This window comes from Mucilaginibacter yixingensis (genome assembly GCF_041080815.1).
Lineage (GTDB): Bacteria > Bacteroidota > Bacteroidia > Sphingobacteriales > Sphingobacteriaceae > Mucilaginibacter > Mucilaginibacter yixingensis.
In genome coordinates, this window is the sequence record NZ_CP160205.1 from 1903159 (window position 1) to 1960829 (window position 57671).

The window sequence follows — 57671 nt, forward strand, 5'->3', positions numbered from 1 at the left end:
TTTGGTGTAGTTAAGCGGGAGCTGGCCGCTTTGTATTTTAGATACATCCAGCAGTTCGGTAATTAATCCCGAAAGGCGATTGATCTGGTTTCTGGCTTTTTGGGCAAATGAACGCGTAACACTATCAGCTTCCAGTCGCGACTCAATAATCTGCAGATAGCCATTTATACTGGTAACCGGCGTTTTTAACTCGTGACTGGCCAACCCTATAAATTCATCTTTTCTTTCGTTTAGCGTCTGCACCTCGCGGTAAAGCTGGGCATTATCCAGAGCTGTAGCGGCCAGGGATGATAAGGCCGATATCAAGTCCTCATGTTCTTTAGTAAACATGCCCGGTTTAGGGTGTCCGTAAAACAGACCGCCTATTACCTCGCCGGTTTTTGATATAACCGGAATAGCCAGGTAACTCACCACCGGCAAGTGTCCTTTGGGCATGCCGTGGTGTGGTGCATTATGGCCGTAACGAGGGTCTTTAGTAATATCGTCAACACGAATGATGCCCTGTCCGGTAAAAGTAGGGCGGAAGACATCGGTGTTTCTCGGCATTCCAAAATTCTCAAACGCAGATCGGGGGGCGCCGGATAGTGTATAAAGGGTGTATGCTTCGCCGGTTTCATTAACCACATTGTAAAAGAACGCGCCGAAGGCTGCACCGCTTAGCTGCGTGGTGGCATCAGTTACCTTTTGCAATATGGCCTCTACGTCCATATCCTCGGCAATAGATTTACCAATGCTATTGAGGGTTTCCAGGTTTTCGGCATAGCGTTGCAATTGCGCGGCCGATTTAATCTGACGGGTAATATCCCGCGCTATTTTTGACGCGCCGATAATCTCGCCCTGCTCATTTTTTAAGGGTGATATGGTGAGCGATACGTTCAGCTCCTGCCCATCTTTAGTAAGACGTATGGTTTCAAAATGATCTACACGCTCACCTTTTAATATTTTACCAATGATGTGATTCTCTTCATCCAGCCGTTCCTCCGGGATCAGTATGGTGATGGATTTGCCTACAACTTCGTCTTCGGTATAGCCAAAAATCCGGGTAGCACCCTGGTTCCAGCTGGTAATAATACCTTTGGTAGATTTGCTGATAATGGCATCATCGGATGAATCAATAATAGCCGATTGGATCAGTTGCTTGCGCTCTAAATCTTTCTGTAGCGTAATATCGCGGGCAATCATCATTACCGATTTGACCTGGCCGGCATCGTCCGTTATCGGTATCAGCGTGCGCTTCAACGTCACTAAACTGCCGTTTTTATGCCTGCGCACAATCTCGTTACCGGTGATAGTTTCGCCCGCGCCTACACGTTCTATAATCCTGTCTTCTACATCCTGAAATATCTCTGGAATAATAATATTGTCAGACGTGCCAATCATTTCTTCGGCCGTGTACCCCAATATCTTTTCTGCAGCGTTGTTCCAACTTAAAAACGTGCCATCGGGTGCCTTAGTGACAATGGCGTCTTCGCTGGCGTCTATAATAACGCTCAACTGCTGAAGACTGATGGCAGGCTGGTTGAAAGTTGGATTTAACATGGCTAATCCAAATTTAAAGAAAGTAAGATACTAAATAAAGTGTATTGCCGGAATATAATAGTGGTAATACATCTTTTTACTACGAAACAGAGTAATGAGCAGCGTTTATCCATACAAAGCAGCCATTCATCGATACTCGGTTGGCTATTGGTAAGGTGCTCCTTAACTTCATATCAACAATTAATAACGCCTAATAATAACAAAACACATGAAGAAATTAATCACGCACCCCTTTGTGATGATTGCTTTGGTGGCAGCTGGCCTGCTATCAGCCTGTAAGAAAAACAGCTCGGTCAATACTTCGAGCAATAGCGCCGCCAACAGCTCTACAGGTACCGTAGCAACCATAGCAGCCGGAAATATTGCGATAGCACTTTCCAGCTCAGTTAAAGCAGATTCAGTTGTATTAATGCACGCCTGTACGCCGGGTGTTAGGCCAGATACCGTGGCTTTTAGTGCGCTACCTGCATCTGTCGGCACTTATTTAACAGCTAATTACGCTGGTTATACTAAACAAAAAGCATTTAAGGTACTAGATCGTACCGGAGCACTTACAGGCTACGTAGTAGTAATTAACTTCAACGGCAAACCAGTAGGCTTACGCTTTGATACCACTGGTACTTTTGTGAGCGTACTTGAACAGCGCGAGCGTCAGGATGAGGACGATGACAATCCAGGATGGCACAAAGGCGGCCGTTTTGATGACCGCGATGGTATGCATTTAGATACTGTTGCCATTAGCGCACTGCCAACGACTATCAAAACCTACTTTGCTACTAACTACGCTACCGATACACTGGTGCATGCCGTGGTGACTAAAGACACCAGCTATATTGTGTTTAGCGTAAACAAAGGCATGTTTGCAACTGCGTTCTCGTCAAAACTGGCGTTTATTAAACGTGTGCAGTTAAACCCTCGTCCGGTTAAAAAGCATACGGCTATCGCACAATCTGCGCTGCCGGTTGCCATTACCACTTACCTGACCAAAACTTACCCAGGTTATGCGTTTGACAAAGCTTTTGCCGAAACAACCAATGGTGTGGTTGACCGCTACGTGGTACTGATTGACGCCAGCGGAACGCGCTATGGCCTGGTGTTCGATATGTCGGGCACGTTTGTAAAAAGTATTCCCGTGAAATAAGATCTTCACTTTCTATATCAACGTTCCAATGTTAAAGCCGACTCCTATCCCCTGGGAGCGGCTTTTTTGTTGTTATCCTTAGCTAAAAAGGGATGTTGGTGGTAGCTTTTTCTTAGCTTTACCGCTACCATGTTTGAACCTTTACTACAACACATCAATCGTTTTGTGCAGCTGACCGATGCCGATAGGCAATTAATCGCGCAGCATTTTACCTACAAACGTTTAAGCAAAAAGGGTTTTTTATTAAGTGAGGGCGACGTTTGTACCGATAGTTATTTTGTATTGAATGGCCTGCTGCGCATGTATTTTATAAGAGATAAGGGGCAAAACCAATTGATCCAGTTTGCGCTGGAAAACTGGTGGATAACAGATCAGACCAGTCTGGATATGCAAAAGCCTTCCATCTTTTTTATTGATGCGGTAGAAGATACGGAAGTTGCTGTGCTAAGTAAGAAGAGTATGGAAGAACTGCTGGCTGCCATGCCCCAGATGGAAAGATATTTCAGGCTGGTTATGCAGCGACACGTTGCTGCAGTGCAAATGCGTTTAACCTATTTTCTCGACCAATCTGCCGAGGAGCGCTACCGTTTCTTTAGCAAACTTTTCCCCGGCTTTGTGCAGCGGATACCGCAATATATGCTGGCTTCATATCTTAATATAACACCCGAGGTGTTGAGTAAGATCAGGTCGAAGAAGTGAGAGTCCTTTCTCTTTAAGATAGAAATTCGCCAAGGTCGTCTTTCTCTTCGCTGATAATCTCTTTGGATGGAATGGAGAATGTCTTTTGGCGGGCTTGTTCAATATGGTCATCTATCTCTGGTAATTTTGAATCCATAGCGCGGGCCTTTTCCAGAAGTTCTAGTGCCAATTTACTATCGCCATACTTCAGGTGATAAAGACCGAGGTTACCGTGGGTGTAGGCGCTAGTATTATCAAGCTGTAACGATTGATTGATTGCCTTCAGGGCTTCTTCTTGCCTGTTAAGGTAAATTAGGGCGTGCCCTCTATTGTTGTGCGCAACCGCAGAATTTTTATCAAGACATATTACCTGGTCTAAGTCGTCCAAGCCTCTTTGGTAGTCATCTATTAAAAGATAACAGTGCGCCCTGCCAATAAATAGATTGGCATTTTCTTTACATGAAGTAATGCCTTGCGTATAAAGATGTATGGCTTCATTATATTGCTTACATTCTGCGTATATGGAGCCCATCAGTATGTAGTCATTGGCGCATAAAAGCTTTGCAGGAATGTGTACCAGAGTCTTTTTAATGTACTCAATTCCTTTTTGATGCTGTTCTAGAAAGCAATAGCATGATATATTAAAAAGGAATATGAACACATCGCCTTTTGGATGCTCAAATTGCTCAAATATTTCCAGTGCTTTCTCATATTCTTTATCGTTTGCAAGTTTAATAGCACTACTAATTTGATCCCAACTTTTACGACGCTTAATGATTGTCTGTAATTGAAAGCCATCGTTGAAATAACCTTGGCCGCCTGAAATTTCTATTACTTTATTTTTGGGCCATAGATTATTAAAAAGACTTATGAGCGATGATATAAATACGATAGCTATTAATATTTCTATACTTCCATCTAGTTTTACGCAGCTGGCAAATACAACGGTAGCTAAAGCTATTAAAAATGTAAATAGGGGACCTGATATCAAAACGATGAGGTTTTGACAAAAACCATAAACAGATTCATGCCTGCATCCGCCTCCGCCAAAAAAAGATGGTCGCGGATTAATATTGAATGTAATTTTCCCTAACCTAAATCTAATTTGTTTACCGTCTCCGTAGCTTCCTATAAAAATTTCGGCCGGTTGACCTGTAAAAATAATAGCGGGAATGGCATGGCCTAGTTCATGTAGAGTTACATTGATGAACCTTGATATCAAGAAGAAAATATAGCCAATAATTAGGTCGATCATGCGTATCTATTGTGTAAGGATTGACACAATAATAAGCAAATAGCTCCGGCTTTAAGATAGAAACTCATCCAGATCACCCTTACCCTCGCGGATGATCTCAAAATCGCCTTCGGTGCAATCTACTACTGTGGATGCAATGTTGCCGCCATAGCCGCCATCAATTACAATATCTACCAGTCCTTCATATTTCTCGTGGATCAGTTCGGGGTCTGTCGTGTATTCAATGATGTCATCATCATCGCGAATAGAGGTGGATAGAATAGGGTTGCCCAACTCTTTTACAATGCAACGAGCTATGTTATTGTCGGGCACGCGGATGCCCACCGTTTTTTTATTAGAGCTGAGTAGCTTAGGCACCTGGCCGCTGGCATTAAAAATAAAAGTAAAAGGGCCCGGTAATGCTTTCTTGAGCACGCGGTAAGTGGCATTGTCAATCGGCTTAATGTAGTCTGAAATATGGCTCAGGTCATAACAGATAAAAGAGAAGTTGGCCTTCTCTGGTTTAATCCGTCGTAAACGCGCCACGGCTTCAATAGCACGATGATTGGTAATATCGCAACCCAGACCGTAAACGGTATCGGTAGGGTAGATGATGAGTCCACCTTTGCGCAGTACTTCTACCACTTGTTGTATGGCACGTTCGTTTGGGTTTTCCGGATAGATTTTTAGGAGCATCTCTTTTGATTTGGGATTTCGAATTTTCGATTTCGGATTTCGTTTTTGTTGGGGATACCGGATATTCGAATTTATCTAAAACAAAAATTCCGATTTCTGATCCGTCAACCTATATAAAGCTCAAAACCTGAAATAGTTTTAGCTTGATTGATAAATCAAAAATCGGAACTATAGATGCAAATCCGAAATCGAAATTTCGAATTCCTACATCAATTACGCTTCTTTAGCAAACTGAGTATTGATGATCAGTTTAATCTCGTCACCCAGTACAATTGAACCGGCTTCGGTAATGCCGTCCCAGGTCAGGCCGAAATCTTTACGGTTAATTTTACCGGTTACTTCAAAACCTGCTTTGGTGTTGCCATAAAAGTCGGTAGCAATACCACCGTGCTCTACGTTAAGATTTACCGGTTTGGTAACGCCTTTAATGGTCAGGTCGCCGGCTAGTTTATACTCATCATCACCGGTTTTGGTGAAAGAGGTTGATTTGAAAGTAATTTTAGGGTGATTCTCTACGTCGAAGAAATCACCGGCTTTCAGGTGACCGTCGCGCTGTTCCTGGTTGGTGTCGATGCTGTCAACATCCAGCGAGAACTCAATCTGTGCGTCGCTGAAATCTTCTTCGTTAGCTTCAAACGAGCCTTCAAATGATTTAAATGAACCGGTTACAGTAGAAATAACCAGGTGTTTAACTTTAAACTGTACTTCTGAGTGCATTGGGTCTAATACCCATTTGGTTACTGTAGACATAGCTTGATTGTTTTGTTAGATCAAAGGTATATAAATAAATGTTTAAACATCTATTCTGATTTCATTAATTACAATTGGCAGACATTTGGTGTTGTAACAACTAAATAACGCCGTAATTGTGTGTTTAATATTAACTTCTTTTTAAATATTTAAGATTAACAGTTGAGGCAGGAGTGAGAGAGGCACTCAACTGGAGTAGGTAATGATAACGAAAGCAGATGACCTTATCCCTTAAGTCACATAAAGTTATTGTTGCGCCATTGTTGTTAAATTGTTGACTAGCCTGTTATTAGTTAGCGGTAAGTTGAAGTAAACTTAATCTGCCTTTTAATATTTAGATAACGTAACGGGGTACCTTTGTGGCATAAGAATTTTGCCTATGCTACAGCGAACGACAAGGTTCCGAACGGATAGCCCCTCCGGACTAAAACTACTGATCATCACCCTTGCTGCTACCGCGGCACTGATCTCTAGCCCCGCTAAACTTTCCGCCCAAACCATCCCCCTCGCCAACGGCTTTGCCCACAATGATTACTGGCACAAACGCCCTCTGTTTGATGCACTGGAGAATGGTTTTCGCTATATCGAGGCTGATATATTCCTGCTTCACGATCGGTTGATTGTTGCCCATACCTTTCCTTTTTTTAAGACCGACCGCACGCTGGACAGGCTCTACCTGAAACCGCTGGCAAACTATATTAAAAATCACCCTGATGACGGTTATCCTATTACTCTGATGATCGACATTAAAACCAGTGGCAACAACACCTATGATGCCTTGAAGCCAATATTGGATAAATATGCCGATATCATCTCCGGATACGAGGACGGACATTTCATTCAGCGCAGGCTTACCGTTGTGCTATCGGGCCATAAACCATTCAAAATGGTACGGAAGGAGCAGAGCCGCATGGTATTTATTGATGAAGACCTGCGCAAAATGGACCGCGATAACATGGGCAGCGAGATGTACCCCATGGCCAGTTGCCCCTACAAAGCCCTGCTACAATGGGATGGCAATGGTCACATGCCCGACGCTGAACGCAAGCTACTGACATCATACGTTTTAAAAGCTCATAAACTGGGTAAAAAGGTGCGCCTGTGGGCTTCGCCAGAAAATAAGACGGTATGGACGGAGTTGTTGAGCTGCGGTGTAGACCTTATCAATACAGATCAATTGGCCATGTTGCGGGAGTTTTTGAATACTTCTTATGCTGCTGCTAAGTAGGTGGTAGATTTTTATTGTTTTGCATTGACTGTTAGTGCTTTTATCAAAGGTCCGTTCTATAGTTAACGTTTGTCCGCTCATTGCCGCGGAGGCTATTTCTTTTTTTCGTGTATTAATTTGTTTTTTTTAGGTACTCAAGAGGGCTTCGCCGTTTGCTTGATCAAAAAGAAACAAAAACTGAGCGATAGCGAACTCATGAAGGCCTATTAAAAACAAATTAAACTCCTGAATAAATCAAGTCAGAACAATCCTTCCGCCCGCCCTGCGATTTTTTATTCTCGCACAGCTCGATAAAAAATTAGCATTCCCGCCAACGCTGGCCCGGTGTTCTGACTGGCCTGCGCTTTTAGAACCAGGATTTACAAGATTGCAGGATTTTAGGAAATATTTTTCTACTGGAATCCTGTAAATCCTAAAAATTCGTTTAACCCTAGTTCCCCGACAGCGGGCAGCTTCTGGGCGAAATCAGGCAGAATAAGCTGGCTTTGTGCGGTTGCAGAGGGCATTCATCCTCATCGCCTGAAGCGCAGGGTACGTGTGTAGCGCAAGCGGAGGCGTTGAGGTGGCGCCCTGTGGTTCTGACTGATTTGCAGGGCAAAGGCTAGTGTGGCAAAAGAAGCATTTCCGCTGTCTTGATTTTTTGGTTACTTTTTTATCAAGAAAAAAGTAACGAGCCCTCCCGCGGCGATTGAGCGGGATGGAAGAACCTAATGGCACGAACCGAACATCAGAGAAAGAACACGAAGCCCCACCCAACAAAAAAAGCCGCTCCAAAATGGAACGGCTTTTTATATCTAAGGGGTAAGTAAAACTTACGCTAATACTTCTTTCACACGCTCTGCAGCTTCTTTCAGCAGGATAGCTGAGAATACTTTCAGGCCAGAGTTGTCAATCAGTTCTTTAGCTTCAACAGCGTTGGTGCCTTGTAAGCGAACGATGATTGGCACCGGGATGTTACCCATTTCTTTGTAAGCATCAATAACACCTTGAGCAACACGGTCACAACGTACAATACCACCGAAGATGTTTACCAGGATAGCTTTAACGTTAGGATCGCTCAGGATGATGTTGAAACCAGCCTTAACAGTCTGTGCGTTAGCAGTACCACCTACGTCAAGGAAGTTTGCAGGCTCGCCACCAGCTAGTTTGATGATATCCATTGTAGCCATAGCTAAACCGGCACCGTTTACCATACAACCTACGTTACCATCAAGTTTTACGTAGTTCAGGTTGCTTTTGCTAGCTTCAACCTCTGTTGGATCTTCCTCAGCGGTATCGCGCATTGCAGCATAGTCAGCATGACGGTACAGGGCGTTGTCGTCAAGGTTTACTTTGGCGTCAACAGCTAATATTTTATTGTCAGATGTTTTCAGAACAGGGTTGATCTCAAACATTGAAGAGTCTGTAGCTTCATAAGCTTTGTACAGCGCAGCCACAAATTTGGTCATCTCTTTTAAAGCTTCGCCGCTTACGCCCAGGTTAAAGGCAATTTTGCGGGTTTGGAAGCCTTGCAAACCAACTTTAGGATCAACTTCTTCTTTAAAGATCAGGTGCGGAGTGTGCTCAGCAACTTCTTCAATATCCATACCGCCTTCGGTACTGTACATGATGATGTTACGGCCTTTAGCACGATCGAGCAGTACGCTCATGTAAAATTCTTTGGTTTCGCTTTCGCCAGGGTAATAAACATCCTGAGCTACCAGCACTTTGCTTACCAATTTACCTTCCGGACCGGTTTGCGGGGTTACCAGCTGCATGCCCAAAATATTGGTTGCGCGCTCTTTAACCTCGTCTAAGTTTTTGGCCAACTTCACACCGCCGCCTTTACCGCGACCGCCGGCATGAATCTGGGCTTTAATTACTACCCAGTCCGAACCAAAATCTTCTTTCATTTTTTTTGCAGCTTCAACAGCCTGCTCAGGAGTTTCGGCAAGGATGCCTTCCTGAACCCTAACGCCAAAGCTCTTTAAAATCGCTTTGCCCTGGTATTCGTGAATATTCATTGTGCTTAGTAGAATTTCCGGTAAAGCTACACTTTTTCATCAAAGAGCACAGTCCAAATGCTAAAAAAGTTTCAATTTCTATAAAAAACATTACTGCTTTTAGAAAAATAGCAGAATTTGAGAGCTGAAATTGTAAAATATATAATAAATATCAGTTTCAATACCCCCATTATGGCGATATGGTAAATTATTTCGGGCCTACTGCTGTCACGCGGTGTCACGGCTGTCACGCGTGTCACACACCGTGACACTTCAGTATTTAGTAATCGGAGAGAGAGAGTTAAGAATAAAGATGAAGTATATAAATATTACTATATAGATTACATCAATTGGCTGTCACGCCTGTCACGCTTGTCTTACACTATTACACGCGTGACAAGTGTGACAGTTCAGTATTTAGTAATCAGATAGAGAATTAAGAATAAAGATGAAGTATATATAATAGTAAGTCTTAAATCTCCTCAGTCTAAAGTATCACTGTCACGCCTGTCACGCTTGTCTTACACTATTACACGCGTGACAGCCGTGACAGTTCATGATCTATAATTAATGAGATGATATAGAATGATGATAATGTATATAATATATAGTATAAAAAATCAGATGCCGGATAGCTGGGGTTGGTTGTCACGGCTGTCACGCTTATTATAGTGTATGACGAGCGTGACAACCGTGACAGTTCATGATTTATAATTAAAGAGATGATATAGAATGATGATAAAGTATATAATATATAATATAAAAAATCAAATAATAGATAACTTGAGTTGATTGTCACGCTGTCACGGCTGTCACGCTTATTATAGTGTATGGCGAGCGTGACAAGCGTGACAGTTGAATAATGAGTAATAGTAAACAATTGCAAATGGCTGTCACGGCTGTCACGATTGTCACGGTGCGTGACAATCGTGACAGCCGTGACAGTTGGGTATCTGCTGCAACAAACACTCACTATTCACCCCTCACAACTCACTAAAATCCCTACATTTGCAGCATGCTCAGGGCACAGGCAATACATAAATCATACGGCAAACTGCATATCCTGAAAGGGGTAGACCTTCAGGTAGAGAAAGGCGAAATTGTGGCTATTGTAGGCGCTTCGGGTGCCGGCAAAAGTTCGTTGCTTAACATCCTGAGTACGCTGGATAAGCCCGATTCTGGTCAGGTGTTTTTTGATGGATACAACATCAGTAAGCTGAGCCATAGTCATGTAAGCGAGTTCAGGAACCGTAAAATTGGGTTCATCTTTCAGTTTCATCACCTGCTGGCCGAGTTTAACGCACTGGAGAATGTGTGTATCCCCGCCTTTATTGCCGGCACACCAAAGGTTGTGGCCGAAAAACGGGCGACCGAACTACTGGAAAAACTGGGATTGGATGCCCGCAAACATCATAAGCCCAACCAACTGTCGGGTGGCGAGCAGCAGCGTGTGGCGGTGGCCAGGGCGTTGATTAACAATCCGTCGCTTATTTTTGCTGATGAGCCATCGGGTAACCTCGACTCTAATAATGCGCGCGAGCTGCATGAGCTTTTTATCAGGCTGCGGGCAGAGTTTAATCAAACCTTCGTTATTGTAACCCACAACGAAGATCTGGCCGGGCTGGCCGACAGGCAAATCATCATGAAAGACGGCCTGATTACCAACTAAGTTTTAATCATTTTGAAAGTATTAATAACAGGCGCCTCCTCAGCGGCGGCATATCAGCTGAAAAGTAAAATAGGGGCACAACAGGTTATCCTGGGCGATTATACCGATCTGCCCGGCGTAATGCTGCAATCGGGCCAGATGATTAAACTTCCAGAACCTGCAGATCCGGCCTATGTACACAAAATACTCAGTTTGTGCATGGATAGGGGCATCACCCACGTTTATACTACGCAGCAAACAGAGTTTGAATTACTGCATCAAGCCAATCAACTATTTGAAGAATACGGAATAAACATACTAGCTGCTACTGATGAAATACGCTGATATTGACCAACGCAAAAACGCTTTTATATTTGAGCTGGATGATGTGCTTTATCCGGAGAAAGATTACCTGTACCAGATCTACTACCTGTTTGCGTCATTTTTAGAATATACCGAACTGCTGGACGGCAAAGTGCTGACAGACCTGATGGTAAAAACTTATGAAGAGGAGGGGCGCGATATAGTGTTTGACCGTGTGCAGGAGCGTTTTCAGTTTGATAAAAACTATCGTGAAAACTTTGACCGCCTGCACCTTACTGCCCGCTTGCCGCTAAAGCTATTGCTTTACGCAGATATGCTGGAGCTGCTGCAACAAATTGTTGTAGACCGTAAAAAGATCTTCATTGTTACCAACGGTAACCCCGAGCAGCAGCTCAATAAAATAAGGCAGATTGAGTGGAACGGGCTGGAGAAATACCTGGTATGTTATTTTGCCGATGAAATAGCTGCCAAGCCAGAGCCCGATACCATCTACAAACTCATTAATGACCATGGGTTGCAACGCCGCGAAATGGTGATTGCCGGTAATACCGAAGCCGATGTGCTTTGCGCTCAGGCCTGCGGTATAGATTTTATCTACTCAGAGGAGTTTTTGTCTTCACAATAACCTCATCTTCAATATGTACGTTTAAGTAGAATAATTGGTAACTTTAATAAAGCATGCAATATAAACCGTTGGTCGGTTCATATTACCGGCTCATCGACAAATAAAAAGAGCCTGACATACTTTTTTGTAGTTTGCTGCGTATAATATAGCTTATATTGAAGATGAAAAAAGTATTACTGTGTATTTGCATGGGTTTGTTTCTTTTCTCTGCATGCAGTAAAAAGAAGAGCGATCCTACGCCCGATTCGTCTAATACACCACCGGCAGATGGCTCTACTTTAGATAAGATTAGAGACTCTGTATTTCTTTATGCCAAAGAAGATTACTATTGGTATGATGCCTTGCCGAGCTACGTCAACTTTAATCCGCGAGGCTATACCTCAACCACCAGCGATCTGGACGCACTTACCAAAGAGTTGAATGCTATTTCTCAGCTCAAAATCAATCCGGCAACGGGGCAACCGTATGAGTATTACTCACTATCGCCTGGCCAGGCCAAATATTCATTTATAGATGAAGGACAGGCATCAGGCAAATTGAATGCCGTAACAGGCGATTTTGGATTTGCACCGCTGTATGCGTCCACCAATGATCTGCGCATCAAATATGTTTATCCCGGGTCGCCGGCTGGTTTGGCAGGCTTACGTCGTGGCGATCAGATCACCGCAATAAACGGCCGTACCAGCTTGAGTTATGATGGCAACACCACGTCTACCAACGTAAACTTTGTAATTAATGCTTACGCCTACAGCAGCACCATCAGCATGACCCTCCAACGGGTTGACGCCAGTAATAACGTTACCACTTTCAGCGTCAGCCTGAATGCGGCCAGCTATACCATCAACCCAATTTTGGCCACTAAAACCATTACCGTTAATGCCAGTAAAAAGGTTGGCTACATTATGTTTAACAGTTTTGTGAACCTTACCAATGTGCAAACGGCTCTAAGCACCGCCTTTAGCAGCTTTGCAGGCAGCGGTATTACAGACCTGGTGGTGGATTTACGTTATAATGGTGGCGGATATGTAGAAACAGCCATTTATCTGGATAATTTGATTGCGCCATCATCTGCTAACGGGCAGTTAATGTTTAATACTTATTATAATTCTAATCTTACCAGCGGTAATACAGCTATGCTGAAAAACCAGGTGCGCACCAATACGCAAGGCACTTACAATCTTTCGCAGGTTGACTATACTTTGGCGTCACAATATAATAAAGTGACTTTTGGCAAAGTGGGCTCGTTGAACAACCTGCAGCACGTATTCTTTATTGTAACCGGCTCAACAGCTTCGGCTGCCGAGTTGACCATCAACAACCTGCGCCCATACATGAATGTGCAACTGATTGGTAGTACCACTTACGGTAAACCGGTAGGCTTTTTTGAAATTGATATTAATAAGTATCAGATGTATATCCCTGAGTTTGAAACTAAAAACGCTTCAAACCAGGGTGGCTATTTTACAGGAATGGTACCTGGTTCTGCAGATTATCCCGGCAAAGTAGCAACTGACGACCCAACCCACGATTTTGGCGATGTAAACGAGAATTTGTTGAAGCAAGCCATTAACTTTGTAACCAACGGCACGTATGCTACAGATAATTTAGCCATACAAAGTACTGGCGGTGTAACTTTTACGTTAACAGATCAGGATAATTTTGTTAAGAGAGACAATGTCCGTAAATTTAATGGCATGGTTATGCAGAACTTAAAATTGAAACAATAACAATTCAAACAATAAGTTAAGCTTCGTTTGCTTCGGCAGGCGGGGCTTTTTTGTTTGTCTGAACCTGGATTCTAAGGATTTTTGAGATTTATAGGATGCTGGCGTTAGCCATACGTCATGCCGAACTTGTTTCGGCACCCCACGTGCCAAGTAAGCGCAGGCGCGGAAGAGAAACTACTCTCTTGAGCGATAGCGAAAAATCTTAGCCCCCGTGCAAAGGGCCGGTAATGCGTCTAAGATTTCTCCTCACACCGTCACACAGGTCAGCGCTTGTTCGTTCGAAATGACAAAAGCCGACTACGCAAGCAACCCTTAATCTGCCAACTCCCTCAAATCCACAGGTACTACGCGCGATACACCTTGCTCAACCATGGTTACACCGTAAATAATGTCGGTGCTGGCAATGGTGCGCTTGTTGTGCGATACGATGATAAACTGCGAGCTGTCTGAAAACTTGCGGATGATGTTATTGAACTTATCAATATTGGTATCATCCAGCGGGGCATCAACCTCATCAAAAATACAGAACGGGGCCGGTTTCAATAAATAAAGTGAGAAGAGGATAGCTGTAGCCGTCAACGTCTTTTCACCGCCCGAAAGCTGGTTGATAGACAGGGGGCGCTTACCCTTTGGTTTGGCAATAATATCAATATCAGAGTCGAGCGGGTTTTGTGGATCGGTGAGGATCAAATCGCAAGAGTCTTCCTCGTTAAACAGCGAACGGAACACGTGGATAAAGTTTTCGCGCACGTTGATAAAGGCCGTCATGAACTTCTCGCGGGCCGTATCGTCAATCTCCTGAATGGTAGCCAATAGTGATGTTTTGGCTTCAATCAGGTCGCGCTTTTGGTTTTGGATGAAGGTGTAACGCTCGTTCATCTCGTTGTAGGCCTCCACCGCCATCGGGTTAATGGCGCCGAAGTCATCCAACTGGCGTTTCATCTTATCGGTTTTATCGCGCAGCTCATCTTCGTTTTCATTTTCAGGTGGCTCTACGTTCAGCAGTTCCTCAATATCAATGTTAAACTCAACCGATAGGCGTTCCTTCATCGAGTTCAGATCAACACGCAGGTTGGTGCGTTTATCGCGCAGTTCGCTTTCAATCAGCTCCACATTGTCTTTACGTCGGCGCAGTTGCGAGATGTTGTTCTCAGCCTCGGTAATCAGGCCTTTCCAAGAGTAGTATTCCTGTTCTGCCTGGCGGGCGGCTTTTTCCAGCTCTTCTTTCTGGGCATACATTTCCAGCAAATCCTCGTCAGATGTATCTGAGAGTTGCAGTATCTCGTGTATGGCGGCCTTAACCGTAGTCAGCTCGGCACTGTTGGTGGTAATGCGCTTATCCAGACCTTCCTGCTGCGTTTCGCGGTAATCAAGGTCTTTCATTAGCCCCGATACCTTATTCTGCTGCTGATGGAAGCGGATGTTCTCCTGGTTATAACTGTTTGATTGTACAGTAAGCTGCTCGTTCAGTTCGTTAAAGATCTCCTGTTTTTCCAGCAGCAAGCCAGCCTGTTCTTCTTTTTGCGACTTGAAATCAATCACTTGCGGCTGCAGCGTTTGCATTTCGGTTTTAATGCCTTCAATTTTGCGGGCAATATCCTCTTTGCGGTTGCGGCTGTTCTCAATAAAGGCCTGGTATTGTTCCTGCCGGGTTTTAACAGTTACCAGTTCGGTATTTAATTGGTTGAGCGCCTGTTGTTTCTGACGGATTTCTTCGGCCTTGCCTGCGGCACGCAGTTCTACCAGTGTATGCTGCAGTTCTTCAGCGCGGGCTTTTAGTTTTTCAACCTGTATCTCGCTTTGCTTAATCTCTTTAGCAAGGTTTTCCAAATTCTTGGCGCGACCGATACGTTTACCCTCAAATAAGCCTACAGAGCCACCTGCCATGGTCAATTTGGTTTTATTGAACTTGCCGCTCTTGCCCAGTACTATAGAGCCGCTGGGCAGGGTAGCGGTATCTAAGCCGTTATCGGCACCGTCATCAATCAGGTAAACATTTTTGAGCAGGTGATTACACAGCGGGCGGTATTTGGCTTCCACCTCAATCACACTGAGGGCAGGCAGCCAGTCGGCCGGTACATCATCTGTTGGGGGAGTGGTGGCATCAGTATAATTTTCCAGAATGAAAAACTGCGCCCTGCCACGCGATGCATTGCTCAGCAACTGGATGGCGCTGATAGCCTCCTGATAATTGGCCACCACATAGTGGTTCATCATCGGTTCCAGGTAGTTCTCAATGGCCACACGGTATTCTTCACGGCAAAATAGCACGTCGCTAAACAGTGGCGCATTTTTGGCCCATTCCTGGTTCTTTTTCAAAAAGCGGATAGACTCCGGGAAACCTTCCAGGTTATCTACCAAGCTTTTGGTGAGGTTATATTCGTTCTGTTTGGCGTCAAGCTTGCGGCTTTCTACCACGGCAGTATCTTTTACGCGGGTTAGTTCTTCGTCGGCGGTTTTAATCTGTTCCTGCAGCTTTTCTTCGGCCGTCACGGCAACGCTCAGTTCGGTTTGCAGCGCTTCGGTGCGCTGCTGCAAGTCGGCCACTACCTCGTTAAAGTGAGAGAGTTCTACCTCTTTGCCTTCCGCATCTTCCATGTTACGCAGGCTTTCCTGCTCTAGCGCTTGTTCCTGAATACGCAAGATGTCCAGATCTTTCTCGGCCTTGTAGATCTGATTTTGTAAGCGGTTGTTAATGCTTGTTAGCTCATTAAGCTGATTACGCGAGTCGGTTTGTTCGGCACGCAGGTTGTCTACGGCTTCTTTCAGATCGGCTACCCGGGTTTTTACCTGCTCCAGTGTTTCTTCCTCCTGCAGGCGCTCTTCGCTGAGGCGCTTGATGTTGTAGAGCACGTGGTTCAGCTGGTTACGATCCTGCTCCAATTCGCTGCTCAGACGTGTTTCTTTATCCTGCTGAAATTTTAACTGTTCGTTCTTGATCTTCTTCTCACTCTCGTAAGCTCTGATCTTTGATACGTACTCGTTAGTTGCTTTTTGCTGGATAGACAGATTTTTCTCTTTGGTAACGCTGTCCAGCTTTTGTTTTTGCAGCTCGGCTTCGAGCGAGTCAATCTGGGTAAGTACGCCGCTCTTTTCTTCTTTCTGACGTTGTTCCTGCTGCTCAATATCTGCCAGCGATTGGCTGAACATAGCAATTCTGAAAGAGGCCAGCGTAATGCTCAGCGCTTTATATTGTTCTTTAAGGCGATAGTAACGCTCCGTTTTGCGTGCCTGGTTTTCTAAAGTTTTGAGGTTTTTCTCAATCTCGAACAATAGATCTTCCACTCGTTCCAGATCGGCCTCGGTATCCTTTAACTTATTAAATGTCTGTTTTTTGCGGAGTTTATATTTAGAGATGCCCGATGCCTCTTCAAACAGCGATCGGCGCGAGCCTTCTTTATTGGTAATGATCTCGTCAATCATCTTTAACTCGATGATCGAGTAGGAGTCAGCGCCGATACCCGTATCAAGAAATAAATCAGTAATGTCCTTCAATCGGCATTGCACATCGTTCAGGCGGTACTCGCTCTCACCGGTACGGTACAGCTTACGGGTAAGCGTTACCTGCGAGTAATCAGTCGGCAGGATGTTCTTGGTGTTATCAAAAGTAAGCGAAACTTCGGCCAGGTTGGCGGGTTTACGTGTTCTGTTGCCGTTAAAGATGATGTTCTCCATCTTTTCAGACCGCAGCATACGGGTGCTCTGCTCACCCAAAACCCAGCGAATGGAATCCACCACGTTAGACTTTCCGCAACCATTCGGGCCCACAATGGCCGTAACCCCCTCGTCAAAATTAATGACGATTTTATCTCCAAAACTCTTAAAACCCTTGATTTCCAGCCGTGTTAGCTTCATTCTTTCTCCTAATGGTTTATGGTTGATGGTTGGGCACATCCGGGCGCACCTTACCACATAAACGAACGCGAAAGATACGTGTTATCTGCAAATTTTTAGCTATAGAGTTATGACTCAGTTGATAATATGATGTTGTGACGTGAAACGTTTATTGACTACGATAATTAATTGCTACTTAGAGTTGTACTTGTCAATTATTTGCCCAGTTTGTGCATCTACAATTACCGCTGTATCGCACCAGTTAAAAAGCGTAATATGACCATTTTTATGATTGTCTAGCCCAATATAGGGGCAATCATCGCCTTCGTAAAACAATGGTACCCTGGGTATCCGCCATAAAAAATCACCAGAAGTACTGAACGCGAAAACGTTTTGATCATACTTTTCCTTAGGCGGAATTGTTAAGCGGATAATTATAACGTCGTCTACTATTAGGTGTTGGCCAACCGGATGATCAAACGTTAAAGTGTAACCATTGCTAAAAACAAACTGGTTCTCATTCATATAAGCCGCTTAAACATAAATCTCGCCCTTCATATAAGTAACCGCCTTGCCACTCATCAGCACCCGGTCGCCTTTTAACTCGCACCACAACTCGCCTTTACGGGCCGACAGTTGATAGGCGTGCAACTGGTTTTTGCCCAGTTTCTCAGCCCAATAAGGGATGAGATTGCAATGTGCCGAACCAGTTACCGGATCTTCAGGAATACCGGCGGCGGGAGCGAAGAAGCGGGAAACAAAATCAGCTGTTTTGCCGCGGGCGGTTACAATAATACCCACGGCATCCACTTTAGCCAGGAAGCCGAAATCGGGCGTCATAGCGGTGATAATTTCCTCGTTCTCATACACCAGCATGTAATCGCGCGAGCGGAAAACAGCCAGCGGACGGGCGTCACTTAATGCAGGAATCAATCCCTCTGGTGCATCAGCAGCCAAAGCCGGTCGCGATGGAAAGTCAAGCGCGTATTTATCGCCATTGCGGGCTACTTTCAATACCCCGGCTTTTACGGTTTCAAATTGAATCTCGTTGCCGGTGTAAGCTAGCTCGGTATATAAAATATGAGCTGCGGCCAGGGTGGCGTGTCCGCACAGGTCAATTTCAAACTCAGGGGTAAACCAGCGTAGCTTGTAGCCAGCACCGGTCTTTACAAAAAAGGCGGTTTCTGCCAGGTTGTTCTCAATGGCAATTTTCTGCATCACGTCGTCGGGCAGCCATTCCGTTAGCGGGCAAATAGCCGCCGGATTGCCGCCAAACAGGGTATCGGTAAAGGCATCGGCCTGGTATATAGGAAGGTTCATAACATCGTAAGGATTGGTTAATTGCTAAGATAGCAGATATTTTATCAGCTTAAAATCCCATGAAGAAATGGTTTTACTTAAGCCTGAGGCCCAGCATAATATTGAGGATGCCGGTAATCAAAAAGGCCAGCGCCACCCATAGCACAAGCGTCATGGATCCGAATACCGGGTTAAACCAGATCATGCCCACAAACAACAGCGTAATCAAGGCGCCCAATATTACCCACCAGGAGCCTCCGGCAGCTTTGCGGAAGCTAAAGATGATTAAGCCTCTGAAAAGGAAATAAAACCCGATAACGATACGCAAAATGGTTATGCTGGCACCCAGATGCGTCATGAGGATGATGCCCAGTATCAGATCTATAATGCCTGTGAAAAGGTGCCAGCCCCGGTCGCCTTGATCCCGATCCTGGTAGGCCCGCAATAAATCAGCAATACCGGCAAGGAAGATGATCAGACCAAACGTGAAGCCCAGCGCTATTAAGCCGCTAACCGGAGCCGCCAGCAAATAGATACCTAGCAATAAAAATAATATACCGCGCAGCACAAACACCCACCAGAGCCTTATACCGCGACCAACTGTGATTTCCATAGTTAATAGTTTATTATTTGAACCTGATTTTTGGTTAAAAGGTTTTAAAACAAACAGTTAATAATGGCGTCGCCCCAGTCCATCTTAAAAAGGCGAGGGGCTTTGAAAAAGGAAAGGCGATAAACAGATGTTTATCGCCTTTAAGCTTTATTACGATAGTTGGGTAGCAAAACATTCACTACTCACCACTCACCACTCATCATTCACTCATTAGGTGGTATAACCCAGAATCTTCAATACTTGCTTGCTGTTCTGTTCTTCGCCAAATACCTCGAAGTTGAATGTCTCATCGCGGTTACGGCGGATGATTACATGTTTAGGCGATGGCAGCAGACAGTGGTGGATACCGCCGTAGCCGCTCAGTACCTCCTGGTAAGCGCCGGTGTTAAAGAAGCCCAGGTATTGCACTTTACGGGTTTTGGGCATAAACACACTGTTCATGTGTGCCTCCTGGTTGTAATAGTCCTGACCATCGCAGGTGATACCGCCGAGGTTTACACGCTCGTATTCAGAATCCCAGTTGTTGATCGGTAACAATATGTATTTTTGGTTCAAAGCCCAAACATCCGGCAGGTTGGTAATGAAAGATCCATCCAGCATCAGCCAGCGCTCACGATCATTCTGTTGCTTACGGCCCAGTACTTTATAAAGGATGCCTGAAGCTTCGGCCACGGTATATTTACCAAACTCGGTAATAATATCTGGTTCAACCACGTCATGCTCGGCGCAGATTTCTTTGATACGGCTCACAATCTCGTTGATCATGTACTCGTAGTCAAAATCAAACACCAGCGAGTCTTTGAAAGGCATGCCGCCGCCAATATCCAGCGTATCCAGATCAGGGTTAATCTTTTTAAACTTGCAGTATAGCGTTACGTATTTCTCCAACTCGTTCCAGTAGTAAGGGGTATCAGATATACCAGAGTTGATAAAGAAGTGCAGCAGCTTTACCTTAAAGTTAGGATTTTTCTCAATCTTGTTGGTATAGAAATCAATAACGTCCTCCATACGCAAACCCAGGCGTGAGGTATAGAACTGCGAGTTAGGCTGCTCCTCTGCCGCTATACGGATACCAAGGTTGCAAGGCGTGTCCATCTCAATCTCATCATCGTAGATGTTAAACTCCTCTTTGTTATCCAGCACCGGGATGATGTTTTTAAACCCATCATGCAGCATATCAACAATATACTGCTTGTACTGGAAGGTTTTAAAACCATTACAAATCACGGTAATATCCTTGTTCAACACGCCTTTTTTCTCCAACGTGTCAATCATAGGCATATCAAAGGCCGACGATGTTTCCAGGTGTATCTCGTTGCGCAGGGCCTCTTCTACAATGTGCTTAAAGTGCGAGCTTTTGGTACAGTAGCAATATTTATAGCTGCCGCGATAGTTGTTTTTAATAATAGCCTGCTGGAAAAGCAGTTTAGCCTGCTGGATCTTTTTAGAGATCATGGGCAGGTACGTGAAACGCAGGGGGGTACCATACGTTTCAATCATTTCCATCAGGTTAAGATCCTGAAAGTAAAGTTCATCATCAATGATCTCGAAGCCTTCCTGTGGGAAGCCTACGCTGAGGTCAAGAAATTCCTGGTAACTCTGCATTCTATTTTAAAATTTCCGCAAAAATGTAATTTTTTAAATTAATAATGCCCCAAAAAGTAATGTAATTTTTGTAGTGGGAATGTAATTTAGTGAGCGGTGAGTTGTGAGGAGTGAGTGAACGGTAGCTTTGTGTTAAGGAAGTGTTAAGGTTGTATTGTGGGTTAAGTGCTGAAAAGTGTTTTGAAAACGAACGAGTGGTAGTTCTTCGGTGCCGCCAGTCCCGCTTTACGCTGCAATCGGGTTTAGGGTGAAGGTACAATAGTAGCCCCAATCTCCCTTTAGCGGACCAGGGGGCTTAACGCCACTTCTGCCATCATACATCTCACACTACCACCGCCATTACGTTCAATCACCGGAATATCACTGTGGATAATGCGCGAATATTTCTCTAGCGTACTAATCTGCTTTTCATCCAGTGAGGCATGAGCACTGCCAGACATCACCAGCAAACTTTCGCCCTGCGCATTAAATACCTCTAGCATGTTGCCGGCAAAGTGGTTCATCTGATCATAGCTGATGTTTACGATGCTTTTGCCGCTCATCTCCAATGAGCTGATGACCGTCAGTCGCTCCATATTATCGGCAATGCTATCCAGGCAAATCACCGCGTATTTGCTGGCAATGCACATCATTACGTTAGTGTGGTAGATAGCCTGTCCGTTTTGATCTGCCGCGTGGAAGGTAACAGCGGTATAAAATGACTCTTCGCAGAAACGGTCCAGTACATCTTGGTCTGTACGGGGGGAGAGGCAGGCGTAGGCTACTTTGTTTTCCCTGTCAAATACCATGCTGCCGGTGCCCTCCAGGTATTTTCCTTGCTTTTCAAAGCGGCTCAGGTCAATCACGTGGCGCACTTTAAAGGTGTCTTCCAGTGTGCTGATTACATCCTCCCGGCGCTCCAATCGGCGGTTTTCGGCCTGCATCGGGTAAAGGAAGATGTCGCCGGTTTCATGAAATGAGATCCAGTTGTTGGGGAAGATCGAATCAGGCGTGTGTGGCGTCACGGTGTCCTCTATAACCAGTACGTTTATGCCGTTATCGCGCAGTATTTTAACAAAGCGGTCAAACTCCTTTAGCGCCTGCTCTTGCGCGTCCTGTTGTGCTGTATCTTTTATCTGAAAAGCATTGCTTTCGGCCGTTTGTTCATTGTAACCAAAAGCCACCGGACGGATCATCAACAGGGTAGTGGGGTACATAGGTAGTTAGGATTTGTTTACTGCAAAAGTAAGAGGGAAGTGAAAAGTAAAAATTAAAAAATGAAAAAGATGTTAATCCTATAAATCTGTTAAATCCCGGTTCAGATAAAATAAAAAAAGCCCTGCCGAATATCGACAGGACTTTTATATAATTAATCACTTCTAATACTGATTATTCAGCAGCAGCGTCGTCTGCTTTAGCAGCTTTTGCTTTAGGAGCTTTTTTTGCTGGAGCTTCTTCAGCAGCTACTTCTTTTACTTTAGCAGCTTTTGCTTTAGGAGCAGCTACCTCTGCAACTGGTGCAGCTTCAATTGGAAGAACTGAAACGTATGAACGGTTATCAGCTTTCTTTTTGAATACTACATGGCCATCAGCCAATGCAAATAAAGTGTGGTCTTTACCAATACCTACGTTAAGACCTGGGTTGTGCTGGGTACCGCGCTGACGAACGATGATGTTACCAGCAATAGCAGGTTGACCACCGAAGATTTTGATACCTAAGCGTTTGCTGTGCGATTCGCGACCGTTCTTGGAACTACCGGCGCCTTTCTTATGTGCCATCTTTTAATATCTTTTTACTGTGCCTTTGCAGGCGCAATGGTTATTAAACTTGTTAATTAAAGGGTGATGCCAGTGATCTGGATCTTAGTGAACTGCTGACGGTGACCGTTTTTCTTTTTGTAACCTTTACGACGTTTCTTTTTGAAAACCAGTACTTTGTCACCTTTTAAATGAGACAGGATAGTAGCCGATACTTTAGCACCTTTTAGGTCTGCACCTAATTTAAATTTGCCTTCGTTTTCAGCTAATAACACGGTGTCAAATTCAATACTAGCGCCTTCATCTCCTTGTAAGCGGTGTACAAACAGATGCTGGTCTTTAGCAACTTTAAATTGCTGTCCTGCTATACTTACTATTGCGTACATTGTTAATTAGTTGTTTTTTTTAAAAATTTCGAGGTGCAAATATAGAGCTTTGCTTTTTGTTATGCAAGTGTTTTTTGGTCCGAAAGTTAGAAAAGTCCGGAAGCATGAAAGATACCCTGATATTTAACTTCTATCTTCCGGTCTTTTCCGACTTCCCGACTATTTACTGCTTAAAATCATTCTCCGCATCATCCAGCACTTTCTGGATGGTTTGGATCAACTGCTCGTTAGCGTCTTTCAGTTTCGGATCGCCTTCAAAGTTTTTATCGTATACCACACGTTTGGTTTTGCGTTTGTAGCTAAACTCAATCACGTATCGAAGGCCGTGGTGGCCCTGTGTAGTCTGGGTAGTATCGCCACGCTCGTTAGTCGGGAAATCCCAGAAACCAAGTTCAGATGCTTTGCGGTGCAGGTACAGCAAATCTTTGCTGGCAAGTTTCATGTGGATTTTTACCAGCGAGTCGCGGTTATCCACATACTGGTATTGCCCGGTTTTAGTGCTGTATTTGTTGACCAGGCTGTCAGGTCCCGGGCCGTATTCAAACGTTATATGGTCAAACTCGGCAAAACGATAAGGGGCATTTTTAATAATGCCGGCATAATAGTAAGCAGAGTAGCCAATAAACGGAACAACGATACAGACAATCAGAAAGATCTTTCTTTTGAGGGATAACTTACGCATGGGTGTTTTATTAAAAAGTCCATAGTCGATCAGACTATGGACCATAGTTTTTTCAGTCGGCAAAGATAGTAAAAAGTCCATAGTCCATAGTCGATGGACCGTAGTAACTTCTTGCAGCTAATCGATTAAAATCCTGTTAATCTCCTAAATCCTCAGAATCCTGGTTCAGACTTAGTTCGCCTTCCCACTTGCTCACCACAGCCGTAGCCATGGCGTTACCCAGCACGTTGGTAGCCGATCGGCCCATATCCAACAACGGATCTATGCCCAATATCAAACCTAAACTGGCCTCGGGGATGCCAAACATGGCAATGGTACCTGCAATTACTACCAGCGATGCACGCGGCACACCGGCTACGCCTTTACTGGTGAGCATCAGTACCAAGAGCATTGTGATCTCATGTCCCAGCGAAAGATGAATATTATAAGATTGCGCCAGGAAGACCGAAGCAAACGTCATATACATCATCGAGCCATCCAGGTTAAAAGAATACCCCAAGGGCAGTACAAAGCTCACAATCTTGTTATTGCAGCCAAACTTTTCCAGTTCTATGAGTACGCGGGGGTAGGCAGCCTCGCTGGTGGAGGTACTAAAGGCCACCAGCATAGCATCTTTAATATTGCCCACCAGTGTAAGCGAACGTTTGCCCAGCACCATAAAGCCGGCAAAAACAATAACGCACCATAGCAGGATCAACGCAAAATAAAACTCGCCGATAAACAGCACGTAGGTTGATAGAACGCCCACGCCCTGCTTGGCCACCACCACCGTAATGGCCCCGAAAACGGCCAACGGCGCCAGTTTCATTACATAACCGGTTATCTTCAATATCACGTGCGCAACAGCATCCATAAACTTAATGACAATTTCGCCCTGCTGACCGATAGCTGCAGTGCCCACTCCAAAGAAGAGCGCAAAAATCACAATCTGCAAGATCTCGTTATTGGCCATAGCCTCAGTAAAGCTGCGCGGGAAAACGTGGTCTACAAAGTCTTTAAGGGAGATGGCGGCTTTCTTAATGTCAGTGCCCAGGTGGCTGTCGGGGAGGGGCAAGTGCATAGCCACACCCGGCTTAAATAGGTTTACCAATACCATACCTAATAATAAAGACACCAGCGTGGCGCTTAAAAACCAAAGTAATGTTTTACCTCCAATACGCCCGACGGATTTGATATCGCCCACCTTGGCAACGCCCACCACCAGCGTGGTAAATACCAGCGGAGCCACTACCATCTTAATCAGGTTCAGAAATATTTTGCTGAGGATAGAGAAGAGCTCCAGTTTATCTTCGCGAGTGGCATCGGCCGTTTTACGGGTTTGGGCAATGTTGGTGCGTTCTTTTTTGAGGGCGGTATACTGGGCAACGGTGGTATCCTTCATTTCTACCATCTGCGTATTGATGGCTTTAAGGCGGGTATCGGCAGCGCTGATTTGCTGGTTGTACAGGTCTATTACCCTGGCGTTGTACAGGTAACCGGTAACAATACCAAGCACCAGCGCTATAAAAATATAGAGCGTCAGTTTGTTCTTAAGCATCCCTTTGTTTGAGTTTTAGTTGACGCTAATGTAGTGATTGGAGGTGAAAGGTTAAAGGCGAAAGGATAAAGGTGGTTTCACTTTCGGTTCATTCGGGTATTAATAAAAAGAGACGCAAAGTATTGCGTCTCTACATGTATCCTTTAAATCTTAAAAATCAAATAAATCCTGGTTCAGACTATACTTTCTCCGCCTTCACCGCAGTGCCGTAAGCCAATACTTCGGTAATGCCCTGCATTACTTCATTAGCATCATAACGCATGTTGATTACCGCGTTGGCGCCTACCTGTTGCGCGTGTAAGATCATCAGGTTATAAGCCTCCTGGCGAGACTCTTCGCACAGCTGGGTGTACACACTGTTGCGGCCGCCCACTAATGACTGCAATCCGCCCAGGAAATTACCACCCACGCCGCGTGAGCGTACGGTAATACCACGGATTACGCCTAAATGTTCGGTTACTTTATAGCCTTCTAAGTGGGTGCTGGTTGTTACAATCATGGTGTAGTTTGTTTTTTAGTTTTACTCAAACATAACAGATACCATTGATATTTTATAATTTGAACCCCTGCTTAACACAGAGATAATTATACATGCCTACAGACGGTTACGGAATACAAGATATAAAAAAAGAACTGCAACACCTCAGCGCGCCGCAGCTGACCGAGCTGGTGCTTAAACTAGTGCGGTACAAAAAGGAAAATAAGGAGCTGGCGGCCTACCTGCTTTTTGTGGCAGATGACGAGGCGGCTTTTATTGAAGGCTCTAAATATGAGCTGGTGATGCTATTTTACGGCATGCCATCGCAACCTTACAATGCGGCCAAAGCGCTGCGCAAAATTCTGAGACTGATTACTAAGCTTTCGCGGTTCTCGGGTTCTAAAACTGTCGAGATCTCGTTGCTCTTTGCTTTTTGCAATAACTATCTTGAGTTTGTAGATAAGCGTAATGGCTTTAAACCGTTACGTAATATCCTGATAAAACAGGTAGAAAAGATTGGCAAACTCATTACCAAACTACATGAGGATGTTCAGGGCGATTTTACCGATGCTTATAATCAGCTGATTGACGCTGCCGACGAAAAGTTAAGCTGGTTTAATAAGTTTGAACATTTATTGTAACATTTGTAGCAAGGGGGAGTCATACCCTCAAAAACAAATAAACATGGTGGCCAGCAAGGAAGCAGCCTTCCGTAAGATATTCGAAGCCAATTCTAAAAAAATATACCATCTGTGCTATGGTTATACCGGCGACAGTGATGCCGCCAACGACCTGCTGCAAGAAACTTTTTTAAAGGTGTGGCAAAACCTGGAGAAATTCAGAAATCAGGCCATGATCTCTACCTGGATCTATCGCATTGCCGTAAATACCTGTTTAACTTATCTGCGTTCAGAAAAACGGCAGGCTAAGGACGAGCTGACTGATCAGTTGGTTGAAACCCGGGCCGAAGAATTTTCGGAGAAAAACGAGCAGGTGGCACTGCTGTATAAATGCATATCAAAACTCGAGGAAAGCGAACGTATTATTATCACCATGGTATTGGATGAGATGCCGTACACAGAGATTGCCGATATATCTGGTATATCAGAAGGCAACCTGCGCGTTAAGATCCATCGTATTAAACAGAAATTAACAGAATTATATAACCACCATGAAAGACTTTGAACATTTAATGTCTGTGTGGCAGGATCAGTCCGCGCACGACAAGCTTTCAGTGGATGAGGTGCTGAAACAGGTTAAAAAGGGAATAAAGGATATTACCAATCAATTGTATTGGGGTATTGTGGCGATGGTAGCTGTATTGGTACTCACGTTTATTATACTGTTCTTTTTTGTGTTTCAGTCATGGCTAACGTATGTGGGTATTGTTATCATGATGATAACCATGCTGCTATATGCCGTAATGATCATCCGTAATTATCGTATTTTAAACAAGCGCGATGCCACGTTGCAGCCTACCGATTATCTGCAGGATCTGAAACAGTATCAGCGTAACCGGGCCACCACCAACGGCTGGTTCTATTATATTTATGTGCTGCTCATCAGCCTGGGTTTGTCGCTTTACTTTATAGAGATATTGAGTAACTCGTCATTGCCTTATAAGGTTACGGTTTATGGCCTGTCTATATTATGGCTGTTGTTCCTCACCTTTTATTACAAAAAACGTGTATTTAAGAGCGAGGAAGAAAAACTGAACCTGATGATTGATCGCCTGGAACGCTTGCAGGGGCAGTTTGAATAAATATGCCAAACATTATATTCAAAAGAGTTGAGGCTAATGACGCTCCGGTACTTTTAGACCTTAGCAGACGGGTATTCTTTGATGCCTTTTATCATCAAAACCGGCCGGAGGATATGGAAGCTTATGCGTCCAAAAACTTCACATTGCAACATTTGCAGCAGGAGCTAAGCACATTCGGCAGTCATTTTTACTTTGTTTATGCTGATGATCAACTGGCGGGTTATCTAAAACTAAACTACGGACAGGCGCAAAGTGATTTGCACGAAGACCACTCAATGGAAGTTGAGCGCATCTATGTAATTGCCGATTTTCAGGGACAGGGGATCGGTCAGCAATTAATAGCGTTTGCGTTGCAAAAAGCGCGCGAGGATAACATGCAATCTGTATGGTTAGGTGTGTGGGAGCACAACTATGGCGCTATCAGGTTTTATGAGCGTTATGGGTTTGTGAGTTTCGGGAGTCACAACTTTATGTTGGGGAGCGATGAGCAGACTGACGTGTTGATGCGGTGTGCGCTATAAATCAAAAATGCTCCTCCCGTTGGTTGAGGTGATAGTATAAGGTATTAACAAGAAAAGGCCGGGATCGCCCCGGCCTTTTTAGGATATAAAATTTAGACTTAAATACAGCTTATTTTTTCTCGCCTTCATCTTCATCATGGTGCATGCCACCTTCTGGGTGTGCTTTACCATTGTGGCAGGTAACACATGAAATACCGGTTTCCATCATCATGCCCAAAGAGTCTTTTTTAGCCTCGAAGTATTTTTTATTGATGGCCGATGTCATTTTAAACATCGCGCGGGCTACATTTTTCTCTGGTTTTGCATCGCTGGCAAAATCCATTTTGTTAGTAGCAGCATCACGTGCGTGGCAAGCGTTACAGCGCACACCCAAGGCATGTGCCCACTCGTCCATGATATGATCTATCTGCTTGTGCGTTAAGTTTTTTGGCAGCACTTTCAGGTTTTTGGCTTTTTGCTCTTGTGGCTGTTGCATATTAGCCATTGAGCCAAAAACCACCAGGCCAGTTAGACCCAGTGTTATGAGTAATTTTTTGTTTGGTTTAAAAGTCATAAGTAAGCAAGATTGATGTACCCAAGTTAAGCGTTTTTTACAAATAAATGATAATTGAAAAAAAATTAACGCGTGATAACACCTATTTGTTGCAAAAAATCTTCAATCTATCGGTTTATATATCAAATGGTCGTTGTAAACCAAGTGTTTAGTAAATAATGGAGTGGGTAATAAACCGGATGTTCAGTGTTGTAAACTAAACATCCGGTGGGTTTTCTTCAGGCGCCTGCTCTGATCAGCTGAGGTTATAGGCATAGGTACGCGTGGTTTGTATTTTCAGTTCTATACGTTCAATATGTTCCTGCACGTCGTCCACCTGTTCCTTGTCGTCGGCACTAAGCAAAGCCTCGCGGAATAGTCTGGCGGCTTTTACCCAGTTGTTGTTCTTTTCGGCCAGCTGCCCCATTATTTCATATACGTGCGAGTGTTGCACGCCCGGTACCTGTAATGCTTTGGAACTTACGTTTTGTGCCAAAGTGTGCTTGTTTAAAAATAGCAATAGCCGTAAATAAGGCACATAGGCATCTGGAAACGATGGTTCCAGCTCTAAACAGGTTTGGTAATGGTAACCAGCCGACTGGTAATCGCCGGTATTATTATAGTGCACTTTACCCAAAAGGTAATGCGCACGGGCATATTTAGCATCGGTATCAATAATCTCGTTCAGCAGTTTCAGCGTTTTTGGCTGCGTGCCGTATTGATATTCTTCTACCGCCTGAAGATACTTTTCTTCAATAGTAAAATAAATGTCCATATCAGTTTAATACGCGTTAAGCGCATTTATAAAATGTTGTAAATAAATTGATTGTTAAGTTTCTGGTTTACTTAAAAACAGAAACTATACGGGGAACGAGAAAGGCATGGCAAATGCAATACCTTTCCCGTGCATGGCCAGGGGGCGCATGTCAGTATGGCGGTATGTAGTAAACTTTAGCATTTGCGTTATTTATTTTTTACAAAAATAACAAAATCAACTTCGTAATTCCAAATAAAGGTTAGCGCAATAGCTGCGTGCCGAAGTACAATTCGGTAAAAATGTGCCAGTTTGATTGTAATATGTATGTCTCCCGTTCCAGCACCGTTAGCCGGTCGGCCATAAACTCAGCCTCAAAAGGGAGGTCTTTAAAGAATGGCCACAAGTAATTAAAAGCATCACCGGGAATACTGCGCACAACCGTGATATGCGGAATAAAGCTTTTAGTTGTTATGCGCATCTGCTGCCTTAGTAGTTTAAACCAGTTGTTGGTGCGTTCATCGTCAGCCAGTGCGGCAAAAATGGTGTACTTATCGCCGCTCATAAAATGTTTAAACCCGTTGATTTTAAGTTTGACAGGTGGCAGCATCCCTAGCGGTCCCGCCATGCTCCTGATAGCGGGCTGCGCATGGAAAGGCTTGCATCGCGTTTGGCTGTTAATACTGATATGTGCCTTAGAATGCAGGCTGTTAAACTCACCAATTTTACGGGCCGACGCACGTTTATAGCGATCAATCTCGGCTTTGATCTCTGCCGGTGGCGAGATAATCATCAGGTAATCAGTATACGATGTCATGTTTATCAGGATAAAAATCGGACAATAAAATTGCTAATTATTTTAGTATTTATATAAAATATTTTTCAACTTTGTGATGATGGATCTCAAGCGTTATATCGTCCATATTGATCTCGATTCCTTTTTCGTATCTGTTGAGCGGAAGTTTAATCCAGAGCTTATTGGCAAGCCCGTGTTGATTGGCGGCTCGGTAGAGCGTGGGGTGGTGGCGTCCTGCAGCTATGAGGCGCGCAAGTTTGGCGTCCACTCGGCTATGCCAATGAGAACGGCGTTGAGGCTGTGTCCGGATGCTATTGTAATTCGGGGATCGCATGGTAAATATGGTGAAGCATCGCGCGAGGTGACACAGATTATCCATGATACGGTGCCGCTTTACCAGAAATCATCGGTTGATGAATTTTATATCGACCTAACTGGTATGGATCGATATTATGATTGTTATGAGTTTGCCAGCGCCCTGCGGCAAAAAGTGATTCACGAAACGGGATTGCCTATTTCATTTGGCATGGCATCGTGCAAAACCGTTGCTAAGATGGCTACCAACCAGGCAAAGCCTAACGGGCAATTGTTTGTACCGCATGGTAAAGAGAAAGAGTTTTTAGCACCGCTGGCCATCAGCAAGATTCCTATGTTGGGCGAAAAAACCTGCCAAAAGCTTTATCAATATGGCATCGAAAAGATTGGCGACCTGCAAAAGGTAAACCTGAAATTTCTGGAGGCCATATTCGGTAAATCGGGTTTATTTATCTATGAGAAAGCTAATGGGATTGATCATGGCGAGATTGTACCGCACTCTGAACGTAAATCTATCTCTACCGAAAATACTTTTCACAATGATGTGTCTGAACGCAAAGTACTGGAAAGCACATTGGTATCTATGACCGAAGAGCTGGCCGGCAAACTGCGCCGCGAAGGCATGGTGGCATCATGTCTGGCTATTAAGATCCGTTATAATAATTTTGAAACGCACACCGTGCAAGAGAAAATTGCCCTTACGGCTGCAGAACATATTTTGATACCTGGCATTAAAAACTTGCTAAGCAAAGCCTGGAACGGCCACCGGCCCGTACGGCTGATAGGGGTAAGGCTGAGTGATCTATGTCCGGGAAGTTATCAGATCAATTTGTTTGAAGATAATGAGGAGCGCATCCGCCTGTACCAGGCGATGGATAAGATCAACTTTAAGTTTGGCGATAAAACGGTGTGCCGCGCCGCAGGGATGGAGATTGGTACGCGCAATTTTAATCCGTTTATGAAAGGATGAGTGGGAGATTAGTGATAGATTAATCTTATCCACCACGCAGTCGCTCGGCTCCAGCCATTAGGCGTTGGGTAGATGTTAAAATCCCCTCTTGAGAGGGGGCGCGTTGACGGTGCGGCTGTAGGGGTGTGTCATTCGAACGTATAAAGGACACACCCCTCCACCCCTCTCAAGAGGGGAATCGCACTATTCCACCGCTTCTTTTATCTTTCCTACACCTATTGGCTGAGCCGAGCGACAGCGGGGATAAAAGAAAAAGCCAGCTTTCCGCTGGCTTTTTCTTTTATGGAATTGATCACTACAATCAATTATATCCTTTTAATATCAGCACCTAGTGCTTGCAGACGTTGATCAATATGCTGATAACCGCGCTCTATTTGCTCAATGTTGTAAATGGTTGATTTACCCTGAGCAGACAGCGCTGCAATAAGCAGCGATACGCCGGCACGGATATCAGGCGAGGTCATAGAGATGCCGCGCAGTTTTACCTGGTTATCAAGGCCGATAACGGTTGCACGGTGCGGATCACACAGGATAATCTGGGCGCCCATATCCAGCAGTTTATCTACAAAGAACAGGCGGCTTTCGAACATTTTCTGATGAATCAGTACTGATCCTTTGGCTTGTATAGCCACTACCAATACGATGCTCAGCAAGTCGGGCGTGAAGCCTGGCCATGGTGCATCAGCAATAGTCATGATAGAACCATCGATAAATGTCTCTATCTCGTAATGCTCTTGAGCTGGGATGTAAATATCATCGCCACGTAGTTCCATTTTGATGCCCAGGCGGCGGAATACATCTGGGATAATACCCAGTTCCTGGTATTGTACATCTTTAATGGTGATCTCAGAGCCGGTCATGGCAGCCAGACCAATGAAAGAGCCAATCTCAATCATATCCGGCAGCATGCGGTGCTCGGTACCACCAAGGCGTTCCACACCATTGATGGTAAGTAGGTTAGAGCCGATGCCTTTAATGTCTGCACCCATGCGGTTCAGCATTTTGCAAAGTTGTTGCAGGTAAGGCTCGCAGGCCGCGTTATAAATAATGGTTTCGCCTTTTGACAGAACAGCAGCCATCACCACGTTGGCCGTACCGGTAACCGATGCCTCATCCAGCAGGATGTAAGTACCATGCAGATTGCTGGCATCTACATTAAAAAAGCCTGTCTCTGGGTTGTAATCAAAGCGTGCGCCCAGTTTTTCAAACCCCAGGAAGTGCGTGTCTAACCTGCGGCGACCAATTTTGTCGCCTCCTGGCTTAGGGATAGACGCCTTGCCGAAACGAGCCAGCAGCGGACCCACAATCATGATAGAACCCCGCAGGCTGCCACCTTTTTGTTTAAAGGTCTCTGATTCAAAAAAGTTCAGATCGATGTTTTTGGCTTCAAAGCTGTAAGTGTCACCACTCAATCGCTCCACGGTTACGCCCATGTCGCCAAGCAGCTCTATCAGTTTGTTAACATCTTTAATATCAGGTATGTTGCTGATGGTTACTTTTTCCTCCGTCAGCAATACTGCCGAGATCACCTGCAGTGCTTCATTTTTGGCACCCTGTGGCACAATCTCGCCTTTTAGCGGTTTTCCGCCTATAATTTCAAATGCGTTAGTCATAAATAGATATCCGTCAATGTTTAACAGCTTGCGGTAGCGGATTATTGTCCGGCACCAAAACTATTAAATGTTGTCAACTATTACCGTTAATACTTTCTGCCGTTGTTGTTATTATTACGGCTACGGTTCTGGTTGTTGTTATTGTTACGGTTGTTGTTATTGTTACGGTTTTGATTGTTCTGGCCGCCTTTATTGTTCTGGTTGTTGTTTTTGTTACGTGCCGGGTTAGGGTTAACGGTGCGCAGGTCAACACGGTTCAGATTCACGTTATCTTCCAGTTGCAGTTCGCCTTTAGACATTTCACGTAAATCAGCCAGGATGCTTTCGTCAGCAACAGAGTCTTTGTTCCATTGCACGTAGGCCATCTTCATAAAATTGGCAATAGCTTGCACCATGTGTTGCTTACGGGCGGGCTCGTCAATACTTTTGGCTTTCTCCATCATCAGCTCAATAGTTTTACCGTAATGACGGTAGCGCATACGCTGATGCGGATAACGCAGCACTTCTGGCTTAATATGAATAGCCTCTGGCGATGGCACCGGGTATGGAGAGTCTACATCTATCTTAAAATCAGAGATGATGTGCAGGTGATCCCACAGTTTGTGTTTAAAGTCGGCCACATCACGCAGGTGTGGGTTCAAAAAGCCCATCAGTTCTATCACCACTTGTGCGTAGCGGTTACGTTCTTCTTTGGTAGGCAGTTCTACAATGTACTTTACCATGTTTTGTACATTGCGGCCATACTCAGATAATAACAGTTTTTTTCTGGTAGAGTTGTAATCAAACTCTCCAGGCTTAATATTTTGAGCCATGCTAAAATTTAAATAAGTGAATTTGGTATTTCAGCGCAGACATCTTTCCCGGCATTTAACAGGTTAGCGAGGCCAAAATTGAATTATTGTAGAAATGCAAATATAGACGATTTGTTTTAGTTGTCAAGTAGTAATGACCAGAGATAGGTAATTAGTTAATCAGCTACCTGCTGTATTGGGGGTGTGAGATAGACGACGATAACGCCGACGTAACTGAAGAGCAATCCCAATAATAAGCCCAACGCGCCGCCAATGCTTCTTTTTGAACCTGCCCTGTATCCCCAAATGCATGGGATGAGCCCCAATGGCAGGCTTAGAACAATTAGTTCTGGTGTGCCTATGTTTAAAAATCCTAAAGTCATGAAATTGATATTATTTAAGGTTGTTGGTTAAAATTCTAAAGATCAGCCTAATATTCGTGTTTTCTGGTCCTGATATTCTTGCTCGGTAATAGCGCCGCTGTCTAGCAGTTGTTTGTATTTCTGCAATTCGTCTGCAGCAGAGTTGAGTTTTGAGGGCATTAGATAAACAATGATAATACCTATATAACTTAAAAAGAAACCCAGCAATAAGCCAACAATAGCCCCAATGCTACGTTGCGCGCCAACCTTGTAGCCCCATATAGAAGGTATAACAACTGTAATGAGGAAACTTGAAAGCAGAAAAATAATTTCCGTAGTGCCTAAAGCCATGTTTGTTAATGTTTAGGTAATTGGTTTATTACATTAAAGGTATTAACAAATAATGGCATGTCCAGCCGTAGGCCAATAAAAAAAGCCCCTATCCGGGGCTTTTCTATTAGTGGTGTGTATTTTTGCCGCCTCTGTGGTTGCCGCCGGCCATCTCTTTGGCGGCGTTGCTTTTTTGTTCTTTAGAGGCTTTCGGATCGCGCATTTGTTTTGACGCGGTTGATTTGTTTGCAGTAGTTCCGGTTTTCTCTTTGGTAGTTGCCATAACTATAAAAATTAAGTTGATACTAATTTTAGAATAGGCTAAGAGATGGTTTTGTTTTTCTTTTAGATTAATTTAATTAATCTTTAGATTGGTTGTTTTGTAGGTGAGGATCGATATAGGTTGGTTATTAGATGCTTATGATGTCCTTAAGTATCTCTTTGCATTTTTTGCGGATAGCGTAATGACGATAGATGCAGACAGGCAAAGGAAATAGACCGAAAAACGCAAGAGAAGATATATCCCGGCTTACAAAAGCAGTAATTCCTGCAAATAAAACAAAAGCAATTTCAGCCCAATACTCCACGGCATAAGTTAACTTTAAAATAATTTTCTGTTCTTTAGCGTCGAAACTGATTTTTCCTTTGTGGGTAAAAAACAGATAGTTGCGATTGCCGTTAGATGGTGTTCGTGTATTTGAAATATCTTCATCACGAACAAAGGCTACCTGGTTGTCCGTTTCTTCGGTAACCTGGTAGCCCCATTCGTTTAATACAGCATAAATATCATCAATAAGCTCGTCTTTGGTGTATGACGAGGAAAGAAATGAATCTTCAACCGAATACCAAAGTCGCAGCATGTTTCAATGATTTACTTTGCGCTCAGTTCCGCGAAATACTTGTGGAACAGGGGCAGGGTTTCAATGCCTTTATAGTAATTGAAAATATCGTACTTCTCATTTGGTGAGTGCAGATTATCGCTATCCAAACCAAAGCCCATCAGTACGGTTTTAATGCCCAGTTCGGCTTCAAATAATGCAACAATAGGGATGCTGCCACCACCACGGGTTGGGATAGGTGCCTTGCCGAAGGACTCCGTAATAGCTTTCTCGGCTGCGCGGAAAGCTACACTGTCGGTTGGCGTTACCACCGGTTCGCCGCCGTGGTGCGGGGTTATTTTTACTTTAATATATGGTGGGGCAATGCTTTCAAAATGTTTGGTAAACAGCTCGGTAATCTTATCAGAACTTTGGTTAGGCACCAAGCGCATAGAGATCTTGGCATTGGCTTTTGACGGCAACACGGTTTTGGCTCCTTCGCCGATGTAACCACCCCAAATGCCGTTTACTTCAAGGGTAGGGCGGGTGCCGGTACGCTCAATGGTGCTGTAGCCTTTTTCGCCCCAAAGTTCGTTTACGCCAAGGTCGTCTTTGTATTCCTGCTCGTTATAGGGTGCCTGGTTAATGGCTTTGCGTTCAGCATCAGTCAGGTTAATTACATCATCATAAAAGCCCGGGATGGCAATATGATTGTTTTCATCATGTAACGATGCAATCATCTTGGCCAGGATAGTAGCAGGGTTAGCCACCGCACCGCCATATACGCCAGAGTGCAGATCGCGGTTAGGACCGGTTACTTCAACTTCAATGTATGACAGGCCACGTAAACCGGTCTCCAACGATGGTGTTTCCATGCTGATCATCGATGTGTCTGAAATCAGCACTACATCAGCTTTCAGCCGTTCTTTATTGGCTTTTACAAAAATGCCCAGGTTGTTTGAGCCTACTTCTTCCTCGCCTTCAATCATAAATTTAATGTTGCAGGGCAGGGTGTCGGTCTGCATCATCAGTTCAAAAGCTTTTACGTGCATATAGAACTGACCTTTATCATCGCAGGCGCCGCGGGCAAAAATTTTGCCATCGCGAACAGTTGGTTCAAAAGGAGGGGTGTGCCACAGTTCCAGCGGATCTGGCGGTTGTACATCATAGTGACCGTAAACCAAAACGGTAGGTTTTGCCGGATCGATCAACTTTTCGCCATAAACTATTGGATAACCTGCAGTTGGACAAACCTCTACATTATCGGCACCGCATTCGCGTAGTTTTTTGGCCACGTATTGGGCGGTGTTGAGTACATCGTCTTTATATTTCGGGTCGGCGCTTACCGATGGGAAACGTAGCAGTTCAAAAAGCTCATCGAGCAAACGCTGCTTATTGGCATCTATAAATTGCTTAATATGGTCCATAACTTTGAGTTTGTAGCAAATATAAACGATTGTTTTGGGGAATATAGATTGTGGATATTTTTCCTCTATTCGCAGGTTTTCCGTCCCAGTATGTTACTAAAAACATTTTTAAGCGCCTTAATTTTTAATTAATCAGACACTTACGGGAACATGGAATAATTTTGAGTCAATTGGTACTGAATTTGTACCTGATGTGTAAACACAGATGCCATTTTATTGTAAATGAATTAGCTAAGGCGTTTTAACTGTGTGGTAAATTGTATATTTGTTCACTCACTCTTGATTTAGACGTTGGAAAAGCTTTATAAAAATTGTCTGCGGGTAGTTTTTTGTTCATGTCTCCTCATGGTTATCTGCCTGACTTCCTGGGCTCAAACGCCTTCATGTAGCGCTGCGTCTAAGTTTTACAGTAAAGATAGTATCAACGTAACTGCCTTTGGCGCCAGCACTGTAGCCGGTATAGGTGGCTTTTCTTTTGAAGGATTTTTACAGCAGAATATAGAGAATTGCTATACAGGTAAAACTGTAACAGTAACAAATAATGGTGTTCCAGGCGAAACCACTACGCAGGGCTTAGTTCGTTTTCCGGCTGCAATACAAGGCCGTACCGGTTTTTTATTGATATTGATGGGCGCTAATGATGCCCAGGCAATTGTAAATAAGAAAATGAAGCTCAGTGAGACCGAACGTAATATGCGGTACTATATTGAGGAGGGAATGAAGCACAATTTGATACCTATTTTGGGTACCATACAGTTTTATAACGATAAGGATAGTCAGTTTTTTCGCGATTGCAATTTGTGGGTGAAACAAATTAATTCGCTTTATAAGCGTTTGGCCCTGGAGTATCATATTTACCTGGCCGATATTAATTTGGCGTTGGGTAGAAATTTTGCGCTTTATCAGGATCTTGTGCACCCCAATGAGCAAGGTTTTAGATTAGTTAGCTTTGTTTGGTTTGACGCAATAAACAGAGCTATTGAGGATAAACTCCTGGTTGTTGGCGTTAATCAAAATTATCCTAATCCAGTATCGGCAGATGGCAAAACACGTATTGGTTACAGTTTATCGCAAGCCAGCCATGTGCAGATGAAGCTTTATAGTATGTTAGGCGCTCAGGTAATGCAGTTAGCAGATGAATACCAGGGAGCCGGTTATCATGAAGTTCAGGCTAATTTAACCAACCTTAAGGCCGGTGTATATGTGTATGTTTTGCGGGTTGGCGGTCAGCAGTTTAGTAAAAAAATGCTGGTGGTAAAATAAGGCCTACCTGCTTGCCTAAACTTTCTTTCTCTTTTATTAGTCGGCAGTTGCAATATCGCTATGAAGACTGGCGCCGTTTTGTGCCTGGCTTTTCTCCAAAATAATTCTGTCTGCTTTAACCTGAGTGTTATCGGTTACTTCTGTTTTGCTGCCTGATAAAGCGAACGTTGCAATGCCTGAAGTTAAGATGATGCCTAAAATTACGACTAACTTTTTCATGTGATTTTGTATTAGTGTTGTTATTAGTATCTGGTTAATTGACCTTTTACGGTTTATTTATTGCGGGTATAGATTAGTTCAGGTTTGGGTTACCGTCAGCAGTACCTAAGTCACCTTTTTCATCAGCAGTACCTAAATCACCTTTAGCGGCAAGTACAGTAGCTTTGTTAGTAGGAGCAACGTTTTCTTTTGTACAAGCGGTGAAAGCTGCAGAACCGAAAGCCAGGATGGCGATATATATTAACTTTTTCATGACGTGTCTTATTTATATGTGTGGTGTAAACTCTTGTTATTTATTGCGGGTATTGTGATTAGTTAAGGTTCGGGTTACCGTCAGCAGTACCTAAGTCACCTTTTTCGTCAGCAGTACCTAAATCACCTTTAGCGGCAAGTACAGTAGCTTTGTTAGTAGGAGCAACGTTTTCTTTAGTACAAGCGGTGAAAGCTGCAGAACCGAAAGCCAGGATGGCGATATATAATAATTTTTTCATGACGTGTCTTATTTATATGTGTGTTGTAAACTCTTGTTATTTATTGTGGGTATTGATTAGTTAAGATTCGGGTTACCATCAGCAGTACCTAAGTCACCTTTTTCGTCAGCAGTACCTAAATCACCTTTAGCGGCAAGTACAGTAGCTTTGTTAGTAGGAGCAACGTTTTCTTTGGTACAAGCGGTGAAAGCTGCAGAACCGAAAGCAAGGATGGCGATATATATTAACTTTTTCATGACGTGTCTTATTTATGTGTGTTGTAAACTCTTGTTAGTTATTTATTGCGGGTATTGATTAGTTAAGGTTTGGGTTACCATCAGCAGTACCTAAGTCACCTTTTTCGTCAGCAGTACCTAAATCACCTTTAGCGGCAAGTACAGTAGCTTTGTTAGTAGGAGCAACGTTTTCTTTAGTACAAGCGGTGAAAGCTGCAGAACCGAAAGCCAGGATGGCGATATATAATAATTTTTTCATGACGTGTCTTATTTATGTGTGTGTTGTAAGTCTTGTTATTTATTGCGGGTATTGATTAGTTAAGGTTTGGGTTACCGTCAGCAGTACCTAAGTCACCTTTTTCGTCAGCAGTACCTAAATCACCTTTAGCGGCAAGTACAGTAGCTTTGTTAGTAGGAGCAACGTTTTCTTTAGTACAAGCGGTGAAAGCTGCAGAACCGAAAGCCAGGATGGCGATATATAATAATTTTTTCATGACGTGTCTTATTTATGTGTGTGTTGTAAGTCTTGTTATTTATTGCGGGTATTGATTAGTTAAGGTTTGGGTTACCGTCAGCAGTACCTAAGTCACCTTTTTCGTCAGCAGTACCTAAATCACCTTTAGCGGCAAGTACAGTAGCTTTGTTAGTAGGAGCAACGTTTTCTTTAGTACAAGCGGTGAAAGCTGCAGAACCGAAAGCCAGGATGGCGATATATAATAATTTTTTCATGACGTGTCTTATTTATGTATGTGTTGTAAGTCTTGTTATTTATTGCGGGTATTGATTAGTTAAGGTTTGGGTTACCGTCAGCAGTACCTAAGTCACCTTTTTCGTCAGCAGTACCTAAGTCGCCTTTTTCAGCAAGGATGGTAGCTTTGTTAGTAGGAGCAACGTTTTCTTTGGTACAAGCAGTAAATGCAGCGGATGATAAGGCGATAACAGCCAAAATGAATAGCTTTTTCATAATAATTCCTTTATAAAATATAAGTTAAAATCCCTTTTGAAACACATGTAAATCCCCTTGATATAATCTACATAAGTTATTGTTTTATAAACTGTTGTAGCGTTTATCTAAAGAACTTATGCAAATGTATAAATGTTTTTTTATTTAAAAAAAAATGTTGAAAAAAAATATTTATATCTTTTTTTGTTTTTTTACGTATACGCTTAATTCAATCAATATTGTTAGATTTATATTTGGTGGCTCACAGTATCTTTCAACCCTGTTAATGAAGATTATTTACTCCATTTGTTTTATTTTCCTGGTAGCTGTTACCCCGTTCTACGCTTTTGGTTTTCAAAATGTTACCCAACAGGATACGATGCAGGTTAATAAGCTTAATGCGCAAGCATTTAAGTTAAGACAAACTGACGCAGATCAAACCATAGAAATAGCCACAAGGGCTCTTAATTTAGCAAAAAAAATGGGCTATGTTACGGGCATAGCAGAGTCTTATCGTACAATAGGCATTGGTTACAGTTATCAATATGATCAGGTTAAGGCTTTTGACTATTATCTGAATGCGCTCTCGCAATATCAGCAGAGCAACAACAAAACTGGCGAGGCAAAGGTTTACAATAACATTGGCAATTTGTATCGCGATAACGACAATGAAACCGCTTTAAAATATTTTAAAAAGGCAGACAATCTGGTTTCTAATTTAAATCAGGCCAGTTTGCAGGCGTCTATCTATTTAAATGAAGGCAGTGTTTACCTGCGTAAGGGGATGTACTATAATGCCTTGTTTTTGTTGGACAAAGCCCGCGTTACTTTTGAAAAACTGGGCGATGAGGCCAATCTGGTTATTGCAGAGCAAAACACTGGCGTGGCATATTTTAAACTTAAAAAGTTTGATACTGCTAAAGATTTGTTGATGCAGGCTCATGATAGTGCACTTAAGCTGGAAATGAGCTCTTCTATTGCCGGTATTGACCTTTCTTTAGCATCGTTGTTTATTTCTGCTAATCAATTTGATCAGGCTGAGAAATATATTGGAGAGGGAACCTCTTACTCGCAGAACAAAAAGATAAACTTTGATTTTCAGTACACTAACTACGAATTGGAGTTTAAAAGAAAGAATTTTGATAAAGCGCTGTATTACCTTACCAGCATCTATCATCAGGACAGTCTTGATCACATGAACGCTGTTTCTGCGCGTATTGATCTGCTGGAGAAAAAACACACACAGGATGTTCAGCTTGCTCAAAATCAGGTTATTATGGAGCGGCAGAAAAATACGCGTTACCTGTTTTGGGGGGCCACCACTGCTGCTGTACTGCTCATTATAGTAATTATTTTGCTGGTAGCCAACGTAAAACGTAAGGCCGAAACCAACAATCGCTTAACCGAGCTTAATGCTGAGGTTTCAAAACAAAAAGATGATCTGGACCGCATTAATCATCACCTGGAGGAAATTATTGATGAACGCACCAAGGATCTGCAAACCAAGAACAAAAAACTATCCGAATACTCGTCTTATTTATCGCACCAGATACGCGGCCCGATAGCTACGCTGAAAGGCCTCATGAACCTTGAAAAAGAAGGCCTGGTTGACAAAAATGAATGTATTGCCATGATGGATAAATGCGTGTCAGAAATTGATGAGAAGATCATCGATATGAGCGATATGCTGCATGATCCGGGCCGCACCACGGTATCGTCTGACAATTTATAGAGGCCAGCAGGATTGTATGCGGGCTTCCAACAAGCCCAGATACACACAATACATGGCTATCATCTGTAATATCAGCAGGTTTTTATGACTTTTGTAACCACTGGTTTCAAAAGCAAGCTTCTGTTTACCAGTGGTTACAAAATATCGTACCTCTCCCTTTTTAGGGCTGAATTTAGATTTGACAAGATCAATAACCCTAACTTTAAGTTTAGTGCGCGGATCATGTATGGTTCCATGATTAGCGTTGCCGTTACCTCCAATTGATATAAAATAGTTAGGCTGCATGTTTTCCCTCCAGTTTTTGTAAGGTAAAGAATACAATTATTGCACCATTACTATTTTATAACGATTAAATGCTAGGTTTTATACGGTTTGGGAGTATTAATTTACTATTAGTACTAAAGATTTAGTACTGGTTAATTTGTTGTAGCGTAAATCTGTAGCTTTTATTAAACAGCTACGCGCGATTTGCCACGTAATTCCTCATATAAGCCAATTACCTTGCGTTGTAGCTCTACAATCTGGCTTTCACAATCATTTAGCTTGCGTTGGGCATCGTTAAGATGTACAGATTGATATTCGTCCTGGCCCTCCTCAAAGGTAAGTAGCTGCACAAGGCTCAAATTGAAAATATCTGCCACCTGCTGCAGGCGCGATAAGTTAATGTCGGTAATGCCGGTTTCAATTTTAGAAAATGCTGGAATAGAAATACCCAGTTTGCCGGCTACATCTTCCTGGCTCCAGCCATATTGGTGGCGCACTGCACGGATGCTTTTGCCAACCGCTCTGTTTGATTGGGTTTTTACACTGCTCATTGTATCAATAATTTAAATTGTGGTTATTAACCCTATCCAAACGTTGTGCCACTAGCTAAAAAGGGGATTTTAACCAACAGCACGGGTACTTAATCAATGGGCAGTGTAGAAAGCGGGGAAATTAATTCCCGGTTTATATATCAAATATAATACTTAAGCTGACATCCTGGTAGTATTTCGGGGAAAAATTAATTGACAATACGCAATTTAGCAAATTTGAGCAGCAGTTGTTTCTGTCCAATCTCTTTAAAAAAGATGGTGGCTTTAATATCGGGCTTGTTGCCTTCCAGGCTAATTACCTTGCCAAAACCAAAGCGTTCATGCTCTACTTCCATCCCGGTTTGTAAGCCAGCGGTATCAGAAGGGGCAAAACCTGGCGTAGGTACGTGCGCCTTAGCTAATATAGAGGTTGTTTTTGGCGGTGCCGATGGTGTTGCTGCCTTTGGCTTTGAAAAAGCATCGCTGCCGCGGGTGCTCCAGGCCTGGCGCTCGTCTGAAAATGCTGATGACGATGAGCCGCCTTGCGGGCGCGCAGAGTAATCTAACTCCAGGTAACGTGCATCAATTTCATCCAGAAAACGACTGGGCTCACAGTTAATCAGCGTGCCAAATTTAAAGCGAGATGTGGCATAACTGATGGTTAACTTGGTTTTTGCCCTTGTAACTGCCACGTAAAACAGGCGGCGTTCTTCTTCCAGATCGCTACGTGAGTTAAGCGACATTTGCGACGGGAACAGGTTTTCTTCCAAGCCTACTACATGTACATTAGGGAACTCCAATCCTTTAGAGGAATGGATGGTCATGAGCGATACGGTATCGGCGTTGGGGTCTTTATCGTTATCGTCGTTGGTTAGCAGGGCTACATCCTGCATGAAAATATCCAGGCCTTTTTCCTCGATGTCTTCACGCTCAGAGAATTCTTTGATACCGTTTAGTAACTCCTGTATGTTCTCGTAACGGTTCAATCCTTCTACAGATTTATCCTCATACAGGTCTTTCAACACACCAGAGTGCTGCGCAATATGCAAAGCGGCATCATAAGCTGATTGATTTTTGGTGATGACTTGAAAGCTTTGAATCATGGTGGCAAAGCCGTAAACTGAAGCCGAGCTGCGTCCGTCCAGATACATTTGCGGATTACTGATCACCTCCCATTGGGTAATGTTATGCTGATCGGCCGAAACGATGATCTTATCTACGGTAGTATCGCCAATGCCGCGGCGCGGATAATTAATCACACGTTTCATCGATACCTCATCATTCGGGTTGAAAGTGAGGCGGAAATAGGCAATCAAGTCTTTAATCTCTTTACGCTGATAGAAGGAGAGGCCACCGTAGATTTTATATGGCGTGTTCAGTTTGCGCAGGGCTTCCTCCATCGCGCGCGATTGCGCGTTGGTTCGGTACAGAATGGCAAAATCATTCCACTTCAAGCCCTTGCTGGTACGCTCATACATAATGGCTTCTGCCACCTGCTTGCCTTCTTCGTTATCGCTAAAGGCGCGCATTACTTTTATTTTATCGCCTTGCTCATTCTCGCTGAAAACGTTTTTCTTCAGCTGTTCTTTGTTGTTGGCAATAATGCTATTGGCAATGTTAACGATGTTTTGGGTAGAACGATAGTTCTGCTCCAGTTTGAAGACCTTTACATCCGGATAATCTTTCTCAAAATTAAGAATGTTCTGGATGTTGGCTCCACGGAAGGCGTAGATACTCTGGGCATCATCACCCACCACACAAATATTTTCTGTAACGGCAGCCAGTTTTTTGACAATCAGGTATTGAGAGAAGTTGGTATCTTGATACTCATCCACCATGATGTATTTAAACTTCTGCTGGTATTTGTTCAGTACGTCAGGGTAGCGTTTAAGCAACTCATTGGTTTTGAAAAGCAAGTCGTCAAAATCCATTGCACCTGCTTTAAAGCAACGCACGGCATAGGTTTCATAGATTTTACCCAAATGCCCGCGACCGCTTGAAAAGTCATCAGCCTGAATCTGTTCGTTCTGCTGATATTCCTGCCAGCCAATCAGGTTGTTCTTGGCTGCGGAGATGCGGTTATAAACAAAGTTGGCACTATATAGCTTTTCGTCCAGCGCCATTTCTTTGAGAATGGCACGCAGAACGCTCTTGCTGTCGTCGGTATCGTAAATAGTGAAGTTGTTGGGATAGCCCAGTTTGTCGGCCTCTACACGCAGAATTTTGGCAAACACCGAGTGGAAGGTACCCATCCAGATATTTTTGGCCTCGCCACCCACTACATGGGTAATACGCTCGCGCATTTCTTTGGCGGCCTTGTTGGTAAACGTTAACACCAGGATATTAAATGAATCAACGCCGCTACGCACCAGGTGCGCCACGCGATAGGTAATTACACGCGTTTTACCAGATCCTGCACCGGCTATAATCATTACCGGGCCTTTTAATTGTGTTACTGCAGCTTTCTGTTCGGGGTTTAGTCCCTGTAGGTAGTCCAAAATCTTCTCCTCTTTTCTAAGTGGACGAAATTACGGCATTTGAGGTAAAAGCAAAAAGGATAGAGACGAAAGGTTATTAACATTGGGGAGGTTGTTAAGAAAATGACTCAACGCTGGTTGGATAGCTTTCTTTCCTTAACTTCCCTCAACTTCATCAGCTTAAAAATTCGCCTGGCCAATACCACCGATGGAATTCTGGCTACCAGGTTAATAAAAGCTGCTAATGGAAAAAAGAAAGCTAACACCAATGAGATAACTGAATTGATCATGGCCACATTGCAAGAGCGGCGGTAGAATAAGATAATCCGTTCATCAACATCGGTCTTTAGGAAGCGACCATTTTTGGATGCATAATCCCAAATGTTGTTTTGGAAAATTGTAATCATAAAAACATTGCCGCAGTAAACCACCATAGCTGGCTTGTTTTGGAAATGCATGGCAATAAGTGTGGTGCTGAATGGCAACAACGCTACAAACAGCAGCCAGGCTATGTTATTCCAGAGCAAAACCTCATTAATGTCGCGTATATGGCAGAAGAACCGATGATGGATCATCCAGAACAGGGCGATGATAAAGAACGATAAAAAGAATGCCAGGAAACTGGGCCAGGCCCGCAGTAAGTCGTGATAGGTAAGCGCGTTGCCCGCCGGGATATCTAGTTTGACACCAAACACCAGGATGGTGATAGCTATAGCCACAATAGCATCGCTAAAGAAAACAAGGCGTTCGAGCTCTAAATTTTTTTCTTTGGTTGACATTCACCGTAAAAATAAAAAAAGGCCGGAATTTAATTCCGGCCTTTGAATTTATAACGCCTGTTACTTTTCCCGTTGAATGACAAGTGGGATAGGAGTTGAAGCCTACTTCCTCCAACTATTATTAACACGATCTTCGTCCGGCAGTTGCTTATCCGGGTCAAGTTCAATGGAGGTGATCTCTGAGTTTGATGGATAGCGTAGTGTCCAGGTGCCGCCGCGTTGCCAGATGTTTACCGGCAGGTGCATCAGTTCTGTTTTGCCATTAGCTGTAGTTATTTTCATATCAACCGGCATGGCCATCTTTTCTTTGTTAACCAGCGTAATCAACGAGCCTTTTCCTTGTTCAAACGTTACCGATTCTACTGCCTGATCCAGCCTCCAGGTGGTAAAGAACCACGGTTTGAAAAACCAGTTCAGGTCTTCGCCGGCGGCATCATTCATAGAGCGGAAAAAGTCATAAGGCGTAGGGTGTTTCAGCGCCCAGTGTTTAATGTACTCGTTAAAAGCATAATCAAAACGCTTTGGGCCCAGCACTACATTGCGCAGCATATTTAAACCTAAGTTGGTTTTAGTATAATAAAAACCGTAATCGTTCAGGTTCATGCTTTCGGGCGCTGTCATTAACGGATCATGCATACGTTGCATTGATTTGGCCAGTCCAGGTGCTGCGCGTTCAGTGCTGTCATCATACTCGCCATGATTAAACATTTTGGTAGAGTACTGATTGATGAAAGTATTAAAGCCTTCGTCCTGCCACATGTATTTACGTTCGTTTGAACCAACAATCATCGGGAACCAGTTGTGGCCAATCTCATGCGTTACATCGTTCCACAAGCGGGCATTCTGCATATCGCTCAAACAGAAAATAATACCCGGATACTCCATACCCAATGCCACGCCAGACACGTTTACGGCCGATGTCCATGGATATTCAAAATATTCTTTAGAGTAAATTTCAATAGAGTTTTTCAGATACTCGGTAGAGCGGCTCCAACGGTCGTTACCCGAGCTTTCAACCGGGTAAGCCGACATCGCTATAGCTTTACGGCCCGATGGCAGTTCAACCTTAGCCGCATCCCAAATAAATGCAGTTGAGGCAGCCCAGGCCACATCGCGGCTGTTTTGCATTTTGAAGTGCCAGTTCAATGTGCCTTTGCCCGGGCGAGTGGCTGTTTTGCCAACCTCTTCGGGCTTTACAATCATCACCGTTTTATCGCTGGTGCGGGCCTGTGCCAGACGGCTTTGCTGGGTGGCGGTAAGGGTTTGATCGCCGTTCAGTAAATCGCCAGAGCCCACTACAATCATATTGGCGGGTGCGGTAATGGTATAATCGTAATCGCCGTAATCGCAATAAAACTCGCCTAAGCCCATGTAAGGCAGTGTGTTCCAACCTTCAATATCGTCATAAACGCACATGCGGGGATACCATTGTGCAATCTCATAAACGTAACCTTGTTTAAACTTTTTGCGGCCCATCCGGTCGGCGCCATAAAAAGGGATAGAGAAATCGTAGTTTATTTTTACTTGTATCTTATCGCCTTTTGCGCCCATTGGTGTTTTTAAGCGCACTTGCATGCGGGCGTCGGTAATTACGGGCTCAACGTTATACGTTTGGCCTTTATAAGTAACGCTTACGCTGTGGATGTGGTAGCCGCCTCTGCTAAAGCCCTTTACGTCGAACCGGTCGCCGGTAACGGGGGTGGTAGCAGCACCGCGCGAATCTGGCTTAAAAAGATTTTGATCCAGCTGCATCCAGAGGTAATCGAGTTGGTCTGGACTGTTGTTGGTATAACTAACAATCACCTCGCCGCTGATGGTAGTATCTTTAGCCAGTTCATTAAGGGTTGCATGAATTTCGTAATCAGCGCGGTTTTGCCAATATTTAGAACCTGGAGCACCGTTGGCCGAGCGTACTTCAGAGCCGGTAATGGGCCAGGTAACAGGGCCGAAGATATCTTGATGATCGTATTTGGATGAGTCGGCAGATGTGGATTGAGCTTGTATATTTGTTGCCAGCAATAGCAATAAACAACCACCCAATAGTTTGGTTAATTTGTATATATCCATGTTTGTTTAGTTAGTGGCCGCCAAATTAGTTAATTTTTTTTCAGAAAAACAGAAACCACGTTATAGCTCTTATTAGGAGCAATGTATAACATCTACCGAAAAACATATGAATCGATTAGCCAATTCCTCATCCCCATACTTGTTGCAGCACGCCAATAATCCGGTAGACTGGTACCCGTGGGGCCCCGAAGCGTTACAAAAAGCAAAAACAGAAAATAAGCTGATACTGGTAAGTATAGGTTACTCTGCTTGCCACTGGTGCCATGTTATGGAACATGAAAGTTTTGAAGACACCAGCGTTGCCGCCGTAATGAACGAATATTTTGTTTGTATCAAAGTTGACCGCGAAGAACGCCCGGACATTGATCAGATCTATATGAGCGCTGTGCAACTGATGACCGGCCGTGGTGGCTGGCCGCTCAACTGTATTTGTCTGCCAGATCAGCGACCAATTTACGGAGGGACCTATTTTCGCAAGAATGACTGGGTCAGCTTGCTTTTTAACCTGGCCGATTTTTACAAGAATAAGCCAGACGAAGCCGAGCAGTATGCCGAGCGACTGACTGATGGTATTAAGCAATATGAGTCTATCAGTTTTGTAGCCGAACCAAAGGAGTATAACCAGGCCGATCTGGTTGCCGTTGTCAAAAACTGGGAAGGTTATTTTGACAGGGTTGAGGGCGGCGTAGGCAATCAGCCTAAATTCCCGATGCCTAATAACTGGCAGTTTCTGCTGCGTTATGCTCATTTGATGAAGGACGAGGCCGTTGCAGTGATGACCGAACTCACTCTGCAAAAAATGGCGTATGGTGGCATTTATGATCATATTGGTGGCGGCTTTGCCCGTTATTCGGTAGATAATCGCTGGCATATTCCACATTTTGAAAAAATGCTGTATGATAATGCCCAATTGATAAGCCTGTATGCCGAGGCTTATACCTGGCAACCCAATCAACTATATGCTGATGTGGTTGATGAAACCATTGCCTTTGTACAGCGCGAACTAACCTCGCCTGAGTTTGGGTTTTACTCTGCACTGGATGCTGATAGCGAAGGAGTAGAAGGTAAATTCTACAGCTTCACCAAAGAAGAAATAGATGATATTTTAGATGAGGACTCCATGCTGTTCAGCATCTATTATAATGCTACCGCCGACGGTAACTGGCACGAGGAAGAAACCAACGTGTTTTTTAGAGCGCAGACCGATGAAGAGCTGGCAAAACAGTTGGGCATCCATAAAGAGGGACTGCTGGAAGCCGTGCATCGTGGCAAACAAAAAATATTTGAAGCCCGCGCCAAACGGATCCGCCCGGGGCTTGATTATAAAATTCTGGCCTCGTGGAATGGCCTGATGCTGCGCGGTTTAACAGATGCTTACCGTGCTTTTGATAAACCTGCTTATTTAGAACTGGCGTTGAAGAACGCCGAGTTTATTAAATCAGAACTTGTTACGAAGGACAATAAGCTTATTCGCACCCATAAAAAGATAACAGAAGGCGAGCCCGCAGAAACGGTTGCTTTTTTAGACGATTACGCAAACGTGATAGACGGTTTTATTAGTCTTTACGAGGTAACCTTTGATATAATCTGGCTCAATCTGGCCAAATCACTTGCCGAAACCGCCATTAGTGACTTCCACGAGGAGGCCAAAGGCTTGTTCTATTATACCGCCGCCGGCGATGAAGCACTAATTGCCCGTAAAGCTGAGATTATGGACGGCGTGATTTCGGCATCTGGCTCGGTAATGGCACGTAACTTAAAAAAATTAGGCCTGTTTTATGATGATGAGCGTTATGCCGGTATCTCGGCGCAACTGTTGCGCAACGTGGCCGATATGATACCTAAATATGGTTCGTCTTACGCTAACTGGGCTAATTTGATGCTGGAAGAAGTGTTTGGTATTTATGAGGTGGCCATTACGGGTAATGACGTATCGGCCACGCGCCGTCAGTTGGAAGAAAATTATATTCCTAATAAAATTATACTTGGCGGTAACACGGAAAGTTTACCTTTGCTGCAAGGCAGGGTAGGCGCAGAGCCGCGCATCTTTGTTTGTAAAGACCGCACCTGTGGCTTGCCGGCCAATAGTGTGGCCGAAGCCTTAAAACAATTTGAAATCAAGAATAATCAATAAGTAAATCCATTTAAATGAAAATACAAGCAGAACACGTGGTATCACTTACCTATGATCTCTACGTTACTAACCAGGAGGGCGTTGAAGAATTGGTAGAGCGTACCACCGAAGAACAGCCATTAACTTTTTTGTTCGGCGCGGGCCAGATGTTGCCAAAGTTTGAAGAAAACCTTGATGGCGTAGGCACCGGCGATACTTATGATTTTAAACTTACTGCAGAAGATGCTTACGGTCAGCATGATCCTGAAGCTGTAGCCAGTCTGCCAAAAGAAATGTTTGAAGGTCAGGAGATGCCAGAAGTAGGTAACATCCTGCCACTGCAAGATAACCATGGCAACCGTTTCCAGGGCCAGGTAGTTTCTGTAGTTGAGGATGCTGTAATTGTTGACCTTAACCACCCAATGGCTGGTCAGGATCTGCACTTTAAAGGCACTATCCTGAATGTACGCCCTGCCACTCCGGAAGAACTGGATCATGGCCATGCGCACGGTCCGGATGGTCATCACCACCATTAATAAATAAAAAAGCCCTCTCCGAAAACGAGAGGGTTTTTTGTTTACAATCAATATGCAGTCGCTCGCGTCTTGGCGAGTGACGACTATCCTGCGGCCTCTGGCAGGAGCGATGCAAAATATAGTTGAGCTATTATAGTTTATAGACTGCGGCCGGAGGCCGCAGGATAGTCGTCACTCGGCTGGAGCCGAGCGACTGCAGGAAGACCGCAAAGCGGTATTTTAAGGATTGTATCCGGCCTGATTACACTATCATTATCGATGCTATTTTTCTCCCCCAATCAGCGCTAAAAATCTAAACAATTCTACCCGGCTAATGTTACCTATATTATGCCGACCATCTCAATTGACGAATTAGAAATCATAAAAGTTAACGGCTCAGAGAGCGAGGTAACTTTTGACGAATTAGCAGCCGAAGAACCTCTTGAAATCAGGCTGGAATACGGTGATAAGGACAATCGCCGTGTTAAGAATATTTCTGTAACCATGCGTACGCCCGGGAACGATGTGGAACTTGCAACGGGTTTCCTCTTCACGGAAGGTATAGTAAACAATGTTGAAGACATTGTATTAGCCGAGCCGTTGCAGATTTCCTGTGATGAGGATAAGGAGAATACCATCCTGATCTCATTGCGCGAGGGTGTAGAGCCGAAACTTGGCAATGCCGATCGTAATTTTTATACCACCTCCAGCTGTGGGGTTTGTGGTAAATCATCTATCAATGCTATTCGTACCGTTAATAATTATGCCGCGGTAGAAGGCCAGGGTCAGATTAAAGCTGATGTTTTATATACGCTGCCGGTCATCCTGCGTAAGCACCAGGATCTGTTCGATCATACCGGCGGGCTGCACGCATCTGCTTTATTCTCAACCGATGGCGAGTTTTTACTGGTACGCGAGGACGTGGGCCGGCACAACGCACTGGATAAGCTGATTGGTGCCGCTTTGCAAAAAGTTTGGTTGCCGTTGCAAAGTCAGGTGTTGTTATTGAGCGGTCGCGCAAGTTTTGAGCTGATTCAAAAAGCGGCTATGGCGGGTATCCGTATCATCGCGTCGGTAGGGGCGCCGTCAACTTTGGCGGTAGAGACTGCCCGCTCATTTGGCATTACGCTGGCTGGTTTTCTGCGTGGACGCAGATTTAATATCTATACCTCATCGCACCGTATTTTAAGAGCGCCTGAGTTATGAAAATTCGCATTAAAGGAGATTCTATCCGCTATCGTTTAACCCGGACCGAAGTGGAACGCTTCGCGGTGGAGGGGCTGATCAGGGAGGAAACACATTTTGATACCCGGGTGCTGTCCTACGTGTTGAAGTTAACCGGCGGGGAAGACCTTTATACCGAATTTAAAGATGATACCATCACCGTATACATGCCCCGCACGATGGCCGACGAATGGACAGCCACCGAACGTGTTGGTTTTGCCAATGAAGAAAACCGGCTGGCTATATATGTAGAGAAAGATTTTCAGTGCCTGGATAATGTAGCTGAAGATCAGAGCGATAATTACCCCAACCCATTAGCTGTACATCGACATGAAGACGAAGATTGACGAGGTACCTGAGGCACAAAACCCCGAGATACATGAAAACATAAAAGTTACCGAACCCAAAGAATGGGCCGCGGGAGTAACCGCTGTATGGGCTGCTTTTAAAGACGTGCTGGAAGAAGAAAGCCCGGCGCGTGGCATGAAAGCCCTGCTGCACATGAATCAAAAGGGAGGCTTTGATTGCTCCAGTTGTGCCTGGCCCGATCCGGATGATGACCGGTCGCCCATTGCCGAGTACTGCGAGAACGGGGCCAAAGCCCTGGCTTGGGAGGCTACCAATAAGAAGCTAACTGCCAATTTTTTTGCCAAACACTCTGTCTACGAGCTTTCGCAGATGGATGACCTGGAAATGGGTAAGAAGGGTCGCCTGGCAGAGCCTGTTTATCTGCCTAAAGGTGGTACGCATTATCAACCTATCAGCTGGGATGACGCTTTTAAGCTGATTGCCCGGCATCTTAATGATCTAAAATCGCCGGATGAAGCTGCGTTTTATACCTCTGGCCGCACCAGTAACGAGGCCTCTTTTCTTTATCAGTTATTTGTGCGCGAGTATGGCACCAATAACATGCCCGACTGCTCAAACATGTGCCATGAGTCAACCAGCGTTGGCCTGGCCGATGCCATTGGTATTGGGAAAGGCACCGTAACGCTTAATGATTTTTACGATACCGATGTCATTATTATCATAGGGCAAAATCCGGGTACCAATCACCCGAGGATGCTTTCTGCTTTAGAGAAAGCCAAGAAAAACGGCAGCAAGATTATCGCCATCAACCCCTTGCGCGAAGCAGGCTTGCTGGCCTTTAAAAATCCACAGACAGTAAAAGGCATATTTGGCATGAGCACCCAACTGGCAGATCTGTATCTGCAGGTGCGCATTAACGGTGATATGGCATTGCTGAAAGCCATGGAATTATTGCTTTATGAGGCCGAGTTGGAAAATCCGGGAACGGTATTCGATCATCAGTTTATTCAGAAAAAGACCAGCGGCTATCTGGATTTTATCAATAGCCTGCACCATTATAACGCTGCCGATCTGGCCAAAGATGCTGGTGTAGCACTGGATGATGTGCAACAGGCGGTAGATATGATTAAGCATAAAAAGCGCATCATCATCTGTTGGGCCATGGGGGTTACGCAGCATGTAAATGGCGTGGCTACGGTTAAAGAGATTGTCAATCTCACTTTGTTGAAAGGGAGCATTGGCAAGCCAGGCGCAGGGCTTTGTCCGGTACGCGGCCATAGCAATGTGCAGGGCAATCGTACCATGCTGATCTGGGACAAACCCAAACCCGAGCAATTGGATAAGCTGAAAGAAGTGTTTGGCTTTGAGCCACCACGCGGCAAAGGTTTGGATGTGGTTGAATCGATAAAAGCCATGCATGAGGGCAAATTGAAAGTTTTCTTCGGGATGGGAGGGAACTTCCTTTCGGCTACGCCGGATACCGTTTACACCGCTGATGCTTTACGTAAATTGAAACTTTCGGTACAGGTATCTACCAAATTGAATCGCAGTCATTTAGTACATGGAGAGGAGGCGCTGATACTGCCAACGCTATCCAGAAGTGATAAAGATGTTTCTGGCGGCATGGAGCAGATTGTAAGTTGCGAAAACTCAATGGGCGTATTGCAATTATCAAAAGGTGTGTTAGACCCGATATCTGACAACCTGAAAAGCGAAACCGTTATTGTTTGCGAGCTGGCTAAGGCCACGCTGGGTAGCCGCTCTGTTGTTGATTGGGATAAGTATGCATCAAACTACGATCATGTACGCGATGCGATAGAAAAAGTGATTCCTGGCTTTAAGGATTATAACAAACGCATCCGGGAGCATGGTGGCTTCTACCTGCCAAATGCACCGCGTGAAGGCAGATTTGACAACAAGGCTCATCACAATAAAGCTATCTTCACCGTATCTCCAGTGCCATCTCATGCGCTTGCTGACGATGAATATAGGATGACCACCATCCGCAGCCATGATCAGTTTAACACTACCATTTACGGTAATGAAGACCGTTATCGGGGAATCCATAATGGTCGTCGTGTTATTTTTATGAACCCTGTTGATATAGCCCGCGCCGGGCTAAAAGATGGCGACGAGGTAGACCTGTTCAATTATTTTAATGGCATAGAGCGGGTTGCGCATATGTTCAGAATAGTTGCTTACAATATCCCGGAACGCGATACGGCAACTTATTATCCAGAAGCCAATGTACTAATACCAATAGATAGCGTGGCCGAGCAAAGTAATACGCCTACAAGCAAGTTGGTGGTTATTAAGATCAGGAAGCATCGGGCATGAAATACGACGTTTAAGTATGATGGAATGGATGGGGGCTAAGATTCCTCCTCACGCTACTCCACAAGGCCTCCGCTTGTCCGTTCGGAATGACATGATGATGATTTTGCTTAGAATGATTCTAAATAAGACATCCCCTTTGTAATAATCATTATTAGGCTAACGTTTTGTACCTTTGTAACCGCAAATCAAAAGCGGGACACGATAATGAAGAAAAGTTCGATCATTGGTTTAGTGGTAATTGCCATCGCCATAGCAGTTGTTATCAGTACTTACACAAATACAAGCACTTACGGTAATTTTGCCGAAGCGCAAAAAAGTCAGACATCATTGCAGGTGGTTGGTCATTTAAGCAAAGAGAAACCTTTGTATTATGATGCTACTAAAGATGCCAACTACTTTTCTTTTTATATGAAAGATAAAGCGGGTAAAGAGTGTAAAGTAGTTTTCATTGGCACCAAACCGCAGGATTTTGAACGTTCCGAGCAAATTGTACTTACCGGCAAAATGAAGGGTAGCGAGTTTCTGGCATCAAAAATTTTGATGAAATGTCCATCTAAATATACCCAGGATAAACTAGAAGAAACCGAAGTTAAATCAACCCAGCAAGCCAGCATATAAACCTTCTTAATGAATACAGCTTTTAAAGGCGAACACCTGCTGCCCGGCCATCTTGGGCAATTTTTTATAGTCCTGGCGTTTGGCGGTGCCTTATTTTCTGCCATCTGTTATTATTTCGCGGCAACCGATGCTAACAAGCTCGATAAAACGTGGTTGCGCATGGGCCGTTTGGGCTACTGGTTAAACACCTTGTCTGTTGTAGGCATAGGTGTTTGCTTGTTCTATATTATTTACAAAGGCTTATTTGAGTATCACTACGCATGGGCGCACTCATCACGTTCGTTGCCTGTGTATTATATCATTTCCAGCTATTGGGAAGGACAAGAGGGCAGCTTCTGGCTGTGGACCTTCTGGCAAGCGGTACTGGGTAATATCCTGATCTGGAAAGCCGGATCATGGGAGCGCCCGGTAATGGCGGTCATCTCCCTGTCGCAAGCTTTGATTGCTTCGATGCTGTTGGGGGTAAACATCTTCAATGTACGTATTGGTAGCTCTCCATTTATTTTGCTGCGCGATGCCATTGAGGGCCCAATTTTCAGTCGCCCTAACTACATGGATTACATTAAAGACGGTAACGGCCTTAATCCGCTGCTGCAAAACTATTGGATGGTTATTCACCCGCCAACCTTGTTTTTGGGTTTTGCCAGCATGGTAGTGCCTTTTGCTTATGGTATTGCCGGTCTTTGGAAAAAACGTTATAAAGAGTGGGTTCAGCCTGCAATCTCATATGCGCTGTTTGCGGTAATGGTGCTGGGTACCGGTATCATTATGGGTTCGTTCTGGGCTTATGAGTCGCTCAACTTTGGCGGTTATTGGGCTTGGGACCCTGTGGAGAATGCTTCGCTGATTCCGTGGCTGACACTGATTGGTGCCGTTCACGTCATGATCGTTTACAAAAACTCTGGTCATGCTTACTTTACGGCTTTGTTGCTTACGCTTATCAGCTTTGTGCTGGTGTTGTATGCATCGTTCCTAACCCGTAGCGGTATTTTGGGCGAAACATCTGTACATGCCTTTACAGATTTGGGTATGTTCTGGCACCTGGTGATAGATGTAGGTGTGTTCTTTGCGCTGATGGTGGTGATGATCATCGTGCGCTGGAAAGAACTGCCGATTAGCAAAAAAGAGGAAGAAACCTACTCGCGCGAGTTCTGGATGTTTGTGGGCGCGGTATTCCTGGGCTTGTCTTGTTTGCAACTGGTGGCCTATACCTCCATCCCGGTGTGGAATAAAATGTTTGGTACAAACATTGCCCCGGTAGAAGATAAGGTAACTCTTTACAATACCCTGCAAGGTGCTTTTGCTGTGGTGATTACCTTATTCATCGGCTTCACCCAGTTCCTGAAATATAAAAAGACCGATACTGGTAAATTCTTTATCACCGCTTTGGTTTACCTGGTGTTCGCGGTACTGCTTAGCGCGGTGCTGGTTTACATAACCGGTATCTATAAGCTGAAATTTATTTTCTGGCTGGTAATGATTGGCGCGGTTTATGCGCTGGTAGCTAACGGCAAGGTTTTAGGCGATGCCTTTAAAGGCAAGTACAAACTGGCCGGATCTGCTGTGGCGCACATTGGTTTTGCCTTGTTGCTGGTTGGTGCCCTGATTTCTGCCGGTACCAGCAAAGTGGTATCGCAAAATACCAGCGGTGAGCAGTACAGTGCCGAGTTTGCCAAAGCCAATAACCCGGCCGAGAATATTATGCTCTACAAAAACGAGCCGGTAAAAATGGGTGGCTACGAAGTAACCTACGTTGGTGATTCTATAGCCTTACCAAATCACTATTTTAAAGTTGATTACAAGAAGCGCGATGCCAGTGGTAAAGTAACCGAAGAGTTTGTGCTGAAACCAAACTCGCAGGCCAACCGCAAGATGGGTTTAGTGTCATCGCCTGATACTAAACACTACCTGCTGCACGATTTGTACACACACGTGAGCATGGCGCCAATTAAATATGACGATGAGCTGAACGGTACCGCAGGCGACGCTGGTCACGGTAGTGAGGCTGACGATGACAAAAACTATGATCCACCGGTAGTACATCAGACTGCCGTGGGTGATACGATCCGCTTCCGCGAAGGTTATATGGTACTGAAAGCTTTGAATAGCCAGGCGCACGTACAAAACATCGCCCTGTCTGGCAACGATGTAGCGGTAGGTGCTCAATTGGAAATCGTGTCGCACGGCAAAACTTACACTACCGAGCCGGTATTCATGATCAAAAATGGTAACGGTTTTGACTTTGCACGCAAGGTAGAAGATATTGGCTTGAAAGTACGTTTAACCAAGCTGCTGGTAAAAGGCCAGGATGCCCGCGCCGAAATCAGCGTGTATCAACAGCCTGAAAGCAAAAAGCAATACATTGTAATGCGCGCCATCAGCTTCCCTTATATCAACTTCTTTTGGTCGGGCACCATCATCATGGTGATTGGTTTCCTGCTGTCTATCTTTAGAAGGAATAAGGAGATGAAGAAGTCTTGAACCAGGATTTTAAGGATTTAAAAGATTGACAGGATTAATTTTGAATATATCCTCTATTAAAAATTATAAAAACGTCGGCTATGAAGTAATATCCGGCGTTTTTACGTTTAAAGAAGTGCAATTGATGATTGCTAAACTGCAAGAGTTTAGCAGGCAGGACAATCCTTTATTCAGGCGTAGTGAGGATCTGTTCGCCATACGTCAATTCCTGAAACAATTTCCTGAATTGCTGCCGGTTGTCTTTAATGATCGATTAAAACGCGTTATTCATGACCGCTTTAGTGACGAATACTTCATTGTAAAATCCATTTATTTCGATAAGCCCGGGGCGTCTAATTGGTTTGTGGCCTATCACCAGGA

General features: G+C 44.2%; 60 protein-coding genes (2 of these 60 only partly in view). 22 read left to right on the top strand and 38 right to left on the bottom strand.

Features of this window, described 5'->3' with window-relative positions; translation table 11 throughout:
- Positions 1-1539, bottom strand: the 5' portion of a protein-coding gene (locus ABZR88_RS07595; RefSeq protein WP_107830698.1) for a PAS domain S-box protein. 453 nt of this gene lie to the left of the window's left edge; only the first 1539 of its 1992 coding nucleotides appear in the window; its start codon is at positions 1537-1539; its stop codon lies beyond the left edge, outside the window.
- A gap of 208 nt (positions 1540-1747) precedes the next feature.
- Between ABZR88_RS07595 and ABZR88_RS07600 the strand changes: the two genes are divergently transcribed.
- Both ABZR88_RS07600 and ABZR88_RS07605 read left to right on the top strand, forming a co-directional pair.
- Positions 1748-2680, top strand: coding sequence for a PepSY-like domain-containing protein (locus ABZR88_RS07600; RefSeq protein ID WP_107830700.1), 933 nt, complete (start codon positions 1748-1750; stop codon positions 2678-2680).
- Between the two features lie 129 nt (positions 2681-2809).
- Positions 2810-3379, top strand: a complete 570-nt coding sequence (locus tag ABZR88_RS07605) for a Crp/Fnr family transcriptional regulator (RefSeq protein ID WP_107830702.1) — start codon at positions 2810-2812, stop codon at positions 3377-3379.
- Between the two features lie 13 nt (positions 3380-3392).
- Here the strand turns inward: ABZR88_RS07605 and ABZR88_RS07610 are convergent, their stop codons facing one another.
- From ABZR88_RS07610 to ABZR88_RS07620, 3 genes are all read right to left on the bottom strand, one after another.
- Positions 3393-4613 carry a tetratricopeptide repeat protein gene (locus tag ABZR88_RS07610; protein WP_107830704.1) on the bottom strand — a complete coding sequence of 407 codons (1221 nt, stop codon included), beginning with the start codon at positions 4611-4613 and terminating at the stop codon, positions 3393-3395.
- Positions 4614-4664: 51 nt separating this feature from the next.
- On the bottom strand, positions 4665-5288 hold the full coding sequence (locus ABZR88_RS07615) for an L-threonylcarbamoyladenylate synthase (protein ID WP_107830706.1): 624 nt from the start codon (positions 5286-5288) through the stop codon (positions 4665-4667).
- Positions 5289-5501: 213 nt separating this feature from the next.
- Entirely contained in the window at positions 5502-6038 is a 537-nt protein-coding gene (locus tag ABZR88_RS07620; RefSeq protein ID WP_107830708.1) for a YceI family protein, read from the bottom strand.
- Positions 6039-6417: 379 nt separating this feature from the next.
- Between ABZR88_RS07620 and ABZR88_RS07625 the strand changes: the two genes are divergently transcribed.
- Positions 6418-7266, top strand: coding sequence for a phosphatidylinositol-specific phospholipase C/glycerophosphodiester phosphodiesterase family protein (locus ABZR88_RS07625; RefSeq protein WP_107830710.1), 849 nt, complete (start codon positions 6418-6420; stop codon positions 7264-7266).
- Positions 7267-8078: 812 nt separating this feature from the next.
- On the opposite strand, the gene sucC is transcribed toward ABZR88_RS07625, so the two are convergent.
- Positions 8079-9269 carry an ADP-forming succinate--CoA ligase subunit beta gene (gene sucC, locus ABZR88_RS07630; RefSeq protein WP_107830712.1) on the bottom strand — a complete coding sequence of 397 codons (1191 nt, stop codon included), beginning with the start codon at positions 9267-9269 and terminating at the stop codon, positions 8079-8081.
- 994 nt (positions 9270-10263) lie between these two features.
- Between sucC and ABZR88_RS07635 the strand changes: the two genes are divergently transcribed.
- The 4 genes from ABZR88_RS07635 (at position 10264) to ABZR88_RS07650 (ending at position 13572) form a co-directional block, all read left to right on the top strand.
- Positions 10264-10917: an ABC transporter ATP-binding protein gene (locus tag ABZR88_RS07635; RefSeq protein WP_107830714.1), complete on the top strand. Its 654-nt coding sequence runs from the start codon at positions 10264-10266 to the stop codon at positions 10915-10917.
- A 12-nt stretch (positions 10918-10929) separates the two neighbouring features.
- Complete coding sequence (locus ABZR88_RS07640; RefSeq protein ID WP_107830716.1) at positions 10930-11241, top strand: hypothetical protein; 312 nt, start codon at positions 10930-10932, stop codon at positions 11239-11241.
- Positions 11228-11845 (top strand): HAD family hydrolase, encoded by a 618-nt coding sequence (locus ABZR88_RS07645; RefSeq protein ID WP_245917104.1) that lies wholly within the window; start codon positions 11228-11230, stop codon positions 11843-11845. Before ABZR88_RS07640 ends, ABZR88_RS07645 begins: the two co-directional genes overlap by 14 nt.
- Before the next feature lie 161 nt (positions 11846-12006).
- A complete protein-coding gene (locus tag ABZR88_RS07650; protein ID WP_107830721.1) occupies positions 12007-13572 on the top strand; it encodes a S41 family peptidase in 1566 nt (521 codons plus the stop codon).
- Between the two features lie 312 nt (positions 13573-13884).
- Here ABZR88_RS07650 and smc read toward each other — a convergent pair whose 3' ends face one another.
- The 11 genes from smc to ABZR88_RS07705 form a co-directional block, all read right to left on the bottom strand.
- A complete protein-coding gene (gene smc / locus ABZR88_RS07655; RefSeq protein ID WP_107830723.1) occupies positions 13885-17427 on the bottom strand; it encodes a chromosome segregation protein SMC in 3543 nt (1180 codons plus the stop codon).
- Between the two features lie 171 nt (positions 17428-17598).
- Complete coding sequence (locus ABZR88_RS07660; protein WP_107830725.1) at positions 17599-17931, bottom strand: hypothetical protein; 333 nt, start codon at positions 17929-17931, stop codon at positions 17599-17601.
- Positions 17932-17940: 9 nt separating this feature from the next.
- A complete protein-coding gene (locus tag ABZR88_RS07665) occupies positions 17941-18726 on the bottom strand; it encodes a PhzF family phenazine biosynthesis protein (protein WP_107830727.1) in 786 nt (261 codons plus the stop codon).
- A 73-nt stretch (positions 18727-18799) separates the two neighbouring features.
- On the bottom strand, positions 18800-19318 hold the full coding sequence (locus ABZR88_RS07670; RefSeq protein ID WP_107830729.1) for an HdeD family acid-resistance protein: 519 nt from the start codon (positions 19316-19318) through the stop codon (positions 18800-18802).
- A gap of 210 nt (positions 19319-19528) precedes the next feature.
- Complete coding sequence (locus tag ABZR88_RS07675) at positions 19529-20923, bottom strand: arginine decarboxylase (protein ID WP_107830731.1); 1395 nt, start codon at positions 20921-20923, stop codon at positions 19529-19531.
- A 278-nt stretch (positions 20924-21201) separates the two neighbouring features.
- Positions 21202-22119: a citrulline utilization hydrolase CtlX gene (ctlX, locus tag ABZR88_RS07680; RefSeq protein WP_211309868.1), complete on the bottom strand. Its 918-nt coding sequence runs from the start codon at positions 22117-22119 to the stop codon at positions 21202-21204.
- Between the two features lie 172 nt (positions 22120-22291).
- A complete protein-coding gene (gene rpmA / locus ABZR88_RS07685) occupies positions 22292-22681 on the bottom strand; it encodes a 50S ribosomal protein L27 (protein WP_107830733.1) in 390 nt (129 codons plus the stop codon).
- A gap of 56 nt (positions 22682-22737) precedes the next feature.
- A complete protein-coding gene (gene rplU / locus ABZR88_RS07690) occupies positions 22738-23046 on the bottom strand; it encodes a 50S ribosomal protein L21 (RefSeq protein ID WP_107830735.1) in 309 nt (102 codons plus the stop codon).
- 163 nt (positions 23047-23209) lie between these two features.
- On the bottom strand, positions 23210-23728 hold the full coding sequence (locus tag ABZR88_RS07695; RefSeq protein WP_107830737.1) for a hypothetical protein: 519 nt from the start codon (positions 23726-23728) through the stop codon (positions 23210-23212).
- 136 nt (positions 23729-23864) lie between these two features.
- Entirely contained in the window at positions 23865-25265 is a 1401-nt protein-coding gene (locus ABZR88_RS07700; RefSeq protein ID WP_107830739.1) for a dicarboxylate/amino acid:cation symporter, read from the bottom strand.
- 178 nt (positions 25266-25443) lie between these two features.
- Positions 25444-25764 carry a YbjQ family protein gene (locus tag ABZR88_RS07705; protein WP_107830741.1) on the bottom strand — a complete coding sequence of 107 codons (321 nt, stop codon included), beginning with the start codon at positions 25762-25764 and terminating at the stop codon, positions 25444-25446.
- Between the two features lie 92 nt (positions 25765-25856).
- Between ABZR88_RS07705 and ABZR88_RS07710 the strand changes: the two genes are divergently transcribed.
- The 4 genes from ABZR88_RS07710 to ABZR88_RS07725 are packed head-to-tail and all read left to right on the top strand — an operon-like array spanning position 25857 to position 28026.
- Entirely contained in the window at positions 25857-26384 is a 528-nt protein-coding gene (locus ABZR88_RS07710; RefSeq protein WP_107830744.1) for a hypothetical protein, read from the top strand.
- 43 nt (positions 26385-26427) lie between these two features.
- Complete coding sequence (locus ABZR88_RS07715) at positions 26428-26928, top strand: RNA polymerase sigma factor (protein ID WP_107830746.1); 501 nt, start codon at positions 26428-26430, stop codon at positions 26926-26928.
- A complete protein-coding gene (locus ABZR88_RS07720; protein WP_146166599.1) occupies positions 26915-27505 on the top strand; it encodes a hypothetical protein in 591 nt (196 codons plus the stop codon). Before ABZR88_RS07715 ends, ABZR88_RS07720 begins: the two co-directional genes overlap by 14 nt.
- Before the next feature lie 2 nt (positions 27506-27507).
- A complete protein-coding gene (locus ABZR88_RS07725) occupies positions 27508-28026 on the top strand; it encodes a GNAT family N-acetyltransferase (protein ID WP_107830750.1) in 519 nt (172 codons plus the stop codon).
- A gap of 109 nt (positions 28027-28135) precedes the next feature.
- Here the strand turns inward: ABZR88_RS07725 and ABZR88_RS07730 are convergent, their stop codons facing one another.
- From ABZR88_RS07730 to ABZR88_RS07740, 3 genes are all read right to left on the bottom strand, one after another.
- Entirely contained in the window at positions 28136-28579 is a 444-nt protein-coding gene (locus ABZR88_RS07730) for a c-type cytochrome (RefSeq protein ID WP_107830752.1), read from the bottom strand.
- Between the two features lie 235 nt (positions 28580-28814).
- Positions 28815-29333 carry a M48 family metallopeptidase gene (locus ABZR88_RS07735; RefSeq protein WP_107830754.1) on the bottom strand — a complete coding sequence of 173 codons (519 nt, stop codon included), beginning with the start codon at positions 29331-29333 and terminating at the stop codon, positions 28815-28817.
- 241 nt (positions 29334-29574) lie between these two features.
- Positions 29575-30129 (bottom strand): 2'-5' RNA ligase family protein, encoded by a 555-nt coding sequence (locus ABZR88_RS07740; protein ID WP_107830756.1) that lies wholly within the window; start codon positions 30127-30129, stop codon positions 29575-29577.
- A gap of 76 nt (positions 30130-30205) precedes the next feature.
- Between ABZR88_RS07740 and dinB the strand changes: the two genes are divergently transcribed.
- Complete coding sequence (gene dinB, locus ABZR88_RS07745; RefSeq protein ID WP_245917105.1) at positions 30206-31393, top strand: DNA polymerase IV; 1188 nt, start codon at positions 30206-30208, stop codon at positions 31391-31393.
- 305 nt (positions 31394-31698) lie between these two features.
- Here dinB and murA read toward each other — a convergent pair whose 3' ends face one another.
- The 6 genes from murA to ABZR88_RS07775 all read right to left on the bottom strand — a co-directional run bounded on the left by murA (position 31699) and on the right by ABZR88_RS07775 (position 36734).
- Entirely contained in the window at positions 31699-33006 is a 1308-nt protein-coding gene (murA, locus tag ABZR88_RS07750; RefSeq protein ID WP_107830760.1) for a UDP-N-acetylglucosamine 1-carboxyvinyltransferase, read from the bottom strand.
- A gap of 86 nt (positions 33007-33092) precedes the next feature.
- Complete coding sequence (locus ABZR88_RS07755) at positions 33093-33818, bottom strand: DUF4290 domain-containing protein (RefSeq protein ID WP_107830762.1); 726 nt, start codon at positions 33816-33818, stop codon at positions 33093-33095.
- Between the two features lie 404 nt (positions 33819-34222).
- A complete protein-coding gene (locus ABZR88_RS07760; RefSeq protein WP_107830764.1) occupies positions 34223-34510 on the bottom strand; it encodes an SHOCT domain-containing protein in 288 nt (95 codons plus the stop codon).
- Positions 34511-34616: 106 nt separating this feature from the next.
- Positions 34617-34772, bottom strand: coding sequence for a hypothetical protein (locus ABZR88_RS07765; RefSeq protein ID WP_170113675.1), 156 nt, complete (start codon positions 34770-34772; stop codon positions 34617-34619).
- Positions 34773-34899: 127 nt separating this feature from the next.
- Positions 34900-35349, bottom strand: coding sequence for a hypothetical protein (locus tag ABZR88_RS07770; protein ID WP_107830766.1), 450 nt, complete (start codon positions 35347-35349; stop codon positions 34900-34902).
- An 11-nt stretch (positions 35350-35360) separates the two neighbouring features.
- Positions 35361-36734, bottom strand: coding sequence for a dipeptidase (locus ABZR88_RS07775; protein WP_107830768.1), 1374 nt, complete (start codon positions 36732-36734; stop codon positions 35361-35363).
- A 345-nt stretch (positions 36735-37079) separates the two neighbouring features.
- On the opposite strand from ABZR88_RS07775, the gene ABZR88_RS07780 reads away from it, so the two are divergent.
- Positions 37080-37997, top strand: a complete 918-nt coding sequence (locus tag ABZR88_RS07780) for a GDSL-type esterase/lipase family protein (RefSeq protein ID WP_107830770.1) — start codon at positions 37080-37082, stop codon at positions 37995-37997.
- Between the two features lie 36 nt (positions 37998-38033).
- On the opposite strand, the gene ABZR88_RS07785 is transcribed toward ABZR88_RS07780, so the two are convergent.
- From ABZR88_RS07785 to ABZR88_RS07820, 8 genes are all read right to left on the bottom strand, one after another.
- Complete coding sequence (locus tag ABZR88_RS07785) at positions 38034-38216, bottom strand: hypothetical protein (RefSeq protein WP_107830772.1); 183 nt, start codon at positions 38214-38216, stop codon at positions 38034-38036.
- 73 nt (positions 38217-38289) lie between these two features.
- On the bottom strand, positions 38290-38469 hold the full coding sequence (locus ABZR88_RS07790) for a hypothetical protein (RefSeq protein WP_107830774.1): 180 nt from the start codon (positions 38467-38469) through the stop codon (positions 38290-38292).
- A 58-nt stretch (positions 38470-38527) separates the two neighbouring features.
- Complete coding sequence (locus ABZR88_RS07795; protein ID WP_107830776.1) at positions 38528-38707, bottom strand: hypothetical protein; 180 nt, start codon at positions 38705-38707, stop codon at positions 38528-38530.
- A gap of 56 nt (positions 38708-38763) precedes the next feature.
- A complete protein-coding gene (locus tag ABZR88_RS07800) occupies positions 38764-38943 on the bottom strand; it encodes a hypothetical protein (protein ID WP_107830774.1) in 180 nt (59 codons plus the stop codon).
- 58 nt (positions 38944-39001) lie between these two features.
- On the bottom strand, positions 39002-39181 hold the full coding sequence (locus ABZR88_RS07805; RefSeq protein WP_107830776.1) for a hypothetical protein: 180 nt from the start codon (positions 39179-39181) through the stop codon (positions 39002-39004).
- A gap of 55 nt (positions 39182-39236) precedes the next feature.
- On the bottom strand, positions 39237-39416 hold the full coding sequence (locus ABZR88_RS07810; RefSeq protein WP_107830776.1) for a hypothetical protein: 180 nt from the start codon (positions 39414-39416) through the stop codon (positions 39237-39239).
- Positions 39417-39471: 55 nt separating this feature from the next.
- Positions 39472-39651, bottom strand: a complete 180-nt coding sequence (locus ABZR88_RS07815) for a hypothetical protein (protein ID WP_107830776.1) — start codon at positions 39649-39651, stop codon at positions 39472-39474.
- A 55-nt stretch (positions 39652-39706) separates the two neighbouring features.
- Positions 39707-39886, bottom strand: a complete 180-nt coding sequence (locus ABZR88_RS07820) for a hypothetical protein (protein WP_107830778.1) — start codon at positions 39884-39886, stop codon at positions 39707-39709.
- 265 nt (positions 39887-40151) lie between these two features.
- Between ABZR88_RS07820 and ABZR88_RS07825 the strand changes: the two genes are divergently transcribed.
- Positions 40152-41597: a hypothetical protein gene (locus ABZR88_RS07825; protein WP_146166600.1), complete on the top strand. Its 1446-nt coding sequence runs from the start codon at positions 40152-40154 to the stop codon at positions 41595-41597.
- Here the strand turns inward: ABZR88_RS07825 and ABZR88_RS07830 are convergent.
- From ABZR88_RS07830 to ABZR88_RS07850, 5 genes are all read right to left on the bottom strand, one after another.
- Positions 41592-41882, bottom strand: a complete 291-nt coding sequence (locus tag ABZR88_RS07830; RefSeq protein WP_107830782.1) for a hypothetical protein — start codon at positions 41880-41882, stop codon at positions 41592-41594. The genes ABZR88_RS07825 and ABZR88_RS07830 overlap by 6 nt on opposite strands.
- 164 nt (positions 41883-42046) lie before the next feature.
- Positions 42047-42412 (bottom strand): helix-turn-helix domain-containing protein, encoded by a 366-nt coding sequence (locus tag ABZR88_RS07835; protein WP_107830784.1) that lies wholly within the window; start codon positions 42410-42412, stop codon positions 42047-42049.
- 188 nt (positions 42413-42600) lie between these two features.
- On the bottom strand, positions 42601-44889 hold the full coding sequence (locus tag ABZR88_RS07840) for an ATP-dependent helicase (protein WP_107830786.1): 2289 nt from the start codon (positions 44887-44889) through the stop codon (positions 42601-42603).
- 107 nt (positions 44890-44996) lie between these two features.
- Positions 44997-45647, bottom strand: coding sequence for a TMEM175 family protein (locus ABZR88_RS07845; RefSeq protein WP_107830788.1), 651 nt, complete (start codon positions 45645-45647; stop codon positions 44997-44999).
- Between the two features lie 102 nt (positions 45648-45749).
- Entirely contained in the window at positions 45750-47714 is a 1965-nt protein-coding gene (locus ABZR88_RS07850; protein WP_107830790.1) for a M1 family metallopeptidase, read from the bottom strand.
- Positions 47715-47820: 106 nt separating this feature from the next.
- Between ABZR88_RS07850 and ABZR88_RS07855 the strand changes: the two genes are divergently transcribed.
- From ABZR88_RS07855 to ABZR88_RS07890, 8 genes are all read left to right on the top strand, one after another.
- Positions 47821-49848 carry a thioredoxin domain-containing protein gene (locus tag ABZR88_RS07855; protein WP_107830792.1) on the top strand — a complete coding sequence of 676 codons (2028 nt, stop codon included), beginning with the start codon at positions 47821-47823 and terminating at the stop codon, positions 49846-49848.
- A gap of 14 nt (positions 49849-49862) precedes the next feature.
- On the top strand, positions 49863-50363 hold the full coding sequence (locus ABZR88_RS07860) for a peptidylprolyl isomerase (protein ID WP_107830794.1): 501 nt from the start codon (positions 49863-49865) through the stop codon (positions 50361-50363).
- Positions 50364-50690: 327 nt separating this feature from the next.
- Complete coding sequence (fdhD, locus tag ABZR88_RS07865; RefSeq protein WP_107830796.1) at positions 50691-51548, top strand: formate dehydrogenase accessory sulfurtransferase FdhD; 858 nt, start codon at positions 50691-50693, stop codon at positions 51546-51548.
- Positions 51545-51913, top strand: a complete 369-nt coding sequence (locus tag ABZR88_RS07870; RefSeq protein ID WP_107830798.1) for a hypothetical protein — start codon at positions 51545-51547, stop codon at positions 51911-51913. Before fdhD ends, ABZR88_RS07870 begins: the two co-directional genes overlap by 4 nt.
- Positions 51897-54212, top strand: a complete 2316-nt coding sequence (locus ABZR88_RS07875) for an FdhF/YdeP family oxidoreductase (RefSeq protein ID WP_107830800.1) — start codon at positions 51897-51899, stop codon at positions 54210-54212. The genes ABZR88_RS07870 and ABZR88_RS07875 overlap by 17 nt, the downstream gene beginning before the upstream one ends.
- A 204-nt stretch (positions 54213-54416) precedes the next feature.
- Complete coding sequence (locus tag ABZR88_RS07880; protein WP_107830802.1) at positions 54417-54830, top strand: cytochrome c maturation protein CcmE; 414 nt, start codon at positions 54417-54419, stop codon at positions 54828-54830.
- Between the two features lie 9 nt (positions 54831-54839).
- Complete coding sequence (gene ccsA, locus ABZR88_RS07885; protein WP_107830804.1) at positions 54840-57311, top strand: cytochrome c biogenesis protein CcsA; 2472 nt, start codon at positions 54840-54842, stop codon at positions 57309-57311.
- Between the two features lie 25 nt (positions 57312-57336).
- On the top strand, positions 57337-57671 hold the beginning of the coding sequence (locus ABZR88_RS07890) for a phytanoyl-CoA dioxygenase family protein (RefSeq protein ID WP_369434711.1). Its footprint extends 397 nt past the window's final position; only the first 335 of its 732 coding nucleotides appear in the window; the start codon lies at positions 57337-57339; the stop codon falls past the right edge of the window.

Bases quoted from the DNA above. Each gene is read 5' to 3' on its own strand.
- ABZR88_RS07695 (WP_107830737.1), bottom strand. From the start codon at position 23,728: ATGCGTAAGTTATCCCTCAAAAGAAAGATCTTTCTGATTGTCTGTATC.
- ABZR88_RS07660 (WP_107830725.1), bottom strand. From the start codon at position 17,931: ATGAATGAGAACCAGTTTGTTTTTAGCAATGGTTACACTTTAACGTTT.
- ABZR88_RS07615 (WP_107830706.1), bottom strand. From the start codon at position 5,288: ATGCTCCTAAAAATCTATCCGGAAAACCCAAACGAACGTGCCATACAA.
- ABZR88_RS07620 (WP_107830708.1), bottom strand. From the start codon at position 6,038: ATGTCTACAGTAACCAAATGGGTATTAGACCCAATGCACTCAGAAGTA.
- ABZR88_RS07870 (WP_107830798.1), top strand. From the start codon at position 51,545: ATGAAAATTCGCATTAAAGGAGATTCTATCCGCTATCGTTTAACCCGG.
- ABZR88_RS07760 (WP_107830764.1), bottom strand. From the start codon at position 34,510: ATGGCTTTAGGCACTACGGAAATTATTTTTCTGCTTTCAAGTTTCCTC.
- ABZR88_RS07880 (WP_107830802.1), top strand. From the start codon at position 54,417: ATGAAGAAAAGTTCGATCATTGGTTTAGTGGTAATTGCCATCGCCATA.
- ABZR88_RS07740 (WP_107830756.1), bottom strand. From the start codon at position 30,129: ATGACATCGTATACTGATTACCTGATGATTATCTCGCCACCGGCAGAG.
- ABZR88_RS07770 (WP_107830766.1), bottom strand. From the start codon at position 35,349: ATGCTGCGACTTTGGTATTCGGTTGAAGATTCATTTCTTTCCTCGTCA.
- ABZR88_RS07875 (WP_107830800.1), top strand. From the start codon at position 51,897: ATGAAGACGAAGATTGACGAGGTACCTGAGGCACAAAACCCCGAGATA.
- ABZR88_RS07845 (WP_107830788.1), bottom strand. From the start codon at position 45,647: ATGTCAACCAAAGAAAAAAATTTAGAGCTCGAACGCCTTGTTTTCTTT.
- ABZR88_RS07825 (WP_146166600.1), top strand. From the start codon at position 40,152: ATGAAGATTATTTACTCCATTTGTTTTATTTTCCTGGTAGCTGTTACC.
- ABZR88_RS07605 (WP_107830702.1), top strand. From the start codon at position 2,810: ATGTTTGAACCTTTACTACAACACATCAATCGTTTTGTGCAGCTGACC.
- ABZR88_RS07670 (WP_107830729.1), bottom strand. From the start codon at position 19,318: ATGGAAATCACAGTTGGTCGCGGTATAAGGCTCTGGTGGGTGTTTGTG.
- murA (WP_107830760.1), bottom strand. From the start codon at position 33,006: ATGACTAACGCATTTGAAATTATAGGCGGAAAACCGCTAAAAGGCGAG.
- ABZR88_RS07830 (WP_107830782.1), bottom strand. From the start codon at position 41,882: ATGCAGCCTAACTATTTTATATCAATTGGAGGTAACGGCAACGCTAAT.
- ABZR88_RS07600 (WP_107830700.1), top strand. From the start codon at position 1,748: ATGAAGAAATTAATCACGCACCCCTTTGTGATGATTGCTTTGGTGGCA.
- ABZR88_RS07645 (WP_245917104.1), top strand. From the start codon at position 11,228: ATGAAATACGCTGATATTGACCAACGCAAAAACGCTTTTATATTTGAG.
- ABZR88_RS07715 (WP_107830746.1), top strand. From the start codon at position 26,428: ATGGTGGCCAGCAAGGAAGCAGCCTTCCGTAAGATATTCGAAGCCAAT.
- ABZR88_RS07785 (WP_107830772.1), bottom strand. From the start codon at position 38,216: ATGAAAAAGTTAGTCGTAATTTTAGGCATCATCTTAACTTCAGGCATT.
- ABZR88_RS07725 (WP_107830750.1), top strand. From the start codon at position 27,508: ATGCCAAACATTATATTCAAAAGAGTTGAGGCTAATGACGCTCCGGTA.
- ABZR88_RS07635 (WP_107830714.1), top strand. From the start codon at position 10,264: ATGCTCAGGGCACAGGCAATACATAAATCATACGGCAAACTGCATATC.
- ABZR88_RS07805 (WP_107830776.1), bottom strand. From the start codon at position 39,181: ATGAAAAAATTATTATATATCGCCATCCTGGCTTTCGGTTCTGCAGCT.
- fdhD (WP_107830796.1), top strand. From the start codon at position 50,691: ATGCCGACCATCTCAATTGACGAATTAGAAATCATAAAAGTTAACGGC.
- ABZR88_RS07705 (WP_107830741.1), bottom strand. From the start codon at position 25,764: ATGATTGTAACAACCAGCACCCACTTAGAAGGCTATAAAGTAACCGAA.
- ABZR88_RS07700 (WP_107830739.1), bottom strand. From the start codon at position 25,265: ATGCTTAAGAACAAACTGACGCTCTATATTTTTATAGCGCTGGTGCTT.
- ABZR88_RS07820 (WP_107830778.1), bottom strand. From the start codon at position 39,886: ATGAAAAAGCTATTCATTTTGGCTGTTATCGCCTTATCATCCGCTGCA.
- ABZR88_RS07730 (WP_107830752.1), bottom strand. From the start codon at position 28,579: ATGACTTTTAAACCAAACAAAAAATTACTCATAACACTGGGTCTAACT.
- ctlX (WP_211309868.1), bottom strand. From the start codon at position 22,119: ATGTACCCCACTACCCTGTTGATGATCCGTCCGGTGGCTTTTGGTTAC.
- ABZR88_RS07850 (WP_107830790.1), bottom strand. From the start codon at position 47,714: ATGGATATATACAAATTAACCAAACTATTGGGTGGTTGTTTATTGCTA.
- rplU (WP_107830735.1), bottom strand. From the start codon at position 23,046: ATGTACGCAATAGTAAGTATAGCAGGACAGCAATTTAAAGTTGCTAAA.
- ABZR88_RS07665 (WP_107830727.1), bottom strand. From the start codon at position 18,726: ATGAACCTTCCTATATACCAGGCCGATGCCTTTACCGATACCCTGTTT.
- ABZR88_RS07735 (WP_107830754.1), bottom strand. From the start codon at position 29,333: ATGGACATTTATTTTACTATTGAAGAAAAGTATCTTCAGGCGGTAGAA.
- ABZR88_RS07710 (WP_107830744.1), top strand. From the start codon at position 25,857: ATGCCTACAGACGGTTACGGAATACAAGATATAAAAAAAGAACTGCAA.
- ABZR88_RS07675 (WP_107830731.1), bottom strand. From the start codon at position 20,923: ATGCAGAGTTACCAGGAATTTCTTGACCTCAGCGTAGGCTTCCCACAG.
- ABZR88_RS07815 (WP_107830776.1), bottom strand. From the start codon at position 39,651: ATGAAAAAATTATTATATATCGCCATCCTGGCTTTCGGTTCTGCAGCT.
- ABZR88_RS07720 (WP_146166599.1), top strand. From the start codon at position 26,915: ATGAAAGACTTTGAACATTTAATGTCTGTGTGGCAGGATCAGTCCGCG.
- ABZR88_RS07800 (WP_107830774.1), bottom strand. From the start codon at position 38,943: ATGAAAAAGTTAATATATATCGCCATCCTTGCTTTCGGTTCTGCAGCT.
- ABZR88_RS07650 (WP_107830721.1), top strand. From the start codon at position 12,007: ATGAAAAAAGTATTACTGTGTATTTGCATGGGTTTGTTTCTTTTCTCT.
- dinB (WP_245917105.1), top strand. From the start codon at position 30,206: ATGATGGATCTCAAGCGTTATATCGTCCATATTGATCTCGATTCCTTT.
- rpmA (WP_107830733.1), bottom strand. From the start codon at position 22,681: ATGGCACATAAGAAAGGCGCCGGTAGTTCCAAGAACGGTCGCGAATCG.
- ccsA (WP_107830804.1), top strand. From the start codon at position 54,840: ATGAATACAGCTTTTAAAGGCGAACACCTGCTGCCCGGCCATCTTGGG.
- ABZR88_RS07835 (WP_107830784.1), bottom strand. From the start codon at position 42,412: ATGAGCAGTGTAAAAACCCAATCAAACAGAGCGGTTGGCAAAAGCATC.
- ABZR88_RS07625 (WP_107830710.1), top strand. From the start codon at position 6,418: ATGCTACAGCGAACGACAAGGTTCCGAACGGATAGCCCCTCCGGACTA.
- sucC (WP_107830712.1), bottom strand. From the start codon at position 9,269: ATGAATATTCACGAATACCAGGGCAAAGCGATTTTAAAGAGCTTTGGC.
- ABZR88_RS07790 (WP_107830774.1), bottom strand. From the start codon at position 38,469: ATGAAAAAGTTAATATATATCGCCATCCTGGCTTTCGGTTCTGCAGCT.
- ABZR88_RS07780 (WP_107830770.1), top strand. From the start codon at position 37,080: ATGGTTATCTGCCTGACTTCCTGGGCTCAAACGCCTTCATGTAGCGCT.
- ABZR88_RS07765 (WP_170113675.1), bottom strand. From the start codon at position 34,772: ATGGCAACTACCAAAGAGAAAACCGGAACTACTGCAAACAAATCAACC.
- ABZR88_RS07855 (WP_107830792.1), top strand. From the start codon at position 47,821: ATGAATCGATTAGCCAATTCCTCATCCCCATACTTGTTGCAGCACGCC.
- smc (WP_107830723.1), bottom strand. From the start codon at position 17,427: ATGAAGCTAACACGGCTGGAAATCAAGGGTTTTAAGAGTTTTGGAGAT.
- ABZR88_RS07810 (WP_107830776.1), bottom strand. From the start codon at position 39,416: ATGAAAAAATTATTATATATCGCCATCCTGGCTTTCGGTTCTGCAGCT.
- ABZR88_RS07755 (WP_107830762.1), bottom strand. From the start codon at position 33,818: ATGGCTCAAAATATTAAGCCTGGAGAGTTTGATTACAACTCTACCAGA.
- ABZR88_RS07860 (WP_107830794.1), top strand. From the start codon at position 49,863: ATGAAAATACAAGCAGAACACGTGGTATCACTTACCTATGATCTCTAC.
- ABZR88_RS07795 (WP_107830776.1), bottom strand. From the start codon at position 38,707: ATGAAAAAATTATTATATATCGCCATCCTGGCTTTCGGTTCTGCAGCT.
- ABZR88_RS07610 (WP_107830704.1), bottom strand. From the start codon at position 4,613: ATGATCGACCTAATTATTGGCTATATTTTCTTCTTGATATCAAGGTTC.
- ABZR88_RS07775 (WP_107830768.1), bottom strand. From the start codon at position 36,734: ATGGACCATATTAAGCAATTTATAGATGCCAATAAGCAGCGTTTGCTC.